This window comes from Desulfovulcanus sp. (assembly GCF_982781345.1).
In genome coordinates this window covers 1-53,026 of the sequence record NZ_CEYAEZ010000011.1, presented here as the reverse complement: position 1 = coordinate 53,026, position 53,026 = coordinate 1, and the positions used below count along the sequence as shown (strand labels likewise).

Sequence of the window (53,026 nt, the reverse complement as noted above, 5' to 3'; positions counted from 1 at the left end):
GTTGTTTTCCAGAGCTGTAGATGATGTCCGTAAAGCCGAACACCGGGAAACTGCTTTGCCCAAAGGGACACGGTGGGCAGTCCTGAAATCATGGGAGACAGAGCTTACCGCTAGCCAGCGAGAGGCCTTGCTGGAGTTGGAAACCAAAGGATTTCTCACAGCGACAGCATATAGAATCAAAGAACAACTGAGATGGATACGCCATGCTGAAAGCGAGCAAGCACTTAAGTGGCGAATCACTCGTTTTATACGTCATGCCTATGAACAGAACGGCTCAGAAGAACTACTGAAGCCCATTGGCAAGGCATTAGAAACTTTAAAAAAACATATTAACGCAATAGCAAGGCGCTGGATGTCTGGGCATACCAATGCCCGGCTAGAGGGTCTAAACGGTTTGTTCCAGGCAGCACGTGCAAGAGCTAGAGGCTATCGTAATGTGGAGAATTTCATCACCATGATCTATCTCATTGCAGCCCCAATTCAGGCTCTACTCCAAACAGAAATTCTACAGTAAACGTCGAAGAGCCTTATATATCTTATTTTTGCGCTGGGTATATTTTTTAAATATTTGTGTTGTTTTGTGTTGTTTTTATAAAAAACGTAAACCAGCTTTGAGTTTAGCTTGATTTGCAAACCTGAGTTTTTGCAGGCACATCATATATTTCTTATTATTAAGTTTAACTTATAAAGCTTATATGAAATTATCTATTATTACAGCCTGCTTTAATGCGGAAAAAACAATAAGGCACACAATTGAGTCAGTTCTTTCGCAGGGACATGATGATATTGAATATATTATACTTGATGGTGCTTCTACAGATGGAACAATAAGCATTGTAAAACAGTATAAAATCAGATTTCAAAAATAATTTCTGAGCCAGATAGTGGTATTTATGAGGCATTAAATAAAGGAGTTAAGCTTGCTTCTGGTGATGTAATTGGTTTTCTTCATGCTGATGATATTTATGCGAATAAAAATATTGTAGAAAAGGTCGTACAATGTATAGCTGGTGAGCAGGTGGATAGTTGTTATGGCGACCTGGTTTATATTGATAAGAAAAATCAAGGAAAGATAGTAAGATATTGGGAATCATGCGCTTATGAAAGCGATTTATTTAAAAAGGGATGGATGCCTCCACATCCTACTTTTTTGTGAAGAAAATTAGTTATGATAAATACGGATATTTTAATACAGACTTAAAAATAGCCGCTAATTACGATCTTATGCTCAGGTTTTTATATAAACATAAGATTTCTACTTGTTATCTACCCAAAATTTTAGTAAAAATGAGGATAGGTGGGGAGAGTAATAGAAGTTTAAGGAATATTTTGCAAAAATCCAAGGAAGATTATATGGCTCTTAAAGAGAATGGCGTTGGAGGGATATATACGTTGTTGTTAAAAAACATAATTAAAATACCGCAATTTTTTAGGAGAGTTTGAGGCGGTGCATGCGATAGCAGCCTTGCCATTTATGAAGCTTATATTTCAACTGCAGACGCACGCAGACTTTTGAGGGTTAAGGATTAAGGAGTAAGGGGTAGGAATTAAGTGCGACAGGGTAGGGAAAGCTTATTTCTTTTCACCGCAGACGTACCAAAGGTCGCAGACAAGCGTCGCCCGGCGACTTGTCGAGCGCGCTACTGTCCTGGCCTGAAAGCCAGGGAAGGATATTTGAATTTTGGCTCTTATCATACCTGAACAGTGCCTGTGCTTAATTTTGATGCTAGAAAATTTAGGGCAAAAAAGAGGGGGTACTCGATTGTTACAGGTATAATAGATTATTTTAGTAATTAACTATACTTCATTGGGGGAGAAAGTGAATAAAGTTGCATTGATAACGGGAATTACCGGACAAGATGGTGCATATCTTGCGGAGTTTTTGCTTAAAAAAGGTTATATAGTGCATGGAATAAAGAGAAGGGCGTCACTTTTTAATACTGACAGAGTTGATGCTCTTTATAAAGATCCCCATGAAGAGGATGTAAGTTTTTTCTTGCACTATGGGGACATGACTGATTCTACAAATTTAATAAGAATAATACAGGAAGTCCAGCCTGACGAGATATACAATCTGGCTGCTCAATCTCATGTAAAAGTTTCATTTGAAACTCCAGAATATACTGCAAATGCGGATGCTCTTGGAACCTTGAGGATATTAGAGGCAATTAGAATATTAAAAATGGAAGATAAGACGAAGTTTTATCAGGCTTCAACCTCCGAACTTTATGGAAAAGTTCAGGAGATACCACAAAATGAAAAGACGATGTTTTACCCAAGGAGCCCATATGCCGCTGCTAAACTTTATGCTTATTGGATAACGGTAAATTATAGGGAAGCATATAATATGTTTGCCAGCAACGGGATCCTTTTTAACCACGAATCTCCTATTAGAGGAGAGACTTTTGTAACAAGGAAGATTACGCGGGCTGCAGCAAGGATCAGGTTTGGCCTGCAGAAAAAGCTATATCTTGGGAATTTGGATGCTAAGAGAGATTGGGGACATGCGAAAGATTATGTTGAGGGGATGTGGCTTATCGTGCAGCAGGATGAGCCTGATGATTTTGTTTTGGCAACCGGGGAGGCCCACTCTGTAAGAGAGTTTGTAGAATTGGCTTTTAGGGAAGTTGGGATAGAGGTTGAGTGGGTAGGTAAAGGCGTCCAGGAGAAGGGAGTTGTCCGGGGGATAAGAAGTTGTGCAGATGAGAGGGCTGGAAAAGAAGATAAATTCTCGCGCCAAGACGCCAAGACGCCAAGAGGGGAAGAGGAAGATGAGAAGATGAGAAGTTGGGAAGATGAGAAGTTAAAAGAAGGGGATGTAGTGATAGAGATTGATCCGAGGTATTTTAGGCCGACAGAAGTTGATTTTCTTCTTGGTGATGCAACAAAGGCAAGAGAAAAACTTGGCTGGAAACCAAAGCATACTTTTGAGGAACTTGTTAAGGATATGGTTAGTGCTGATCTTGAGCTGGCTAAAAGAGAGTTGTATCTTAAAAATGGTGGTTATAAGTATCGTAACAACTGTGAGGATTAAAGCTAGAGATAGATAGAATGAATATAATTGTTAACCGCAGACTCACGCAGACAGACGCAGACGAGCCCTGGCAACGACTTGCTGCCAGGGCTGGCGTACTGGCCCTTCGGGCCATGAATGATTTTTCCTGAGTGCAAAATGTTTGATGCAAATATAAATATAATTAATATCCTTGGCCGAAGCCAACATTTTTTGTTCTGCAGACCTTGCCGAAGAAAATGTCTGTCTAAGTAGTGTGTGTCTGTGGGTAAATAAACATGGATATTAATCAATTGACTTACGCAATCAACGGGGCCATTTTTGAAGTAAATAGAGTGCTTGGGCCTGGATTTTTGGAGAAGGTTTATGAGAAGGCACTATTTATAGAGTTGAAGGACCGAGGTTTTTACGTAAAAGCACAAGCGCCAATTGATATAAATTACAAGAGCCAATGCGTTGGTGAGTATATAGCGGATTTGTTGGTTGAAGATTGCGTGATTATAGAACTTAAGACTGTTGAGCGATTGGAAAAGATTCACGAAGCTCAACTTTTGAATTATTTGAAGGCAACAGGCCTGAAAGTAGGGTTATTGGTGAATTTTAAGTCTCCCAAGGTAGAGATAAAGCGTTTTGTTTTAGAACTGACCGAAAACCAGTAATTATTAACCGCAGACTCACGCAGACACCCCCTGCCAGGAAGTCGCTGGCAGGGCTAAACTTCTGGCCTTTCAGGCTGGATGAGGTATTTGAAGTTCGATTTTTATCGTATCAGATATGGCATTAGCTCAGGTTGGAAGTGATGCGTGTAAGTAAAGAGTCCTCTCTGCCCTTCGGGCCGTCAGGCTTTTGTTCGGCAAAGTCTGCCGAACAAGAATGTCTGCGTTAGTCTGCGTGCGTCTGCGGTTAAATAAATAAGGTTGTCTATTATGCACAAAAATTCAAAAATTTACGTCGCAGGGCATAGAGGGTTGGTTGGCTCTGCAATCATCAGGAAACTGGAAGAAAAGGGCTATAGCAATATTATTACCAGAACTCATGCTGAACTTGATCTTACCAGGCAGGATGATGTGGAAAGGTTTTTTGAGGAAAACAGGCCTGAATATGTTTTTTTAGCTGCTGCAAAAGTTGGAGGTATTGTTGCAAACAATACTTATAAAGCAGAGTTTATCTATGACAACCTTATCATTGCAGCCAATGTAATTAATGCCTCTTATAAATTTGGTGTAAAAAAACTCCTTAATCTTGGCTCATCCTGTATATATCCCAAGTTTGCACCTCAACCAATGAAGGAAGAGTATTTACTGACTGGTAGTTTGGAACCTACAAATGAACCTTATGCTATTGCCAAGATAGCAGCAATTAAGCTCTGTAGATATTATAATGAGCAATATGGGACAAATTTTATATCTGTAATGCCTACAAATCTTTATGGTCCCAATGATAATTTTCATCTCTTGAATTCCCATGTTTTGCCTGCTCTTATAAGAAAATTTCACCTCGCTAAACTCCTGGAGGAAGAGAATTTTGATGCAATCAAGAGGGATTTCATTAAAAATGGTGATGGTAATATCCAGGCAGGCGAAAAAAGTATCTCCCTTGATCCGGCCTCATCTACAGATGAGGTACTGGAAGTCTTGAAATTTTACGGCATCTCAACTTCTCATCTTCCCAACTTCCCAACTTCTTCCGTCACCCTCTGGGGCACAGGTAAGCCAAGAAGGGAATTTTTGCATGTTGATGACCTGGCCGATGCCTGTATTTTTTTGATGAAAAATTATGATTACAAGGAGATAGGTGAGTTTGTAAATGTTGGTACAGGAAAAGATATAACCATTAGTGAGCTTGCAGAACTTGTGATGAGTGTCGTTGGGTTCAAAGGAAAACTTAAATTTGATAGCTCTAAACCTGATGGTACTCCAAGAAAGCTTTTGGATGTCTCTAAATTAAATGATTTGGGATGGAGAGCAAAAGTCCCACTGAAAGAGGGTGTTAAAATGACATATGATCGGTATGTTAGAATGGACAAAAAATGATTTCCGATAAATATTTTCTGGAAATCATCTATTTAGGCCTGATTTTTTTATTTCCCTGTTTTATCTCTTGTCTTTGCATCAATATCTGCACGTATTGGTCAGCCGGATGCTCGCAAAATTCATTTTGCTCCTATTCACATCAGGGAGGTAGCCCGACAATGGTGGCTAGTCTTTTATGCCAATATTTATGGGTCAGAAATTGACTTCAGGAGGAAAAAGGGGGGATTACGAGCTCCAGTTATAATTTTTTTGGTTTGATGGATGATAAATTTTCCCCTCGGCTTAAACTGAAGTTTTGAGGGTGAATCCTGGCTGCTTTATGGATTATGGATGTTTAGCCAGTTCAGTGATGGAGGAATGAATGACAAGATCAATTCTATTAGCAATTTTTGACGTTTTCGGAATATGTTTAGCAATTTTTTTAAGTGCAACCATTACACTTAAGCCAACTACAACCATTTTTTCCTATCACACAGGTCCCATTTTTTTTACCATCATTTTTACTATATTTTTCTTTTATATATTTAATCTCTATGATTTAAGTGGGTTAAAGGCCTTTGGCGAGACATTTTTACGTGTCTGTGCAGGTGTTATTTTGTCTAGTCTGACCACTGCAGCGTTTTTTTATATCCTTGGTCATTGGCAGTTCCCGCAATCTTTGTTTTTCGCTGAAAGTTTTTTGGCAATAATTTTGCTGACCTTGGTGCGTTGGGCGTTTTCTTTTTTTATTGTTGCCTTGCCTATGGGGAAAGTTCTTATAATTGGCGCTGGCAGGGCAGGACAGGCGATTGCTAAAATTTTGCAGGCCCAGGTAGTGGGCTTTGTTGATGATGATCCTACAAAATGGCGTAGCGACCCAGGTAATTTTTTTGTTACCGGCCCAATAGATAATCTGATGTCTATTCTTGATGAGACTGGTGTAAAAAAACTTATTCTGGCTATTACTCACAACCGCAGGGAAAAGCTTATTCAGGAACTATTAAAGGCACGGTTAAAAGGAATAGAGATTGATGAAATGGTTGCTGCTTATGAGAGGATAACCCAAAAGGTGCCGGTGCACCACATTCAAGATCGGTGGTTGATTCTGGAACGGGGCTTTAACTTGTATTCAAAGGATTTGATTAATAAAAGTAAGCGTTTTTGCGATGTCGCGGTCTCATTTTTGGGGCTTGTCCTCTTATCACCGCTGTTTTTTATTGTAGCCATTTTGATTAAATTGGATTCTTCGGGCCCAGTAATCTTTAAACAAAAAAGGGTTGGCTTAAATGAACGTGAGTTTTACTTATATAAATTTCGTTCCATGTATAATGATGCGGAAAAAAATGGTGCAGTTTGGGCACAGGAAAATGATCCTCGGGTGACGAGGGTTGGTAGGTGGCTAAGGAAACTGCGAATAGATGAACTCCCTCAACTTTGGAATGTCCAGAAAGGGGTTATGAGTTTAATTGGGTGTAGGCCGGAGCGGAAGGAGTTTGTGGATAAGCTTGAACAAATTATTCCTTATTATTATATCAGACATACTATAAAACCAGGGATAACTGGTTGGGCACAAATCAACTACCCGTATGGAGCAAATATAGAAGACGCTGTCCAAAAACTAGAATATGATTTGTATTACATAAAAAACATGTCTCTTCTCTTAGATACTAAGATTTTCCTAAAAACCATTGGGGTGGTGCTCTTTGGTCAGGGGGCGAGATAATTTAAGGCTCTTCGACGTTTACTGTGGAATTTCTGTTTGGAACAGAGTTTGAATTGGGGTTGCAATGAGATAATTCATGGTGATGAAATTCTCCACACTTGTTATTTGTTCAAACATATGAGGATAGATACATGTGCTTGTGCAGAATACAGATATTTTAGCCTCAGACATAGAGGTAGTCTGAAAAAGAAAATCAAGTTTATCCTGAGCTGAGAGTTTTTTTGACTTCATATGGTTGTTTTCCTGCAGATACTGTTTGTTTTCATGTAAAAAACAGTGTTATAAGGGAGTCTAGATTGTTTAGCATATAGAAGCAATGCTTCTGAAACCGGTCGACTCAGGCGGTATCTTTCCTGACACTGATGGGAAACTAAGACTCAAGACCCGAAACTGCCAGGAAAAAAACTCAGCCCTTGATACACTGCAGTAGCCAGGACAAAGGCAAAAAGGGTGTTAAAAACCATGCTAAACAAAGCCCAGCGCCAGGAACCGGTTTCTTTGGCAATGGCCACTATGGTTACCAGGCAAGGGGCATATAAGAGGATAAACAAGATCAGGCTGACGGCCCTTTTGACATCCCAGCTAGGATCCCGGGCAATTTTGTCAGCCAGAGATATTGGTTCCTCAACCTCGACCTGGCCCAGGGAATAGGCCGTTCCCAGGGTGGAAACGATAACCTCCTTGGCTGCAAAGCCGCCTATGAGAGATATATTTATCTTCCAGTCAAATCCGGCCCACCTGGTCACAGGTTCCAGCAATGTCCCTAATCGTCCTGCCAGTGAATATCTAAGCCTTTCTTGAGCCAGGTTTGCATCAAGCTGAGTAAGGAGTTGGTTAAGTTCTAAAATTAATGCCTGGTCCCCGTTTTGGGCCTTAATTTCCTGGATTTGCCGTTCTATTTCCGCTTTGTGCTGGGTAAATTTATGGATTTGTTCGTGAGGCAAACGGGGAAATGTCATGGCAGCCCATAGCAGGATTGAAATGGCCAGGATCACGGTGCCTGCTTTTTTGATATATTGCCAGGTCCTTTCCCAGGTATGAATTAGTAGCCCCCTTAAAGTGGGAAAGCGGTAGGGCGGAAGTTCCATTACAAAAGGAGTAGGGGCGCCTCTAATAATGGTCGAGCGTAATATTCGGGATACAATCAGGGCTGCTGCCCAGGCTGTCATGGAGATGAGAAAAAGTACCGTTGGTTTGTTCTTGGGGAAAAAAACTCCTACCAGCAGGATGAAGATGGGCAATTTTGCTCCGCAAGGCATAAAAGGGACAGTGAGCAAGGTGGCGAGCTTTTCTTTGGGGCTGCGCAAGGTCCTGGTAGCCATAACTCCCGGCACGGCACAACCTCCTGCAATGCCGCCGGAGATAATAAAGGGCATGACAGAACAGCCATGCAGGCCAAAAATGCGGAACACGCGATCAAGCATGTATGCTACCCTTGCCATGTACCCCGAGTCCTCCAGGAAGGCTATACACATGAACATTAAGGCAATTAGAGGGACAAAGCTAAGGACACCGCCAACGCCACCTATTATTCCCGAAACCACCATTGACTGCAAAAGACCGGGCGGGATGAGTCTGGTAGCCGTATCAGCCATCCAGGCAAAAAAGTTTTCCACCCAGTTCATCGGGATTTCACCGAGCCAGAAAGTAAATTTATAAATGGCGTAGAGAATCAGGGCCATGATCAGAGGGCCAAAAAATTTGTGCGTCAAGACCCTGTCTATTCGGTCTGATATGGCTATACGCTCTTTCTGGGTGTCGCGTTTTATAACATCCTTGAGCAGGGAGGAGATAAATCCGTAACGGTAATCAGCAACAATGGCCTCGGGATAGGTATTCAAAGTTTTTTGGCAATGTTCTGCTATCCTGGTTGCGGCTTGCTCCAGTTCCCTGGCCAATGTTTTATTGGTTTTTAGGCCCAGAGCCCGGATTTCATCATCACCTTCCAGGTATTTGAGGGCTGTCCAGCGGGGGGGATAAAGGTTGGTGAGAAAATGGTTTTGCTCAATCTTCTCCGTCATTTGCTGGAGTACAGGGTCCAGGTCAGGGCCATAGGAAATGTTTAAGGGGGTCCACGACCCCGCGGAAGAATCAGCCAGTTCAATTATGTTCTGGATAAGGAGGTCTTTGCCCAAGCCCTGCCTGGCCACTGTTTCCACAACAGGAACTTTTAACCGTTTGGACAAAAGCTCTGTATTAATGGTGAGTCCTTTTTGGCGTACCTCATCCATCATATTCAGGGCCAAGATAATTGGTATACCCAACTCCATGATCTGGACGGCCAGGTAGAGGTTGCGTTCCAAAGCGCCAGCGTTGAGCACATCCACAACCAGGTCTGGCTTTTCTTTGGCCAAAAAGTTTCTGGCCACTAACTCCTCTTGAGAGTAAGCTGTCAGGGAATAAGTACCTGGCAAGTCAACAAAGTGGAGTAGGCGGTCCTGGACTTCTATAAAGCCTTCTTTTTTTTCTACAGTAATTCCCGGATAATTGCCGACATGCTGCCTGGAGCCGGTCAGGCTGTTAAATAAGGTGGTTTTGCCTGAATTTGGGTTGCCAGCAAGGGCGATGATTATTTTTTTCTTACTCATCCAAGACCTCCACCATAATATGGTCGGCCTCATTATTGCGCAGGGTCAAAGTGAAGTCTTTGACGCGCAATGCCACCGGATCTTTTAGAGGAGCGCGGCCAATGACCTGCACTTCAGAGCCTGGAACGAGACCCATATCCCGGATGCGCCGGCCAACTTCGCCTCGAGCAGTAATGCTCTTGATTCGGGCCTTCTGGTTTATCTTTAACTGGCGTAAACACAGTGTTTCAGGCATATCTTCTTCCTTTAGTGTAAGGTATAAGGTTCTGGGGTTAAGGCTTATAACTAATGGCTCATGACCAAAAGCTTGTTAATGGGGTATTCAAAGTCAGGACCGGTTATCAAAATATGGAACAGATAATCCTCTCTAGTTGTTATTTAGACGGACTGTCTTCAATTCTCGTCATTCTGAACGAAGTGAAGCGTGGAGAAGTATCTATCTCGTAAGCGAGACAACTCTCCCACTGCCGATGAGATCCTTCGCCCCGCCGTGAGCGGGACTCAGGATGACGTTTTTTGACGGTACTTTTTCTTGTTATAATGTTTTTTGTTGATGAACATTATTATTGAAATCAAGGGAGCAAACTTTATCCTGAAGTTATTCCCTGATGATCATTGTCCAAGGGTAGGTGTGTCGATGAATTCCAAAATTTAGTTGATAATCCGATTTTGTCAAGCAAAATTTGGCGAGCCTAACTTTTTCTGTCTTGCCTGGAAGTGATATTTCTGGCACTTCCCTAAGACTATGAAGAATTACGACGCACTTGCTTTGTTTTCTGGAGGTTTGGACAGTATCCTGGCGGTCAAGGTTGTTCAAAAACAAGGTCTTGATGTCTTGGGCCTACACTTTGTTTCGCCGTTTTTCGGGCACCCGGATAAAGTGGCTCATTGGCAGGAGCTTTATTCCATTCCCATTAAAATCGTTGATGTTGCCGAAGAATATATGCGTATATTGCAGGAAGGTCCCAGGTTTGGCTGGGGCAAGGTGTTAAATCCTTGTGTAGATTGTAAAATTTTTATGCTTAAAAAGGCCAAGGAGCTTTTAAGTCACTACGGGGCCAAATTTATTATTTCTGGCGAGGTGTTAGGCCAGAGGCCCATGTCCCAGCGCAGGGATGCCCTGTACTTGATCCGTCGGGAAGCGGAGGTAAAGGACGTTTTATTAAGACCCCTCTGTGCCAAGCATCTTGACCCTACCCCTATGGAAGAGTCCGGACTTGTTGATCGAGATAAGCTTTTGGGAATATCTGGCCGGGGCCGAAAAGAACAACTAAGATTAGCCCGGGAATTTGGGCTCCGGGAGATTCCAACGCCGGCCGGAGGGTGTTTGCTAACTGATAAGGAGTCTGCCAAGCGCTATCTGCCACTTTTGCAAAAGGTAAAGGGGGCAGAAGCCAGTGACTTTTACCTGGCCAATGTAGGGCGGCAGTACTGGTCAGGCAATTATTGGTTAAGTATTGGCAGGGATAAAAATGATAATCAGCAACTTCTGCGCCTAGCCAAGGATAGTGATTATATTTTTAAGCTTAAAGATTTTCCCGGCCCCATTGCCTTGGGCCGCTCTGCTGGAAAGGGGGAAAGCGGGGAAGAGGAGAGACAGGGAGAAGATTGGCCGGAGGAAGTCATCTTAAGTGCTGCTTCTCTGGTTTGTGGATTTTCGCCCAAGGCCAGGAAAAGTAAACGAAAGGTAGTGGTAGAAATTCGTAAAGACAAAGAAAAGAGATCTGTTCTGGTTTTGCCGGAGGATGGTTCTTCAATGGATTGGCAGGAGCCAAGGTGGGAAAAGGGTTAAAGCTGCAAAGGCTGGGAGAATTGGTTTATTGGTTGATCGGCTGGCTCTTCAACCATCGACTATTTAACAACTCAATTATTAAATCAAGTTGCCACTAAACATTAAACTAACATATAATAGAACCGATTATGTCAACTATTACCATAAATATTATTTTTGTTCTTCTAAGTGCAGTGCTCCTCTGGTTGGGGGCGAACTGGATTGTAGGAAGTGCTTCGGCCATTGCCAGGAAATTTAGGCTCTCGGAACTGGTAATTGGTCTGACCGTAGTAGCTCTGGGCACCTCTTTACCAGAGTTTTTGGTCACAGCCACTGCTGCCTTTAAGGGGCTAAGCGATATTTCCTTGTCCAATATAGTTGGCTCCAATATTTTTAATCTGGGTCTTATTTTGGGGCTGATGGCCCTCATAAGGCCGGTCAAGACCCACAAGACACTAGTTTTTAGGGATGGACTGGTTCTCTGGGGCTTAACCATTTTTATTCTTATTTCGGTCTTGGACCTGAAAATGGGGCTAGGAGCAGGAATAGTTCTTCTCCTAAGCCTTGTCCTGTACAATGGCTTTATAATTTTGCGTAGTAGCAAGGTACCTGAAGAACTGGAATTACCTTCACAGAGAAAGGCTACCTGGCTGGATTATCCAAAACTTATTTTGGGTTTTGTCATGGTCAGTTATGGCGGACATCTTATGGTGGAAGCGGCATCAACCCTGGCGCGTCTAGCCGGGGTCAGCGAATGGGCCATAGGGGTTACCGTTGTGGCAGCCGGAACGTCTTTGCCAGAACTAGTCACCTGTCTAGCTGCAGCTTTAAAAGGAAAAAGTGATATGCTTTTGGGAAATCTCCTTGGCAGTGACATTTTTAATTTTGCTGGTGTACTGGGGCTAACTTGCGTGCTCAAACCTCTTTCTGTTTCACCTTCCGCGCTGTCCAGCTTGTATGCGCTGATTACTATGGTTTTTTTGGTTTTGTTGTTTATGCGGACCGGATGGAGGGTGTCCAGGCTAGAAGGGGCATGCCTTATCTTCATAAATCTGGCCAGATGGGTGAAGGATTTTGTGTAACCGATCTCAGGGTTAAAAATTAACGGGGGCTTACAATGCGTGATCATAAAGGTGTTTATTATTATCCCAATCCGGCAAACAAAAAAGAACGGATGTATGTACGTGAAAATGATGGGATGATTGAGTTTAGGCTATGGAACCAGGATCATCCAGAAGTTTGGGAGAGACATGGCTGGTTGGATATCGACATTATCCGTCGCGCAGCTAAGATGTATAAAGGCAAGGGTAAAGGCGAGGATCCTTTAAAATTATATGACCTGGATATTGCCAGGGCCTTGCTCAAGGAAAAGGGTTAAAAGGGGTAGAGGGGTAAGGATTAAGGGATAACCAGCTATTTTAATTCAATTTTTATGGCGAGATATGTATCGCCTCGCTTTATCTTCAAACAAAGAGGCCTATCTTTCTTTTTAGCGGCCACGGCAATTTTATGCAAATCAAATAGGGATGTAATTTTTTGTTCATTGGCCAGGACAATTATGTCTCCTTTTTTTATCCCGGCTTGATATGCTTTAGATGGATTTAACACTTTCTTAACAATAAACCGTCCCTGCTCTTCTTTGATCATCATGCCCAGAGGGGCCACCCTAGGGCTTGGACAGTAAAAATAAATGGGGTTTTGTGAGGACAGGTCCTTCAGTGTGCGTAAGGGCTCCAGGCGCACAATTTTTGCATGGGGATCAAGTATCTTGAGTCGGTATTCAATGCCCCAACCATTTTCCACATGACCTGACCCGGCCAGAATGAGTACAGGCCGATTTAATTTTTTCTGCCATTTAAAGGCCTGTTCTGCCATTTTGCTATCCCAAATAGACTGGATGAGAAGAAACCTGTCCAGATTCGGTTTTCTTTTTTGCATCAAATCCTGATGCAGGCTAAATTGAGCTATAAGAGAATCTTTTTGTTCCTTTGGAGCAGGGATAATCTTTTGGGGCAGATATTTTTTGTCGTTTGAGGATAAACTATCCAGACCTTCATGGGCAATTTTGCGGATAAGGTTGTTGGGCAGGTTCAGGGCGACAATTTTTAGGTTATGTTTCCTTGCCCAGGCAAAAATAGGGGCATAAAGATCAAAGTCATAGCCCCAGCTGTCTTCCCACTTAAGTGCCTGAGGCAGCTTTTGCAGGCTGATGCGGCCTTGCGTGAATTGATCCAGGATTTCCTGCTTGTCTTCACTGACCATTTCCAGCCCTAAAATGGGGCCTGCGCCTTTTTGTGTCAGAAGCTCTAAGATCTTTAATTGGACCTTGTGGTCACAGGAGCTGCGATGGCCTTCACCGACAAGGACAAATTGTGCCCCTTTAAGCTGGGCCAACAATTTGTCTTCAGATAAAACAGAACCATTCCCGGCTAAAAAAGAGCCCGGTCCAGGCTTTTGGTCAGTCTTAAGGACCGGGTCTTTTACAGCACAGCCTACCAGGGCCATGCAAAGTATGACTAGGGTAAGAGAATTTAAAAAGATCCCTAGTCCCATTTTCGCTTGTCTTCGATAGGCCTGATCTGTGGAGGGAGTGTACCAGGAGCCAGAACTTTAAGGGTAGGCCTGATTTTGATCTTTTCTCTGAAGACGTGCAGCAGTTCTGCTTCACGTTTGAAGCTGGAGGCCTCAATGTACAAGGTCATTTCATCAATACCACCAGGATTGGTAACTTCAATCTGCCATCTCTTGATTTCTTCAAAAGCAGCCATAACCTGTTCGACCTGATGCGGATAGACAAACATACCCTTAATCCTGGCTGTGGTATCTACACGGCCGACAATATTTCCTAGTCTGGGTGAGGTTCGACCACAAGGACACGGGGAATAGTCAATATAAGACAGGTCACCTGTTGCAAGCCTGATCAAGGGGTAGGTCTTGTTAAAAGTAGTAACTACAATTTCCCCTACTTCTCCTTCTTTAAGAGGAATTCCCGTGTCTGGATGGCATATCTCTACATAGGCTCTATTGGAGATGTGCAGTCCGTTTTTATGGAAGCATTCATAGCCTATACAACCTACGTCTGCGGTGCCATAACCCTGGCGCATAATCAAATCGAATTTCTTTTCCAAGGTGGTACGCATCTTTTCTGAAAATTTTTCACCGGTAACAAAAGCCACTTCCAGGTACAGGTCTTTACGCAGGTTTAGGCCTTTTTCTTCGCCCTTTTGGGCCAGGTGCATAAGGTAGCTTGGAGTACCCACGTAACCTGTTACACGCAATTTCTGCATGATCTCCAATTGTGTGTTTGTATTGCCAGGACCGGCAGGAATGGCTGCACAGCCTAAGTTGCGCAAAGGCTCTTCAAACATGAGTCCGGCAGGAGTAAGGTGATAATTGAAGGTAATCTGGACTATGTCTCCAGTGCGAAAACCAGCGGCATAGAAACCTTCTGTCCATCCCCAGTAGTTTTCACTGCGGTCTTCGGGATCGAAGATCGGACCAGGTGACATAAAAATGCGTCGCAACTCCCCTAAATCTTTGGTCAAAAGGCCACCCAGCCTGGGCCCCATGGACTGTAAGAAGATAAGTTCTTTTTTCTTTAAAATGGGTATGTGTTTGAGATCGCTCAGATTTTTGAACTTATCCACGGAAAATTGGGCACGGTCAAAACGTTTTTTGACATCTTCCGAATAACGATAAGCATAGTTGAGCAGCTCTTTGAGCTGTAGCTGATAATATTTTTGACGCTCACCTGAATCTAGGACTTCTTTGCGACTAAGGATTCCTTCTGTACGATCTTTGCGGGTCATGTTCCGCTATCCCCCTTGGACATAAATTTTCACTATACTTAAAATATAGGCTTATAGGCAATGTTGTTAGAAAAATCAAGAGAAGAAACTCGTTGAATTCAGATAAATGTTAAAAGCCTGAGATACTGTTATGTTTAATAATTTTGAATAAAAATTGACGCATATGCAGAGAAAATATAAAAAAAGATTAGAAAAAATTATGTTAACGCGTAACTCGTAATTTTAGCAATCACATCCCCTTGATTTTATTAAGTATATTTAAAATCGAGTGGATGACAGATCGCCTGGGGCTTCGCATCTTGATTGTTAAATTTTGAACTATTTTAATATGTTATATGTAGTAAACTTTATCTAACCTTGTGAGGTTTAGTTTTTTGCATGCGTTTCCAGGGTTTGGGTTAAGCTTTGGAAACACTGCTAATGGCATTACACTATCCTAAATTGAGCGATTTTGTGCAGTTTAAAGTTTGAGATTGCTTCGTCACTTCGCTAACGCTCGCTCCTCGCAATGACATAGCGCACATCCTGTCATTGCGAGGGCAGCGAAGCTGCCCGTGGCAATCTCTCTCATTGAGTGAAAATTTCTGGTTCAAAATATACTTTTATTCCAATATGTTTAGTGTAAAAATAAATTAAAAATCGCTCAACTTAGGATTATAGGATTAGATTATATAAAAACTAAGAAAAATATCTTTTAGGGCCAGGTTTATTAATCAGCACATGCTTGTTAGGAGGATGGCAATGAACCAGGTTTTAATAGTTGAAGACAGCAGGATGTTCGCTGAAATATTGCGTATAAATGTTGAGAACAAACTTCCGTTTAAAGCCAGGATTGCATCCTCCTATGGTGAGGCGGTAAAAATTATTGAAGGCCATGCCCATGATTTTTTCGTTGCCCTCTTAGACATGAACCTGCCAGACGCCCCCAACGGTGAGATTATAGACTATGTTATCTCCCGGAATATTCCTTCCATAGTCTTCACGAGTAAGTTTGACGATAGCATCAGGGAGGAAATCTTTTCTAAGAAGGTCGTTGACTATGTCTTAAAGGATAATGTTCAGAGTGTTACTTACATTATTAACCTTGTTGAGCGTCTGTATAAAAATCAGCATATTAAGGTCTTGATTGTAGATGATTCCGCTACAACGCGTTCAATAATCATAAAACTTTTGCGAAGTTACAGGTTCCAGGTTCTGGATGCGCCCAATGGCCAGGTAGCTCTGGAGCTTTTATCAGAGCATTCGGATATTAAACTGGTTATTACCGATTATGCCATGCCTGTGATGGATGGGTTTGTGCTAACAGAAAAGATTAGACAAAAATACACCAAAAATGAATTGGCCTTAATCGGAATATCAGGCAGTAAAGGAACAGCTCTTTCAGCACGTTTTTTAAAGCTCGGTGCCAATGATTTCCTGGCCAAACCTTTTTCTAACGAGGAGTTTTATTGCCGTGTAATACAAAATATAGAAACTATAGAGTATATTCAAAAACTAAAAGAATTAAACGAGCTTAAAAATAAGTTTTTGGGTATTGCAGCCCATGATCTGCGCAATCCGATCAATGCTATTTATGGGTTTAGTGAGTTGATTCTTGATGGCCTGGCCGGGCCCGTAAATGAAGAGCAAAAAGAGTATCTGGGTATCATCAATAAAGCCAGCGAGGATATGCTCAATCTCGTCAATGATCTTCTGGATGTGTCTGTTATCGAAAGCGGCAAACTGGAAATTAAAAGGAGACGTGCTTCACTTTATCAGTTGATTTTGGATCAGCTCAAGCTCCATAGAATCCATGCAGAACAAAAGAACATTACTATAGTGCCACACTTAGAGCAGGTGCCAGATGCGTTGTTTGATCCTGAGCGGATGGCCCAGGTTATAAATAATCTTTTGAGTAATGCCATTAAATTTTCACCTTCAGGAGAAGTAGTTACTGTCTCTTTAACACAGGAGGACTCGGCCATCGTCTTCAAAGTGAAAGATAACGGCCCTGGAATAAGCCCAGAGGATCAAGAGAAGTTATTTGGAGAGTTTCAGAGGCTTAGCGCCAAACCAACAGCGGGAGAAAAGTCCACAGGTTTAGGCCTGGCTATTGTTAAAAAAATTGTAGAAGCGCATGGAGGCCAGATAGGAGTTAGCAGCTCCCCCGGACAGGGAGCTGAGTTTTATGTACGACTGCCTATTAATTGAAGGGCGCATTCGCTATTTGCACTGATTCTTGAGAAGCCTTAATTTTGATATTCCATCTGCTGATTGTTTTCTCTTTTTTTTGTTCATATTTAGAAAATTTTATCATAATTTAGGAACCAAACCTGTTCAGAAGCTCTGTGCAGTGGTAATAATCCAGAATCTGACGGCAATCAGGGAAAAATTCTACTACGGAATCCCATATCCACTGACCATCCTACCTAGTCAACCACTCACCTACTCAACTACTCAACCAAAGTGCAGCCATCGGATGCACCCTAAATTGATCAGAGACAAAGCCGAGCATTTTCTATGGAAACGGTGAAGGACTTGTAACTGCCAGTCCAATATTTATCTGCAGGATAAGTTAAGAAAAGGGCCCCGATTTTAGTTTTCATACATCATCTATGTCCAGCATACCCTGCGTGACAATAAATTTTATCACTTCATCAACTCCTTCCTGAGTCTTTAAGTTTGTAAATACGAAAGGAGAATCCCCACGCATTAGAGAGGCATCCCGTTTCATTACTTCAAGGGATGCTCCCACAAAAGGGGCCAAATCTACTTTATTAATAACCAGGAGGTCACTTTTGGTGATACCTGGACCGCCCTTCCGGGGGATTTTATCTCCGGCTGCTACGTCAATTACATAAATAGTCAAGTCAGCAAGTTCCGGACTAAAAGTGGCGCTTAGATTGTCACCTCCGCTCTCTACCAAGATGAGGTCAAGGTCTGGAAAGCGCTGGGTCAGCTTGTCTATTGCTGTAAGGTTCATGGATGCATCTTCACGAATGGCGGTATGGGGACACCCGCCGGTTTCAACACCGACAATCCGTTCGGCCGGTAATGCCTGGCTACGAATTAGAAATTCCGCATCCTCGCGAGTATAGATGTCATTCGTCACTACGGCAATTTTGTATTTATCGCGTAATTTTTTGCAAATAATGTCAATAAGAGCAGTCTTCCCTGAACCTACAGGTCCTCCTATGCCTACACGTAATGGCTGTTTTGACATCATAGAGTTCAATCTCTCCTTGGTATTTTTTAGTTAACTCAACTTCCGTGGTTTCTTTTTAGGATTGAATAAAATAATCCTTCCTGCCTGTCATTGCGAGGAGCATAAGCTCCGAAGCAATCTCACCCAGTTGATGAGAAGTATAATCGCCAGGGAATCTTATTGTTTCAAGGTAGTTGCTGTAAAATCAGGATCAAAATAGTAAAGTTTATGAATAAATTTTATCTTAGTTTTTACGAACGAAATAGCCGCGTATGCTGAGTTTCATGTAAAGCGCTGGCGACGGCAAAGGCCGGAGCTAAAAAACCGATATGTTCATCTTGAAGAGATAATCCATTATCCACAACCTCGGGAATGGTTTTTATGGCTTGAGAGAGTATCCTCTGGCCTGCTGTCTGGCCTAATGGTACTAATTTAATCGCAGCAGCTATTTGATTCTCTGCCCAGGACCAAAGATAACCTACACAGGTTTCATAGACAGGGATTTCCCAGTGGACTGCTGCCAATGCAAACATTGTTGCAAAGGTTACTACAGGCTCTGTTTTCCAGTCATTCGCTCGGGAAATGCCTAATTCTCCAAGGATCTTGGCCATGGCTACGCCCATATGGTTATCTTCCGCCTGTAGCTCTGCAGACTCCCTGCTTGCGTGGAGGAATTCGGTCCAGTATTTGACCTGCCTAATGTCGTTTTCTTTCCAACCGCGATAGAGCCTGGCAAGTATTGGAACGTCAAGGCCGCCCAAAGAATAACGCATCAGGCCTAGTATCCAATCGCAGGTTTCGGCCTCATTTTTCAACCAGCCTGCATGGGTAGCCCATTCCATCCCCTGGGAATAGGCATATGCGCCTACCGGCAGTGAGGGGCTGCAAATCTGCAGCAAACGCAGCATAGCCGACATACTGATTTTGGGCTCTCTTGGCCCTTTTTGGTCAGTGGTGATGATGTCCATGCGCATGATAAGCCCCGGTTTCAGGCTCAAAAGGGGCGATGGTTGTTGATACTTCAAGGCCTAATCCCTTAACCATTTCGTCCAACACGTGGTCGTGTAAATAGGCTACCTGCAGGTTGGAAATTTGCAAAGGTACATGGCGGTTGCCCAGATGATAGCAAGCGCGGGCCCAAAGAAGCGAATCCTGGGTAGTGGCGACTGAGATCTTTTCCGGTGCGGCTTTAACAATAATGACCATACCGTTGTTAGCCTGGAGAAGGTCTCCATCCATTAGAATTGTACCTCGTGGGAGAAATAGACCCACCTCCTCGCCGCTGTCCAAACGGGCCAGCTGCCTGCTTTTTTGCCTCAGGTCGAAAGGCAGCGTGAGTTGGGCCTGAGGCTGGATCTGCTGATCTTTATATTGAAGAAGTTCAATAACTTTGAGCATGGTTTTGGCTTCCGTGTTTAAAATAGGAAATAACGTTGAGCCAGAGGCAAGACCTCCGCTGGCTCGCAGGTCAATAACTTGCCATCTGCCCGAACTTCATAAGTCTGTGGGTCAACATCAATCTGCGGCAAATAGTTGTTGTGAATCATGTCTGTTTTATTAATTGTCCGGGTATTTTTTACAGCCACTACTCTTTTTTTAAGGCCGATTTTTCTCTTGATATCAGATTCTATGGCAGCCTGAGAGACAAAAGTTATACTTGTTGCCGTTAGTGCTTCCCCAAAGGCCCCAAACATATAGCGATAATGAACCGGCTGGGGAGTGGGGATAGAGGCATTGGGGTCGCCCATAGGAGCGGCAATAATCATTCCACCTTTAATGACCATGGCCGGCTTTACTCCAAAGAAGGCAGGATGCCACAGTACAATATCTGCCAATTTTCCCTTTTCGATAGAGCCCACTTCATGGCTGATGCCATGGGCAATGGCAGGATTAATTGTATATTTTGCCACATATCTCTTGGCCCGGAAATTGTCATTTTGCTCGCTATCTTCTGGTAGGGGACCACGCTGGACTTTCATCTTATGGGCGGTCTGCCATGTTCTGGTAATCACTTCTCCGACCCGTCCCATGGCCTGTGAATCCGAGGCGATTATACTGAAGGCCCCAAGGTCGTGCAGAATATCTTCCGCAGCTATGGTTTCACGTCGAATACGTGATTCAGCAAAGGCAATATCTTCAGGGATACTGGCATCAAGGTGATGACAGACCATGAGCATATCCAGATGTTCGTCTACTGTATTCATGGTATAGGGCCTGGTAGGGTTGGTAGAAGAAGGCAAAACATTGGGTTCCCCGCAGACCTTGATAATATCAGGGGCATGGCCGCCACCGGCGCCTTCGGTGTGATAGGCATGAATGGTTCTGCCTTTGAAGGCTTTTATTGTGTTTTCTACAAAACCGGATTCATTCAAGGTGTCCGTATGTATAGCTACCTGAACATCATATTCATCGGCTACAGTTAAACAGTTGTCTATGGCCGCAGGCGTAGTCCCCCAATCTTCATGCAGTTTAAAGCCCATGGCCCCGGCCTCTATCTGTTCTTTTAGTGCTTGAGGCAAGCTGGCATTTCCCTTGGCCAGGAAACCGAGATTTATAGGAAGACCGTCCGCGGCTTGTAACATACGGTGGATATTCCATGGGCCAGGTGTACAGGTAGTGGCGTTGGTCCCGGCTGCAGGGCCAGTACCACCACCAATCATTGTGGTTATCCCGGACATGATGGCATCCTCTACCTGTTGAGGGCAAATGAAGTGAATATGCACATCCAGCCCACCAGCAGTAGCGATTTGTCCTTCTCCGGCAATAACTTCTGTGCCTGGGCCTATAATGATATCCACTCCTGGCTGAGTATCCGGGTTTCCTGCTTTACCAATGCCCGCGATACGACCGTTTTTAATGCCTATGTCTGCCTTGACAATGCCCCAATAATCTAAAATCAAAGCATTGGTTATTACTGTATCCACGACTTCGTCTGAAGTGCGCTGGCTCTGCCCCATTCCGTCGCGGATCACTTTGCCGCCACCGAACTTTACTTCTTCGCCATAAATTGTGTGGTCTTCCTCGACCTCAATAATGAGCTCGGTATCACCAAGTCGAACCCTGTCCCCTTTGGTGGGACCATACATATCTGTATAGGCATGTCGATTTATTTTTGCCATAGTATTACTCCGAAATTTTTCCCATTACTTTTCCGTTAAATCCAAACACATTACGTGCGCCAGAATAGGCGACCAGTTCTACCTCGCGTTTTTGCCCCGGTTCAAATCTGACTGCTGTTCCAGCCGGAATATTTAAACGATAGCCCAAGGCAGCTTCCCGATCAAAAGACAAAGCCGAATTGACTTCATAAAAGTGATAGTGAGAACCTACCTGTATGGGCCGGTCGCCAGTGTTGGCTACTATAAGAGTAATTGTTGGGCGGTTACTATTTAACTCTATATCGCCCTTGGCGTGAAAAATTTCTCCCGGTATCATTAGATAGCTCCTTATTGGATTGGGTTGTGCACAGTTACCAGTTTAGTTCCATCCGGAAAGGTTGCTTCCACCTGTACCTCGGTAATCATCTCAGCTACCCCCTCCATGACATCGTCACGGGTAAGCAAGGTGCGGCCGTATTCCATTAATTCGGCCACTGTGCGTCCTTCGCGGGCCCCTTCCATAATGGCTGCAGAAATATAGGCTACAGCCTCAGGATGGTTGAGCTTGAGTCCGCGGGCTTTACGCCGCTCTGCCAGCAAAGCGGCCGTAAAGACCAACAACTTATCTTTTTCTCGCGGAGAAAGTTTCATTGTCCTACTCCTTTGATAGTTGAATTTTTAAATTAATTTTTTGGTTGTTTGACATATTGTTATTCAAATTGATATTTGAAGGTTTGTTTTCTGAAATGCATTACAAATGGTTTGGGCAACACATCTTTGCGAAGCTTAAGGATGAGCAGTGCATTGGGAGATAACACTAGCACATTTACGATATGATTCAAAAGTCGTAAAAGGTAAATTGATAAGGTACTTTAATATATTCCGTTATGCACTGCCCTTAAGTAAGCATTAGATGTGTCCAAATCTTTGTTAGCATTGAAGAAAATAATGCCTTCAATAAAAGTTCGAAAGTTTATTTTTTAAGTGTGCCATATACGCGGATGGCAGGCCGGGCGAGAGAATACCTTATTCCTTAATATCTCCCAGGTCTTGGCAAAAAAGAAACGGGCCCGGTATGCCTCATGGCCTAGATAACGACAGACCACAACTCCATTAATCACGGTCACACTAAAAAGCTCTTCTTTGACTTGCTCCATGAGAGCGAGGCGGATATTTTCAACAACAGCGTGCTTGTCGCAAGTACAAACCAAAGTCCCAACAACTGTATAGTTGGCAAGCCCCCAACGAGAAGTAACGGCCTGGCTTTGACCCTCAAAACAGCCTCGTTCCACGAGGATAGGCTTGCCTTGCTGCCATACTTCAAAATGCTGCCTGAGAACACCATCAGTAAATTTTTGACTAGAAGCAGGTAAGCCAAGACAGGTTATTTCCCAGCCCAAAAAATGTGCTCCTTCATCCAGTTCAACTCGAGTTGATATCTTAGATTTGGCGCCATTATAGATAATAGTTTCCTGGGGCAGCCACTCCAGGATTGCGTTAGAAGAAATTTTTATCACCTGATCTTGCCTGGCAAATGCGCCTGATGAGCGATAAAATTTACCTGCAGCAGGAGTGGTAATAAGTGCGTGTGTGCCGGAGCTTGCTTTTATGTCTATATTTAATATGTCACCTCCGACCACCCCTCCTGGGGGGTGGATGATATATACATGGCAAGTATTATCTCCTTCTGGATAAAAGGGGCGTTGGACCAGTAAAGGGCCTTTGTGCTGCTTGTTGCGTAAAATGGTTTTTTCCCCTGATAAGTCAAAGAGCAAAGAAAGTTGGGCTTCCCAGCCTTGCTTTGTTTTGAGAGTAGTCATTATATTTCAGCTAGACAGTGAGGTAAGTACTTATGAGTTCATCGTTCAATTCTGCCATAGAACCATTGGCCACTATACGGCCTTTGTCCATGAGATAAAAATCGCTGGCTACCTTGCGGGTAAAGAGAAGCTTCTGCTCGACGAGCAAGACAGTAAGATTCTGTTCCTGGTTCAGACGAACAATAATATCCCCGATTTCCTGAATAATATTAGGCTGAATGCCCTCCGTGGGTTCATCCAGGATGAGTAGTTTTGGGTTAATGGCCAGGGCACGGCCAATGGCTAACTGTTGCTGTTGGCCACCAGAGAGATCTCCTCCCCTTCTGCGCAGCATCTCTTTTAAAACAGGAAACAGCTCAAATATTAATTCAGGAATTTCATGTTTTGAGCCATAACAGGCTGTAAGGCCTACGCGCAGGTTTTCTTCTACTGTTAGCTGAGGGAAAATTTCTCGGCCCTGAGGTACATAACCGATCCCGTATCGGGCGCGCATGGCTGCCGGTTGATTAGAGAGCTCGTGTCCCAGAAAGTTGATACTTCCACTCTGTATGGGCAGAAGTCCCATGATGGATTTAAGCAAGGTTGTTTTGCCCACTCCATTTCTACCCATAATACAGACACAGGACCCTTCTTTTACACTTAAATTTATATCCCAAAGGGTATGACTTCCTCCGTAATATTGATTCAGACCCCTTACCTCTAACATATTTATTCTCCCAGATATACTTCAATCACTTTAGGATTGTTTTGTACTTCATCCATACTACCTTCCGCTAATACGCTGCCTTCATGTAAAACCGTTACACGTTCGGCAATAGAGCGGACAAATTCCATGTCATGTTCCACTACTACGACTGTATGTTTTCCAGCCAAAGAGTTTAATAATGTTATGGAATTCTCTATCTCTTGAGGGGTCATACCAGCAACTGGTTCATCTAAGAGCAGCAGTTTTGGTTCCTGCACCAGAAGCATTCCTATCTCTAGCCACTGCTTTTGGCCGTGTGACAAAAGTGCGGCCTGCTCGTTAATTTTGTCAGATAAGCCGATAATATCCAAAACTTCTTCAATGCGGTCTCGTTGCTCGCTGGTTAGCTTTGCGAATAAACTGTGCCAAACATCCTTTTTGGAATTTAGGGCAAGCTCTAAATTTTCAAATAAAGTGTGATTTTCAAAAACAGTCGGTTTTTGGAATTTACGCCCTATACCTACTTGAGAGATTTCATGCTCAGAGAGCTTAGTCAGTTCTATGTCGTTGCCAAAAAAGACACTCCCTTTATCCGGTTTCGTTTTGCCTGTAATAATGTCCAATAAAGTTGTTTTACCAGCTCCGTTAGGCCCGATTATACAATGCAGTATCCCTTCATTTATATAAAGCGTCAGGTTATTCAGGGCCTTAAATCCATCGAAACTGACAGTAATATCTTCTACATGCAGAAGATTACGGCGGCTGGCATGTATTTTTTTTGGACTCTGAGTAGTTGACTCTGGAGCCAGAGAGGACATTTTTATTTTCCTCCGTTTTTGATTTTTTTGTTAAACAGGTTTGTTATTCCCACTACACCTTTGGGAAGGAAAAGAGTTGTGGCAATAAATATGGCCCCTAGAAAATAAAGCCACAGATCAGGATAAGCCACGGTAAACCAGCTTTTGGCCCCATTTACCAAGCCAGCCCCCAACAAAGCGCCTACCAGAGTTCCTCGTCCTCCAACTGCAACCCAGATGGCCATTTCAATAGAATTGGCCGGCTGCATTTCGCTCGGGTTTATTATGCCTACCTGTGGGACATAAAGTGCCCCGGCAATGCCACAGAGGATGGCTGATAATGTCCAGACAAAGAGTTTATAGTGAAGCGGATTATAACCCGAGAACATGACTCTGCTTTCGGCGTCGCGTATAGCAGTCAGTACCCGGCCCAGTTTTGAATTAACAATGTATCGACACAGGATATAACTTAATAAAAGGACTATGGCAGTGGTGATGTATAGCCCCAGTTTAGTACTTGGTTCATGTAGCGAGAAACCAAGGATGTGTTTAAAGTCAGTAAGCCCGTTGTTCCCTCCAAAACCGGTCTCGTTTCTAAAAAACAGGAGCATAAGAGCATACGTCATGGCCTGGGTGATGATGGAAAAGTAAACACCTTTAATACGCGAACGAAAGGCAAAGAAACCGAATATAAAGGCGAATAACCCTGGGATAAGGACAATCATCAATAGGGTAAACCAAAAGTGGTCAAAACCATACCAGTACCAGGGCAATTCTTTCCAGTCCAAGAACACCATGAAGTCTGGCAGTTCACTGCGATAAACTCCTTCACCAGCCATGACACGCATTAAATGCATACCCATGGCATATCCGCCCAAGGCGAAAAAGACGCCGTGACCTAAGCTCAGAATCCCGGTATATCCCCAGATTAAGTCCATAGCTAAGGCAACCAACGCATAGCAGAGGAATTTGCCAAGCAATGGAATCAGATATTCCGGGATATGCAGAACAGAGTCTTCTGGCACGACTACATTGAGTATGGGTATCACGATGACCACGATAAAGGTCAGTAACAGGGTGAGAACCCATGCACGCTTGGATTGTATTTCTAATATATCTTTTAACATTTTTAACCGTCCGCTAAACGTCCTTTAAGGGCAAATATTCCTTGTGGTCGTTTCTGGATAAAGAGTATTATAAAAACTAAGACCAAAATTTTGCCTAATACAGCTCCAGTAAACGGCTCTAAAAATTTGTTGATTATTCCAAGTCCAAATGCCCCAAAAATTGTGCCGGCAATTTTGCCCACGCCTCCCAAGACAACAACCATAAATGAATCCACTATGTAAGATTGACCTAACTCAGGCCCGACATTACCTATTTGGGATAAGGCCAAACCGCCCAGTCCGGCTATTCCAGAGCCCAGACCAAAGGTCCACATGTCTATCCGGGAAGTAAGTATGCCCATGGCAGAGGCGGTTGAGCGGCTTTGAGTGACTGCTCTGACCATCAAACCCAATGGGGTGCGGTTTAGAAGCAGCCAGACCAAGAATACAACGAACACTGCGAAGAGGATGATAGAAATTCTATTGTTTGTAAGCAGCAGTCCCTGGGTGATTTGAAATCCTCCTGAAAGCCAAGAGGGGTTAGATACTTCAACATTCTGCGCACCGAAGATGAGCCGAACCGTCTGGATGAGTATGAGACTTATTCCCCAGGTGGCGAGCAGGGTCTCCAAAGGCCGACCATAAAGGTGTCGGATTATAGTTCTTTCCAGAATCATTCCCACTACGGCCGGAACAATAAAGGCAACAGGTATGGAAGCTATGATATACCATTCGAATAGTCCCGGCAGAAAGTTTTTAAAAAGTTCCTGAATGACGTAGGTTGAGTATGCGCCCAGCATAAGCATTTCGCCGTGGGCCATATTAATAACGCCCATCAGGCCGAAAGTTATGGCTAGGCCCAGAGCCGCAAGTAAAAGGACGCTACCAAGGCTTAAACCATAGAAGAGATTGCGGACAGTGCTGATTAAAAGCATATGCCGTTCAATGCTTTTGATGGCCTTGGAGGCGGCCTTTCGCACCTCTGAATCAGGCTCTAAAAAGTTTCCTGCACTGTCTTTGGCGAGCACCCCTTTGAGTAAGGGAATAAATTTCAGGTTGCCTGACTCTGCAATGGTTTTGATGGCCTGGAGACGGTGCTCTTTTTGCGGACTATCGATTTGAGTTAAAGCTAATGCCAAAGCAAGAGCTTCACGTACTTCGTCATTGGTTTCTTTTTCAAGGGCGGCCTGAATCTCTTTGGTTGCGTCCTCACGAGGATTTTTAGCCAGTTGTTTGGCAGCTAAAAGTCGTACCTCAGGATCGCTGGATCTAAGTTTTAATCTGGCCAGAACCGTTTTTATTACTCGCCGTACTCTGTTGTTGATGATAGGAGTATAAAGCTCGTCTATAGCGCCAGTATAAGTTTCTCCGGTTAAGACCTCTTTGGCAGATGTGCCATCATCACTTATTATGTATATGCGTCCATTGGCATCGGCACGTAATTTTCTATGTTGTAATGCCTCAAGAGCAGGGATAGCCGCAGGGTCCCCTATTTGCCCCAGCTTCTTGACTGACTTAAGAATTTTTTTACGACTCTTTGCTCCAAGACCTGCCAATGCCTGAGAAAGTTCCATATTGGTATTGGTAGTGGGTGTGGCATTGACGCTGACGGCAAAGAGCTGGAGTAACAGTCCTACAAGGATGATAATTATGGTAGTATTTTTATAGTACTTCATGGCTTTTAGTTTAACCTGTCCCCTTCGGTGTGAAGGGGACAGGTCTTGTTTACTCCCTGATTTTATTTGTATTTTGGCTTTTCACAGTTGCCGCACACCCAGGGGTAAGTCCAATCAGCTACCTTCTTGGCGCTGTCCGGGATATAACGGCTCCAGGGTTCAGCACGAATTGGTCCAGGTGTCTGCCAAACTATATCAAACTGTCCATCTTCCCTGATTTCGCCAATAAAGACAGGCTTGTGCAAGTGATGGTTTTTGGGATCCATCCTGATTTCGTATCCAGAGGGAGCTTTGAATTTCTGGTAACCCATGGCCTGACGGACTGCATCTACGTCAGTAGTTCCAGCCTGGCGTACGGCCTGAGCCCACATGTTGATGCCAATGTAAGTGGCTTCCATTGGGTCATTAGTTACCCGCTTGTCTCCACCGGGGAGATTGTGTTTCTTTACATAAGCCTTCCATTTCTTGATGAACTCTTTGTTCTCTTTGGAGTCAATGGACATGAAGTAGTTCCATGCAGCCAGATGACCGACTAGAGGTTTGGTATCAATACCGCGTAATTCCTCTTCGCCCACTGAAAAGGCTATTACAGGGATATCTTCGGCCTTGATTCCCTGGTTGGCCAATTCTTTGTAGAAAGGCACGTTGGAGTCACCATTGATAGTGGAGATTACAGCTGTTGGTTTGGCAGCAGCAAACTTTTTAATTTTAGCAACGATAGTCTGATAGTCGCTGTGTCCAAAAGGAGTGTACATCTCCAGAATATCTTCATCACTTATGCCTTTAGAATGCAGGAAAGCGCGCAAGATTTTGTTGGTGGTGCGAGGATACACATAGTCAGTGCCTAAAAGAACAAATCTTTTTGCCCCACCGCCATCTTCACTCATAAGATATTCAACAGCCGGAATAGCCTGCTGATTTGGAGCGGCGCCTGTGTAAAAGACATTGTAGGAACATTCCTCACCTTCGTACTGAACAGGATAGAAAAGGAGACCATTCAGCTCTTCAAACACTGGCAAAACAGATTTTCTAGATACGGATGTCCAACAGCCAAAGACAACAGCTACTTTGTGTTTTTCTAGCAGCTCTCTTGCTTTTTCTGCAAAAAGAGGCCAATTTGAAGCGGGGTCGACCACGATGGGTTCAATCTTTTTGCCGAGCAACCCACCGTTCTGGTTGATTTCCTCAATGGCCATTAGTGCCACATCTTTTAAAGATGTTTCACTAATGGCCATAGTTCCAGACAATGAATGCAGTATTCCTACCTTAATAGTGTCCTCTTTTGCGTGGGCCGGTTTGGGCATTCCCCACACAATCGAGACAGCTAAAATTGTACACAAACAAAAAAGCCATAGCTTTTGTCTCATTATTTTTTTCTCCTTAAAAAAGTTAAAGTTTGTTTAACCTTACAACCTTAGCCCCTAGCCATAAATACAAAAGTAAAAGCGCGTAACATTGGGCATGTGCGCACATTTTGCCCAGGCCTGGTTTTTAAGTGGAGACTCCAAGTTCAGCGCTTAAAAACTAACCGTGCTCAATCAATATGCGTGCCAGACAATCAGGTCGATAATTATATGAGTTAATTATATGTAATCATTGAATTTATATAAAAATAACAAACAAGAGTGTATTTAACAAAATTGTAAAGTAGCTAGTAAGCTTTTGACAAATTTGTTAATAATAGGATTTAATTTTTTTATTAAATATTTTAGTATGTTGTGTCATACATGCTTTTTGGGTCACATTAAGCTGGGATTGGTGTTAAAATTACAAAACTGTTAAAAATAAGGTTTTACATAGCTGGAGGGTACTTTTTGTACAAAAAAGTAGTATTGATGAGATTTTGATGGGTTTAAAAATGTAATAAATATAAATAGTTATATGTAGATATCGTTATTTGCAAAAATGTCAAAAAATAGTCAGTTTTACCTGGGCCATTTTCAGTAAAAAATTACAACAAGTTTGTTTTGTCTTCCTTGCATCAATTATATATTAAATAATGGTTCTGAACTCTTCCTTGCCTTCTATACTCAAACCAAGGTTAAAATGGGGTTTGGCCACAACAGACTCATAAGCTTTCATAGATACCAAGTGCAGATATTTGTTCAGGGAAGAACAACTGGGGCGAAGATTTTTATGGAACGGTGTATGGTGAGAAAGATAAATAAATTTTGGAGTCTCATGTGAAACTTATGAAACCTATTAATTTATTTTATGTGACAGCAGGACACGGACACAAGATTGCTGCCCTCGCCATCATGGAAGCCTTGGACAAGCGGGAAGTTGCCACCGTAATTTTTGATCTTCTTTCTTTTTCTAACAAGCTGTGCAAATACTTTTGCAGCAATATCTATGACTTTATTAGCAAACATTCCCATACAGCATGTAAGATCACGTATAAACTTACAGATCGTAATAGAGAATTCAGTAGGGTTGTTCAATTCATTGATGCTATCAGTTTGAAAAATTTTGAAAAGATTATTCCTTACCTGATTGATAACAAACCAGATATCAGCATTTGTACTCATTTTTTTCCAGCTACCATGTTGATTCGATTGAAAGAACAAGGTTTATACGCAGGAAAAATTTACGTCATAGTTACGGATTATGGTTTACATAGGATGTGGTATACTAAAAAAGTAGATAAGTATTTTGTAGCCAACATGGAAGTTAAGGATGGATTGCTTGAACTAGGTGCGTCTGAAGAACAAGTTATCATATCTGGCATTCCAGTATTTGAAAAGTTTCAAAAATATAAAGAAAAAGAACAGATATTTAAAAAAATTGGCATTAGCAATTTTAAATTTACTTTGCTTGTGCTAGCAAGCGCTATTCCTGATAAACAAGTGGTTCAATTGCTGGAAGGGATTTATCAAACAGATATGGAATTGAATGTTTTATTGGTAGCCGGTCGGAATAAAAGTCTATTAAAAAAATTTGAGTCATTTAGTTCTAATTCTTGGGTTACCCTGAAAAAATATGGTTATATAGATAATATAGAGGAGATGATGGCCGTTGCAGACCTTATGCTGACAAAACCAGGCGGACTTACTGTAAGTGAGGCCCTGGCAGTAGGGGTGCCTTTGCTCATGTTTAATCCCATTCCCTATCAGGAAACGAATAATGCTGCCTATATTTCTTCAAAAGGGGCCGGGGTGTTGGCTACATCTATAAAGAACGCGATTCAACTAATTAAGAAATATTATGCCTCGCCAACTCACCTGGAAAAGATGAGAGAAAATGCACGTAAAATTTCCAAACCTAAAGCAGCCGAGGTAATTGTCAATACCGTACTGGAAGACAATAGGGCTGACACATCTAGATTCTAGGGGCATCCTACAATAAAAAACTATATAGCTGCACGTTGGGTGTAGAGAGCACCGGATGCTTGGCCCCCAGGTAATATTAAAGAGCAACCAGGAGCGAATTAGTGCAACAAATAATTAATTCTTTTTTTGCTTTAATAGGCCATTACAGCCTCTTGGCCTATATTGTAATTTTTGTCGTGGCTTTTTTGGAGTCGTTCGCCTTTATAGGGCTGCTAATTCCTGGGACTGTATTTGCCGCTTCTGCAGGTATTCTTGCAGCTCATGGTGTACTTGAAATTTATTTCGTAATCATTGCCGGCTCTTTGGGGGCGATTTTGGCCGATTTGGCGAGCTTTTACTTGGCCAGGTTTTATGGAGAAAAACTCATCTTGAAAAAAATTTGTTTGAAATACCAGCCATATGTCAATCAGGGCTATCGCTTTTTTGAAAACCATGGAGGAATGAGCGTTTTCTGGGGCCGATTTATCGGGTTAATCCGTCCGATTATTCCTTTTATAGCCGGTCTGCTCAAAATGCAGCCTGGTAAATTTTGGGTCTATGCAGTTTTTAGTGGCATTTTATGGGGAGTATTTTATTTTGGGGCCGGCTATGTTTTCGGGACAAGCTGGAAGTTGGTTGAGGCCTGGATTGGCAGGGTGGGGCTCATTTTGCTGGCAGTGGCGGTCCTGGGTTATTTAGGAAAACAGTTTTTGAAACGGATAAAACGTGATTAAACCAATTTTATCATTAGAAAGTGTCAAGTGTAGAGGGGCGCATTCGCTGTTAGTTCTGACTTTTCCTGCTGTTCGAGGTTGGGAAGCTGGGAGGATAGGAAATTAGGCGAACTTGAACTCCTATCCTTCCATTTCCAGTCAAGTCTGGCGGTTATTTTGTCAAATATAGGTAAAGATGGAACTGCCCACGGGACGGCCGGTAAACTTCTCTACCACCGGACACTTTACTTTAAAGGCATAGAAAATCCCCGGCCATTCATCTTTAAGGGCCTCAAAATTTCCTTGTCCTTTACTCAGGATCAATTTTGTTTCTTTCATTCGAGCCAAAAATTCCCGGGTGCATCTTTCCAGGACAGTACCCGGGGTGTCTACTCCAGAAGAGATAACCTCACATAGTTCTGTCATGCCCACAAAACGGGCATCGTCCATGGTGGCATCATTGATAATCGGCTTTTCTCTAACCACATAGGTTACCTGCATCCCTAATTTTTTTAACTGTCTCACCAGCAAGGTATCCAGTCCAATCTCTCCTGAGTTGTCGCCCAGAATCATTATATTTTTGCGCTGGTCAATCATTTTTAGAAAGTGAGAGTAAGCTGACGCGTCCCAGGAAGTTTCATCTTCTTTATGGATAGCCTCTTCCCAGTCAAAATTATGGGCGATGCCTGCGTCAATATAGTTGCCAATAATGGAGATATTAAGGCTCGCGCGCAAAGGGTCTGGTGCACTGTCCACCATTTTTTGCAGTTCAGGTAGCAGTTTCATTACGCGTTCGTTGGCCTCGCGTTTTATCCGGGCAAAGGGGTCAGTTGTTTTGGCGGTTGACGAGAGCTGTGCATAAATCTGACCGGCAAGGGCCGGAGGAGAGAGGGTGAGGTCCAGGTTCGGAACGTTCTGGCAAAATTGTTGAACGACCTCTAGGTGCAAAGCAGAATCATCAGGTTTAGCCTGCCTGACCGCATTTATAATTTGTCTTAAGAAACAGGGTAGACAATCCAGATATGTTTGCATGGGCTTCTCCCGGCTTAGAACAGCTTTCTGAACTGTGCGTTTACTAGTGTTGCTCAACTTTCAGGACTGTTTCCTGGTGCTGCTAACAAAGACTTGGACACATCATGTTAGTTAATCAATAAATTTTAGGTACAAATAAAATTGCTAAAGCAAAAAATCCAGATAATTGGTTTTGTTTATCACTGTAAAGTGGCTTTCCGGATAATTTTTAAGCCACAAGCCAGGTGTCTTTACCTTTTGTTGTGAGTATTTGCACTCATAGGCAAAAATACCGTCTTCCCTTTGTTCAATCAAATCAATTTCCTGGCCATTGTAAGTGCGCCAGAAGTAAAAAGAAACAGGCATGGTTCTCTCAAAGGTAAGTTTTTTTATCCGCTCCATCACAATAAAATTTTCCCAGAGGCTTCCTGTGTCGCCGCGTAAATCCAGTGGATTGTATTGACTCATAATCCCGTTTCTAATGCCATTATCCACAAAAAAATATTTTGCTTTGGTCGTGATTTCTTTTCTTAAATTTTTGCTAAAGCCAGGTATTTTTTTGATCACAAATGATTTTTCCAGCAGGTCAAGATATCTGCCCACTGTTTTGACATCTACCTTTAGTTGCACTGCCAGCTCGTTGAGGGAAACCAGGTTGCCTATCTGAAAAGCAAGAAGCTTTAAAAGGTCGGCTAAAGTTTTGGAAGATTTTATTTTATCAAGGGCCAGGATGTCTTTAAGCAAATATGAGTAAACCAATTCTTCCAGGATCTCTATCTTTTGCTGCCTGGTCTTTGCTGTTACTACTTCTGGATATGTGCCAAAAATAAGAAAATCGTGCAGCTTTTCTTTTAATTCGTATCTGGTGTAGATGGAATTAAGCTCTTTTTGCGATAAAGGATAGAGGATTAAAGTTCTCTTTCTGCCGGTTAAAGGTTCTCCAACCTGGCCGGCAAGCTCAAAAGATGATGAGCCTGTAGCAATTACGTAAAGGGAAGGGAGTTGATCTACCAGAATCTTTAAGCCCATACCAATGTTGGGAATATACTGGGCTTCATCAAGGGCTATTAAGTTGTAACCCTCTGCGTATTCTAAAATAGCGTTGAAATCCTGGGAACTGAAAAGTTGCTGGATTTTGATATTATCCCCAAAATCCAGTTTGTACCTCAGGGAAGTTTTTTGCAGGAAAAGTTCAAGTAGGGTTGTTTTGCCGACTCGCCGCGGGCCGTAGATGATCAGGGCCTTACCTTGCTGAATCAGCTCTTCTGGTTTGTAAATGCGTTCAAAAATCATAATTATTGCGCTTAGCCTTAATCCATAAATTTGTCAAAAAATTTGGAGTGCAAATCCATAAATTTGTCAAAAAATTTGGAGTGCAAATCCAAGTTTTCCTTATCTCTGGCCTGAAAGGAGATCGGGGGGCGACATTTTTGTCGAGTGGTTCGACATTTATGGTGAGCCTGTTTAAACTTATTTATTTTAAAAAGTAAATAATTTTAGATGGTTATGGGTGTATGATTTCTGGCACGCTGCTTGCCTAATACTAACCAGACAACAAAAAAACAGGAGGTAAAGTTATGAAAAAAACAGCTTTAACTATCAGTGTATGTCTGGTGGTTGCCCTGATCTTCGGACCGATGGCCGTATCTTCTTATGCCCGAGGAGGCGGCAAAGGTGGAGGACGCGGTGGCGGAGGTTATGGTGGAAATTGTATCTCCGGAACCTATCAGGGACAGTCGTCGACCTACAGCCAATCTTATTCAGGGCAGCAGACAAGGCAGAGGCTTCGCAAGCGTTACTATAACCAGCAAAATCAACAACAGGCGAGGCAGAAATTCCGCAATCGGTACAACCAGCAGCAAATAGAAAATTCTGGAACTGTAGCTACGGAACAGACAGTAGAACAGCCAGAAGTAGCCCAATAAAAACTGGCCCGGTCCTGCTAGTGCGGGACCCAACCTACTCAACCACTCAACTACTTAACAACTTAACTACTCAACCATACAGATGGAGGGAAATAAAATGACTAGAAAACAATTGCTAATTATGGTCATGTTATTGGCCTTGGTTCTTCCTGCGAATCTTATGGCTAAAGGCCAGGGAAGAGGGCAGGGACAGGTCTCTCAAAACGCTCCCGTACCGCTTTGTCCCGGCTGGCATGCAACTCAACAGGTCATTACCATTAGTGGAGAAGTGACAAGTTTTACACCGCCTGTAGCTGTTTTGAAGACGCAAGAAGGCGATGTTTCACTTCGACTTGGACCGATTTGGTTCTGGCAACAGAAAGGATATGTTTTAAAGCCAGGAGAAAAAGTCGATGTGCAGGGATATAAGTTCAACAATTTGCTTATTCCGGTGAAAATTAAGACAGCGCAACAAGAGATAGTTCTGCGCGACCAATATGGCTTCCCAGTGTGGCGTGGAGGCCGCGGGGCAAGAGGCGGATGTTGCTGGGGCAATCCTCAGGGAAATGCTAGCAGACAGTTTGGCCCGGGTCACATGGGCTATGGTCGTGGGAAAGGCATGGGACCATCCGGGTGGCAGCAGCAACAATAAAAACATGGGACGGTTTAAAGCCGTCCCTTTTTTTTAACAGACAATGGGCTCCGCTTGATACAGTGGCTTGAGAAACTGGGAAGATGTGGGAGACAGGGAATAAGGGCTTAATAAATTTAGAAAACACTTTACCTACGAGCTACTTAGGAGGATGTTATGAATATGCGTCGAATTACCTCATTAACGGCATTTATTTCTTTTTTTCTGATACTTTTAACCAGTATTGTTCTGTATATTGTCCCACATGGTAGGGTGGCCTACTGGAGTGATTGGAGGTTTTGGGGGTTAAGTAAAGAAGACTGGGCTAACCTGCATATAAACTTGGGTTTTTTGTTTTTGCTTTCTCTTTGTCTTCATATTTATTACAATTGGAAACCCATTATTACATATCTTAAAAATAAGGCTTCCAGGATAACCATTTTTAATGCTAACTTTACCATAGCTTTTTTGCTGACTGTTGTCGTTAGCCTGGGTACATATTTTATGGTTCCGCCCTTCTCTACAATTATAAATATCAGTGAATCCATAAAAGAGGCTGCGGCCAGAAAGTATGGGCAGCCACCTTATGGGCATGCTGAATTGTCATCTGTAAAGATGTTGTGTCAGAGAACAGGTCTTGATTTGCAGCAAAGTCTTAAAAACTTGAAAGAAAAAAATATTGTAGTGCAAAATCCAGATCAGACTATCCTGGAAATTGCCCGCAAAAATGACCTGACCCCTAAGGATGTATATCTGGCTATGAAAGGGGATGCGGATGGGCAAGAGTTTCACACCATGCCTGATATTCCACCGTCTGGCCTGGGGCGCAAGAGCTTGGGTGAAGTGTGTAAAGAATACAAGCTAGATCTGGAACGGGTTTTAAGGCTACTCAAAGAAAATGGCTATGTTGGAGTAAATAAGGACATAACATTAAGAGATCTGGCCAATAAAAATAGAGTTAATCCGATGGATATTTACATGGTTATACGGCAGGCCAAAAAAATTGATCATTAGATCAGAGATAGCTATATAAAGATTGGATATTGATTTTTTAGTGATTCACATCCTGTGTGAAATTGCAGTTTTCTCGGCCGCTAAAAAAGACTCTTTAAGAACCGATTATAATAAATTTTACCAGATTAACACATTGAAGCTCTAACAACATAGGTATGAAAATTATAAAGCAAAATAAGACATTCTTATCAATCATTATAGCTCTCTTTGTCCTTTTCGGAGTGGTCTTATATTTAGGCGAAAAGCAAATATATGAGGCAGAAGCAAAATGGCGGCACGGCAATGCAATCTCCCAATTGTTCTCTGCAAAGGAGGTTATTAAAGTATTTTTTAGTGATCTGAAGAAAGACTTATTTTTTCTAAAGAACTTTCCGAGCACTAAAAAATTTATAGATAATGATTTTGAATCCATTAGTTATAGAAATGATGTCCAGCATATATTTTTTGAGTTCGCTAAAGTGTATAAACAGTATCATCAGATCAGAATTATCAATTCCTCAGGTCGCGAAATAATCAAGATAAATAATAACCAAGATGGTACCACTGTTATCGTCCCTGATTCTCTGCTGCAAAATAAGAAACATAGCGATTACTTTCAAGAGGCCATGACTTTGGATAAGGGGAAGATATATGCTTCCCCAATAGATTTGAAGAGTAAGCAGGGTAACGCAGGGACGTCTTATACTCCGGTAATAAGGCTAGCCACCCCTTTGTTTGACTCTAAAAACAGGAGAAAGGGAGTTTTAATTTTAAATATAAATCTTTCAAAGGTCCTTGAACTTTTCCCTAGAAATATATTTCTTCGGACTGAAGAGGGGGACTTGTTATCGTTAAAGTCAGACGGAACGATTAACTTCAATAAGTCAAACTATGATTTTAGTGGCTCTTCTGGTCGACTCGATGTTTCAGAGGTAGAAACTATTCACTATTCTACAGTGAAGTATCTTCCAGGCAAGAGATTGGTCGTAGCAATATATCACAAGCATCCTTTATTGAAAGCAGCATTAGAAAAAATAAGATTAGTATCCGCAATATTTCTTATTTTATTTCTTTGTTTGATATCTATTGTTGTCTATATAAATATATTGAGATTTAAAGAGTTGATAGGAGCGCAAAAAGCTGTTTTGTTTTCTCTTGCTGGGCTTGCTGAATGGAGAGATGCTGAAACAGGGCATCATTTAGAAAGAACTAGAAACTATGCAGTGATATTGGCAAAAGAGTTGCGTAAGAATAAAAAATATCGAAAAGTTATTACAGATGAATTTATCGAAGATCTCTATGATGCCGCTTCTTTGCATGATATAGGAAAAGTAGGAATACGTGATTCCATCTTATTAAAAGAAGGAAAATTAACGAACGAAGAATTTGAAGAGATGAAGAGGCATGTTATTATTGGAAAGCAGGTGCTTCAGGATGCTGTTGACAAATTCAATCTTAAGCAATCGTTTATTACTATGGGCAAAAACATTTGTGCGTATCATCATGAAAAATATAATGGCAAGGGTTATCCGGAGGGTTTAAAAGGCGAGGAAATTCCTTTGGAGGCAAGAATTTTTGCCCTCTGTGATGCCTATGACGCGATCAGGTCAAAAAGGCCCTATAAGCAAGGACTGTCTCATGCAGAGGCCGTCAAAAGAATCAAGGCTGCCAGCGGAGAACACTTTGATCCAGATATTGTAGTTGCCTTTCTGAAATGTGAGAAAGAATTCATGAAAGAAACATTTTCTTGAGACTGATCTCGATATCAAATATAGTGAATATTTAAAAATCGCTTATAACTCAAGGAGCTAGAGGCTAGATCGCAAAACTCATAATCTGCGAGCAGAAGCTAAAACTATCATAAGAAATTTATGCCAAAGTTGGAGATACCTTTTGATTTTATAACATGAGGTCCATTTAATAGTCTGTAGCCAAACCACGTTTTGACCGCCAAATGGAAACCAGGACTAAAAAAATCATGGAAAGTTGCTCTGCAGTCAAGGTTTGGCCACAGACTATTAAGAGTACACAACCAACATAAATCAGGTTATTTAAAAAGGATTTTAGTATGGATTTTTTTGCAATCAGTCATAAGGGATCCTATCGCAAAAGGAATGAGGATCGCTTTTTGGCCAAAAAGATATCAAACGGTTCCCTTTTGCTGGCCGTTGCCGATGGTATGGGAGGGGAAGCCGGAGGCGAACTGGCCGCACAGATCGTTATTGATACTTTAGCCCAATACAACCCAAATGCAGACCAGCCCGAGGGAGAGCTTAGCAGGCTTATAGAGCGAGCCGGAGATATCATTTTGCAAGAGGTAGAGAAGAAACCGGAATTCAAGGGGATGGGCACTACTGCAGTAGCAGCCCTGATTCTTGGCATGACCGTCCACTGGATTAATGTTGGTGATAGCAGGCTTTATCTTTTTCGGGATGGGATACTGACTCAAATAAGCAAAGACCACAGTTTTTTGCAGTCCTTTTTGGACCAAGGGGAGATGACCTTGGAGGAGGTTAGAACCCATCCCTTGCGTAATGTTCTGGATCAATGTGTTGGCTGTCCCGATTGTAATCCGGACAAGAATAGTTTTTACTTAAAACATGGAGATATTCTGCTTTTGAGCAGTGACGGGTTACATAAATATGTTTCCAGTGAGCAGATAACAGAAGTGCTTAAGTCCCAGTCCACTTTGGAGGACAAAGCGCGGGCATTGCTTGATCTAGCTCTGGCTACTGGTGGCAGAGATAATATAACCATTGTCCTTGCCACAGTTTAAAAGAATTCGGCTGGAGTTTTTTTTAAAATAAAATATATTCAGGATAAGCATATGGGTAGTGAGTGCAGACAACCCCTTCTTGAAGAAGGGACTACTCTCAATGAAAAATGGGAGATACTGGGGCATATTGCTACAGGAGGGAAGGGCGAGGTTTATCTTGCACGACAAAAAAATCTTGACCGAGATGTAGCGGTAAAGATTACATCACCGGAATTTTTGACTTCGCTGGAAGACGAGCAGGAAGCAGCAACGGAGATTGAAAGGTTTAGACGGGAAGTTCAGATCATGGCCCGGATACGCCATCCTAACGTCCTCCAGGTTTTTGATTTTGATCGTGTCCGAATCGACGGACAGGAGCTTGATTATATAGTAATGGAATATGTTCCGGGTACGACCCTCAGACATTACATGCCTGAAGAAGGATTTGGGGAGGATGAGGATGAAATTCGTGCATGGATACGCAAGTACTTCATACCGATTTTGAATGGAGTCGAAACCATTCACAAAATGGGTATTGTCCACCGGGATCTCAAACCTGAAAATATCCTGCTGGACGGCGATATCCCCAAAATAGCTGATTTTGGTCTGGCAGGGGGGCGTTTTTTAAAGCCGGTGACCCGCAGTCACCATATATTGGGGACCCTTTTTTATATGTCTAACGAGCAGTTCATGGAACTGTCGCTTACTGATTTTCGAGCCGATGTTTATGCTTTGGGTAAAATCCTCTATGAAGCTGTAGCTGGCAAGATGAATAAGGAGACCAGCTTTATATTTAAGACAGCCCGTCTGCCTAATCCATCAACCCCTTTTCTGAAGCGGTTAGACAGAATCATTCAGCAAGCAACGGCAAAAGAGAGGGACAAAAGGACCCCTTCGGTTCAGGCATTAAGACAGGCCCTTGAGAAACTCATTGGCTATGTTGCAGACGCTTCCACCCAGCATGAGTACAAACGATGGGATACCAACCTCCCTGTTGGATGGATAGCCCTGGTCTTTGTCCTGATTATTTTGCTGGGGGGAGGTATTTGGTATCATTTTTCGACTTCATCAAAGTTACAGCCTTTTGAACCGCTTGAACCTGGGCAGCAACCGCAAGATGTAAGCCAAGACGAAGTCCAGCCATCTCTCGCCTTTTCAAATGGCCGTTTCCCAAAAATTATTTCAGGGAAGGATGGTGCTATCTTGCGCCTTGTTGAAGGAGGCAAAATTACCGTAGAGCATGGGCTAGAAGCTGGTAAAGTTGTTGAGATTCCTCCTTTTTATATGGATGAAACAGAGGTTACTAACCATCAATATATTGAGTTCTTAAATAAGAACCTCAATGACATTGTCGTACAAGGCCAGGTAGTCAAAGGAGAAGGAAATATATGGCTTCTTTTGGGCGAAGTCGTGCAGGGGTATGAACCTATAATTTATCGCGACGGGCGTTTCTTTCTGAATGATCCCTCCCTGGCTTCTCATCCTGTAGTTCGGGTCACTGCTTACGGAGCCAAAAAATTTGCTGAATATTACGGTAGAAGCATACCAACCATGCCTCAGTGGCGACTGGCCGCCAGGGCGAGTACGGCCCTCTCGACTCCAGAGAGGCAGCCCTCTTCTCAAGGAGATCAAGTACTGCACATGCATACTGACCAGGCCAATCAAGTTGCTTCTCCCGCTTCCCAGCAAAGGATAAATCTTTTGCCTGTGGGATCGTTCCCTGCAAATAGATACGGTATCAAAGGATTGAACGGGAATGTTAAGGAATGGGTCTCAATTGACTATGGCAAGGAGAAAGGATTGAAGTTTTTTTTGATGACTGGCCAGGACAAGGAGCGAGACGATATACCTGTTAAATCTCAAACCGTTGTTCGTCAGCCTTGGGAAGCCTTTGATGATGCTGGATTCAGGACTGTGGCCAACATCAAAAAATAAATTTTATTTAAGGAGGTGAGTAAGATGGTGTCAAATTTGTTTTTATTGAATGATTTCTTTTTAAGCGTGGCATATCCTGATCAAAGTGGTCGTGGTTACATGGATGGATGGGGGCATATGGTGGGCTATCCCTTTGGGGGAGCGGTTATGATGATCTTTATCCTTATAGCAGTTGCATTAATCGTTTATTTTCTTGTAAAGAAGAATAGCCAGAAAGAAGCAAATGCAATGGATATTTTAAAGAAGAGATATGCTAAAGGTGAAATTTCAAAAGAGGAGTTTCAAAAAATGAAGGATGATTTGGAGGAGTAGCAATCCTAGGGAATTAACTGCAAATTGTATGTTTTTTTGTAACATACAATTTGCAAAAATAGGCGGGCCATTGACAGTTACTTTCGGAACAAAGTTTCTTCCAACCAATCTACGGGGTAGGAGTTTTAGCCTAGGCGGTAACAGTTTTGCCAGATTTTCACTCAAGTTGCGTGATTTTAAGGGCGCAAAAGTGTCGTTTTGGCGGGAAAATTTTCATTCGCTATGTAGAGATTCTTCGCTTTGCTCAGAATGCCGTAATCAGGACATCTAACGGATGCACTCATGATTTCCAACAGACTTGTAAATATTTTGTCAGATGTCGCTGCAAAAGTTATTTTTTAAAGTTTTCAACAAAATTTTACATTGCAACATGTTGAAATAACTCAAAACTCAAGACCCAAAATTAACATTTTTGCAGGCATCCGGTCGTGAAAAATAGAATCAATCCAATGGACACTTTCATAATTTTACGGCAGACAAAAAAAGATGGCTATTAGTAGATCAAAAATAACTTTCCATTCTAAACATATTCTGCCTCTGCTCATCTCCGGAGCAGGGATATTGGTTTTGTGGATAGCCACGGCCATTCATCTTTTTTTCATTCACACTCAGCTTAAAGAACATTTGCGTCAGGAGGCTGAGCAGGCCCTGTCTTTTGTCCGTCTTCGGCTTGTAGGCCATATAGAAACAGTTGGCCTCATCCCAGACCCTCCCGCTTATCTTAAAAATCTTTCTTGGCTGGTGGATGAATTTCAAAGTCAGCCTCTCCTCTATGGGGTTTTAGTATGGCAGGAAGAACGATTTTTTTTAAATACCTTTCCTCAGGCGAAACTCCCTGAGAAAGATCTTCTTTTGGCTTGCGGTCAAGGGATTGAAAAGGATTCCATTTACTACTTGTGTCAGCCTTTTAAAGAATGGCCCCAGCCGGGAGTAAATATTTTAGTGGGTATTGATGTTGGTTTTGGGAGAGTTATGTGGAAGGAAGGATTATGGCATAGTGTGATCACAGCCACAGGCGGCAGCTTGATTATGCTTGTTCTTGGAATTTTTCTTCAGAGGTTAAGTCGCAGGCAGGAAGAGCTCAGTAAGCAGCTTGTAGATGCTGAAAAGCTGGCCGCCGTGGGAAGGCTAACCTCTATGCTTGCACATGAGGTACGCAATCCTCTGAATTCTTTGAGTATGGGCTTGCAATATCTAAAAGAGCTCGGTCGGCCAAAGCCAGAGCTTCTTGTCAAGATGCAAAAAGAAGTTAGAAAGTTAGATGAGCTTATTTATGAACTTCTGCAAGTGGCCAAGGGGATAGAGGTTAGGCCAGAGAGAATTGAGGCCAGAAATGTTTTGCTTGCACTTGAGGAGGAATATTTACCTCTGGCCCAAAGTAAAAAAGTCCATTTTGAGCTGGTTTTTGATAATGAGTTTTCTTTCCAGGCTGATTTTCGCTGGATTATGCGGGCCATGGGCAATCTGGTGCGTAATGCCCTGGAAGCTGTGCCGGAAAATGGCAGGGTGCGGGTGAGAGCCTGGAGAGAAGGGGCAAAAGTTCATCTTCAGGTTAAAGATAATGGTCCTGGCATAGAAAAACAAGTATTGAAGCAGATTGCTCGTCCTTTTTACACGCAGAAGAAACAAGGGTTTGGCCTGGGTCTTTTTCTAGTAGAAATGGTGGCCAAGGCCCATAATGGTGAGCTAATTGTTGAAAGTAAGCCCGGTGAAGGGGCTGAGTTTACGCTTGTATTGGTTGAATAGTTAAATAGTTGAATGGTTGAGTGGTTAAATAATAGATTCTAAAATAATCAAGCTAATAAACCAATAAACTAAACATGTCTCAAAAAAGGATTTTAATCATAGAAGACGATTCCTCGCAGAGAGAGATCTTGTCTGATTACCTTGTCCATCATGGTTTTTCAGTAGTTACAGCTATGACAGGAACAGAAGGAATCAAGCAGGCGCAAGATAAGGGTCCGGATTTGATTTTGCTCGATTATAAGCTTCCCGATGCAGATGGGCTGGAAGTTCTCACCGAGTTAAAAAAGAGCCTGCCCCTAACCCCTGTTATTATAATTACTGCTTTTGGTTCGGTAGACAAAGCCGTGAACGCCATGCGCGCGGGCGCTTTCTATTATTTAACCAAGCCCGTGCACCTGGAAGAATTATTGCTGCTTATCGAGCGGGCCCTAAAGAAGGCCAGACTTGAACAGGAAGTTGTTAGGCTGCGCCGCCAGGTAAGTGGTTGGCCGGATTTTTTGCCTAAAGAAATTATCGCCCAGAGTTCCACCATGAAGGAGCTCTTGGGTTTGGCCAGAAAGGTAGCAGAGACAGAAGCCACTGTGCTTCTTTTAGGGGAGTCAGGCACAGGAAAGGAGGTTTTAGCCGAACTCATTCATCGCCTATCATCCAGACGAGATAAACCATTGGTACGCATAAATTGCGCGGCTATTCCCGGCGGGCTTCTTGAGAGTGAACTTTTTGGCCATGAAAAGGGTGCCTTTACAGGCGCGACCAAAGCTAAACAAGGTTTGTTTGAAGCCGCTGACCATGGAACCATTTTTCTGGATGAGATAGGAGATCTCCCTTTAGAACTTCAGGCCAAGCTGCTGCGAGTTTTGCAAAATGGGACTTTTACACGCGTGGGCAGTGTTAAGGAAATTAAAGTTGATGTGCGGGTTATTGCAGCCACCAATCGGAATCTTGAAGAAATGGTCAAAGAAGAAAAGTTTAGAGAAGATCTCTTCTGGCGGTTAAATGTATTCAGTCTAAACATCCCTGCCTTGCGCCAGAGAAGAGAAGATATAGGTCCCTTGGCCGAATTTTTTTGCTCCAGGTTTGCCCAAAAATATGACAAGAAAATTAAGGGTTTTACGCGTAAGGCCTTGGAGGCTTTGCTGACCTATGATTTTCCAGGCAATGTGCGCGAGCTGGAAAATATTGTTGAACGGGCTGTGATTCTTGCTGAAACTGACTTTATTACCCTGGATGACCTGCCTCCTTATTTGCATAAAAGCAAAGGGCCTAATCCTGCTCAGGACTTTTTTGCTCTGCCCTTAATGGAGGCCGTTGAAAAGCTGGAAAAGATGCGCATTGCTCAAGCCATGCAAGAGGCACAAGGAATAAAAACCAAGGCGGCCAAACTTTTGGGTATTTCAGAGCGGGTTTTGCGGTATAAGCTTGCCAAATATGGGTTAGAATAAGTGCCTAGAAAATCTTTTCTACTATCTAATATTGGTCGTCTAACCACATTTCTTTCTGAAATCTAACCACCCTGTTTCTGCCACGATTTTTGGCCTCGTATAGGGCCACATCGGCGAACTTGATGGCTTTATAGAGCGTATCGGCATCTTTGGGGTACTCAGCAACCCCGATGCTGACAGTCTTATTTATCTTCTGGCCTCTGGGGAGCTCGAATTTATACTGTTCAACACTGGATCGGATTTTTTCCGCCACCTTTTCTGACATATCCGGCTCCACTTGCGGTAAAAGCACTAAGAACTCTTCTCCTCCATAACGGATAAGCAAGTCGGAGCTACGGATATTTTCTTTCATTATTTTTACCAGTTGTTTGAGAACTGCATCGCCGGCCTGATGCCCATACTTATCATTGACCTGTTTAAAATAGTCCAGGTCTACCATCAAAAAGCCAACATTTTTTTCTTCCCTTTTTGATAAAGGTTCAAATTGCGCGATATATTCCTCAAGAAATCTTCGATTGTGTGAACGAGTTAAAGGATCGCGCAAGGCTTGCTCTTTGGACATTTCCAAAAGCCTGAGTGATGCAAGGACAGGGGCTGTTTCATCCAGGTATTTCCTAATGATCACGAGTTGTTCACTGCGTGTATTCCATTCTGACTTGGGGATCAGAAAAGAAATCACTGCCCCGACTTGTCCGCCCATAACCAAGGGCAAACAGCAACGATAGTATTTGGTCTGATCACAGTTAAAGAATGGACAAAGAGCAGGATTGTTTTTTGAACAGATCTCTTCGGTCATTCTTTTAGCTCTACACAGTTCCGGGGAGAGAAGGATGTCACGTTTGCAAAGCGGTTCAGAAGGAACATTGTCCAAAACTGGAATCATGCGGTTGTCACTGGAGTTAACTTCAAAGATCACAAATCGGCTCATGTGAAAGGTGTTTTCAGAGACGTATTTTAACTGCTCATAAACTTCGTCTTTACTGTACACACCTTTGATGTCTCTGCTAAACGAGGTGAGCTTTGCCATTTGCTCTAGTCGTAAAGATACCTCGTCAAGAGATAGGAGCTGCCTTGAGCCTTCTCTGGTGCGCAAGACCTCGTCAAGAAGTTGGCCAATGCGGTTAAGGAATGTCTTCCATAACCGCATCATGGTGTTAACCACATTGCGCATCTCTGTAAGTTCATCTCCTTTACGCAATGCATAGACAGGACAATTCAAACAAGAACCATATTTGTTTAAGAATATACAGCTATTTCTCCATTGAGGAGATATGGCTTCCGAGCCTGTCTCTAGATAACATACCAGTGATGGATTTTTGTGAACTGGGCATTCTTCATGGTTACAATGCAATACTTCAAGGCAGTGTATATGGTCAGTTTCAAATCTGTCCGCAAAGTCATTAGTATGCGATGCAACAATCATTCTTCTTAATCTTGCAAAGAAAACCTTAATTCTTTTAATGTTCAAGTAAAGGGCAGCTATGATAGCTAAGAAAGGTAGGAATAATATATTAAAGAAATAAAAAATTATATTTTCACTTTCCTTTTGATTTAGTTTTGCATCATAATTTATAGAGATTCCTCCTATGACGTTGCCATTGTTGTCCTTTACGGGGATAATGAAATAATATATTTGTCCTTTTTTACTTAGAGTAAGGAAATGAATATCTTCATCTAAATCAAAAAGCATTTTGCGATAACTTTCTTTTTGAAAATAGATCCATTTTTTTCCTTCTGTAAAATTTATGTCTGGATCGAGAGACGACTTTAAACTTTTGTCCACAAAAGTAGCAATCCCAACACCTTTTGGCAGTTGTATCTTGGTAACAATTTCTTGAACATTCAAACTCACTTCAAGAATGCCGAGCAGGGAGTCGGCCCTAGTTATCGGACAGACTTCCTGAATATTAAGCCCATGGTGTCCTGGAACTATCCCCCAGAGCATGCGTAACTCTTCCCCAGCCTTGGACGCTAATGGTTTTTCGCCGGATAAGTCCGTACCTTTTACGTTTAAATCTTGTGTATTTAAAAAAGTGACTGCCGGAGGGAGCATAAAATGATAAGATAAAGATGTATAACCAGAAACAACGCGCATACGGTCAAGATAAGGAAGGATAATTTTTTTTAATAGTTCCCGGTCTTGAGTTTCAAGTGCCTTTTGGACTTCAGGGTTCAGTGAGAGCGAAAAAGCCTGGGTTTGGGCGAATCTTACTCCCCTGTTTAATTCATCTTGTACCCAGGAGGTAACAAGCTTTAATTGTTTTTCTATATTGTTGCCCAATTGTCTCTTAATGGTCTTTGTAAAGTAAAACATGCTGGCAATTAGGCAAAAAATTAACAAAATTGTAGGTAGATATAAAAATCTTCCGTTAAGGCTCCATTCTTCAGGGTTAAAAATTTTGGACAGGGAAAGTTTTATCTTCTGAACTTTTTTGTCCTTTTTGTTTTTTAAATTAGTTATTTTTATCATAGTCCACCTATGTTATTAGATAATATAATAGATTTTAGCATAGAAAAAATTACAGGCTAATTCAACCCCCTTTGATTGTTTTTTTTGTGAAAGATAACTTTTTTTGTTCAAAAACGTTAATTTTTTTTGAAGCAGACGGACCATATTAACTTTTTTTAGCGTTTGGCGACAACCTGTTTGACAACTATCGAAATTTATTTGTATTTTTTATGTCAAATAAGAGTTAACAACTGTTTGGTAAGTCGAGTCAATTGGGGCCTTTCCTTGAGCTTTGCTCAGAGAGGCTTATTCAAGAAAGGATTTAAGATGCAGGCTTCAGATAATTCCATAGCGTTTGTCCACTTCCCGTTTAAAAATTTTATTAACCGCAACCCCTTTACCGTTTTTTATTAAACCTGTAGACTTGTATTGAAGTTCGGCACAAAATCGAGTCTCGAACCGTGTTTTGGTCGAGCTTTACAGCTTAAACTTTAACCTTTTTTTTATGCGCTATTATCCAATTTTTTTAGACCTCAAGGACAAGACCTGCCTGGTAATTGGCGCAGGTAAGGTTGGTCAGCGAAAAATCAGGACCTTGCTTAATTGCGGGGCAAAAAAGATTCTTGTCCTTGAGCCCTACAACTGTTTGCCTGAGGATTTATCTTCCCATCCTCGCCTTGAATTTAAAAGAAATAAATTTCAGCCCAGCGATTTAAACGAGGTCAGCCTGGTTTTTGTCTGTACCAACGATAAAGAGCTAAACCAGACTATTGCCACTGAATGTAAAAAAAGAAATATTTTTTGCAATGTAGCCAACGTCCCTGAACAGGGCGACTTTATTCTTCCTTCTATCTTTACTCAAGGTGATCTATGTCTGGCCATATCCACTGGCGGGCATAGCCCGGCACTGGCCAGGAAGATCCGTCAGGACCTAGAGCATGTCTTCGGTCCCGAATACTTTTTATTGACCAGGCTTATGTCTAAGATTAGACCTTTGGTTCTGTCTCTTGGTCTTGAACAACAAGAAAACGCGAGTATTTTTCGCCAACTAACTTCCTCTGAGCTTTTAGATGCCTTAAAATTAAAGGAACTGGAGAAAGTAGAAAAAGTTTTGAAGAAAATTTTGCCTCCAAACCTCCATATGCATATAGGAGGACTGATTGATGATATCTCTAAGAATTTTTGACTTAGGTATTGCACTGCTTTACTTTGTAGCTGCGATACAGGTCTTAGCCGGCTTTCTCTTCAGACAAAAAAAACTGCAAAGTCTAGGCAACTATCTGACCGTAGCAGGTTTTGGCCTGCATAGCATAGACCTTGGTTTACAATACTTTTTTTCTTTCAATGAAACCCTTGTTCAGGGCCAGTTCTATTTTAGTTTATTAGCCTGGGCCTTTTTGCTGGTTTTTTTCTTATTATGGTTTAGATTAAAATTAAAATTTTTATCTCTGATCGCTGCTCCTCTGGCTTTAATACTATTTTCATCTTCTTTGGCTATTTCTCCGAAAGTCATCCCAATTCCTCCGCGGCTAAGTGGCCTCTGGTTTGCCCTGCACATAGGCACGTTATTTATTAGCATGGGTTTTTTGGCTATGGCCTTTGGCGCCGGGATTGCTTATTTATATCTGGAAAAAAAGATTAAAACCAAATCCAGGCTTTCTTCTTTTTCCAGGGATTTGCCTTCCTTGACTGCCTTTGACCGCGCCAATCACTTGGCTGTGACCTGGGGATTTCCCCTCTTTACCGTGGGAACTTTGTCAGGATTTATCTGGGCTGCCTTTACTTGGAAAAAAATATTTACCTGGGATCCCAAGGAAATTTTGGCCATTATCATCTGGCTATTATATGCTTATCTTTTTCATCAACGCCTTGCTCTGGGCTGGAAAGGAAGAAAACCGGCCAAACTGGCCATTATTATTTTTGTCCTGACTGTAATCTCCATGCTCGGAGTTAATTTTTTAATCCCAACTCATCACAGTTTTAAACCATAAAATAGCGAAGCGATGCAGAAAATATATTTGTTTGGTTTAAATCACCGCACGGCCAGTGTTGAGGTGCGGGAGAAATTTGCTCTGACCAACTTCAATCCCTTAAAAGAAGGTTTAATAAGCCAGGACGGACCCATAACCGAGGCACTGGTTTTGTCCACTTGCAACCGGGTTGAAATCCTTTGTGTTGGAAGTGCTGCGCTGGAAGATGTGGAAAATAAAGTCTTAAATACCTGGGCTGGATTTTGTGCTGCGGATATTAATCTGTTGAAAAAAAATATGTATTTTTATCAAGACTTGGGAGCAGTAGAGCATCTGTTTACCGTGGCCTCCAGCCTGGACTCTATGGTTCTAGGAGAGCCCCAAATCTTGGGACAGCTTAAAGATGCCTACCGAAAAGCTGTAAAAGACCAAACAGTCAAAGTCATCATCAACCGGCTTTTGCACAAATCCTTTTCTGTGGCCAAAAGAGTGCGCACAGAAACAGCAGTAGCTGCCAATGCCGTATCCATAAGCTATGCGGCGGTGGAACTGGCTAAAAGGATATTTGGTGACTTGTCCAAACAACGGGCCATGCTCGTAGGCGCCGGGGAAATGGCTGAATTGGCAGCCATACATCTGTTAAACAGTGGTGTGCAGGAAATTTTGGTGGTCAATAGGACCCTGGAACGAGCTCAAGAATTGGCCTGCAAGTTCCAGGGCCAGGCAGCGTGTCTAGATGATCTCCAGGACAACCTGCTCACAGTGGATATCGTTATAAGTTCAACCGGCGCCCCATCAACTATCATTCAGGCCAGGGATTTAAAAAAGATCCTTAAAAAGAGAAAACACAGGCCTATTTTTTTTATTGATATTGCTGTGCCCCGAGACATCGATCCTGACGTCAACCTTTTGGACAATGTCTACCTATACGATATTGATGACTTAAAAGAGGTTGTGGAAGAAAACCTGGCCAATAGGAAGGCAGAGGCTGAAAAGGCCAGGATGATCATTAAGCAGGAAGTAGACAAGTTCGCCCAGTGGCTTAAGTCCCTGGATTTGAATCCAACCATAGTGGATTTGTTGACCAAGGGAGAAACCATCGCCCAAAGAGAGCTCAAAAGAACTTTGCGTTGCTTGAAGCAGGATGTTGATGAAAAGACCTACTCTGCTATGGAAACTCTGGCCCAGTCTTTGGTGAAAAAACTCTATCATGAACCGATTATGTTCTTAAAAAGACGGACTCGCGAGGAGGAAAATGCGCAAAAGTTCATAGATTTAACAAGACGAATGTTTAATCTGGATAACGAGCATATACCCGAAAATGCACACAAGGACAGGAAACGATAAAGAGGGAAAGGGTGAAGCGGAGAGAATACAATATAATAGTAGTTAGGAGAGGGTAAGCGGTGAAGTAAGGAGGAGAAAATCATGCGTTCATACTATATTGAAGAAATAAACCGGGATCATATTAAAAAATTTGAGCAGTATCTTAGAGAGCAAGGCTACCAAGGCCCGATAGATGATATTTTCTGGCTGCCATTACCCGTTGATACGCTAAGCGAGAGACAATCTGTTCATCTAAAGGAGTGCGGTCCATATTATATGGCACTGGAAACAGGAAAAAATTGGCTTAAACTGGAACTTTTAGTGCGGGCCAGGGGCAAAATTCGCTGTGAGTGTATTACCTATGCCACGCCGGCACAAAGAGAGAAAATGATAGAACTTCTTGATGATATGTTAAAAAATCAAGATATTCCCGTCTAAGTTTAGGCGAGACGGTAGGATTTGTAAGGAAAGTACCAGGCGAGCCAGACCTCACCGGGCAAGATTAAATCTCAAAACTCAGTCTTGCCATTGAGGTATTAAATTGATATTTTTTCCAAAAAGCGGATAAATATGTCATTGGTCGTTATCGCATTAATTTTTAACAAGGAACTTACACCTCTTCAAACTCTAAGCTTATAATTAAACAAGGGAGGTTATTCTAATGCAAGCACAAGAAAAGGTTACTCCATTAAGGCATGAGGAAAAGACTGAGGATAATAAGCAGCAATTTGCCAAGGATATCATTGCCAATTCCCGCAAGGATATGGGAAAAGTGGCCATGATTATCTCTATTCTTTGTGTCCTGCTCCTGGTGGTCTTCTTTTTTGGCCTGAACCAGAATATTTCCGGACTTTCGGCCAAGGTAGAGGAACTTTCCAGTTTGAAAGGTGATGTTCAGAGCCTGGACAGTAAAGTGCTGAGCATGGAGCAAAAGATTGCTACTTTGGAAAATTTGCCACAAATGACTAAGAATATGCTTCTCTCCAATATTTTACAGGAAATGTCTCAGAAGGCAGCTTATTTAAGCTCGCAAGTATCCACCGAGGAACAGAGCGAAAAGCTAATGCAGGCTAAAGAATTACTGCAGCAGGTTCAGGCCGAGCTTGGCTCTGCTCAATAATTTTTTAGGTGCGAAGATGGGAAGTTAGGGAGTTAAGAAGTTAAGGTGGAAAGGCAACCTCTATTTCTTCCTATCTTCCCATCCACTTATCTTCTCAACTTCAATTATTCAGACTCTGTAGTGGCGCAGGGATTAGACCACCCAGGCGAATAAATTTTTCAGAGAAGCCTTCGCGTACAGGCATAATTGTGGCCTCCCCTAATAACCCTCCAAAGTAGGCCTTATCTCCTGCCTTCTTTCCGGGCACCGGGATAATCCTGGTAGCTGTTGTTTTTCTGTTGATTACACCGATAGCCATTTCATCTGCGATTATAGCGGCCAGGGTCTCGGCAGAAGTATCTCCTGGTACAGCCACCATATCCAGTCCTACGGAGCAGACAGAAGTCATGGCCTCCAGCTTTTCCAGATTCAGAAAACTATCCCTGGCTGCATTGGCAATGTTTAAATCTTCACTGACGGGAATGAAGGCCCCGCTTAAACCACCCACATATGAGCTGGCAAAGGAGCCGCCCTTTTTCACCGCATCATTGAGCATAGCCAGAATAGCCGTGCTTCCCGGTACTCCAATACTGTGCAGACCCAGAGACTGAAAAATTTCGCCTACACTGTCACCTACATTGGGGGTAGGGGCCAGGGAAAGGTCAACAATACCAAATTGGACGCCTACTTTTTTGGCTACTTCCCGACCAATGAGTTCCCCGACTTTAGTGACTTTAAAAGCCGTTTTCTTGATTGTTTCTGAAAGCATTCCCAAGTCTGCTTTCGGATTGGCCTCCAGTGTCCGGTCAATGGCTTTTTTGACTACCCCGGGACCGCTGACGCCGACATTGATTACGGCTCCTGGCTCGCCCGCTCCCAAATAGGCCCCGGCCATAAAGGGAATATCCTGGGGGATATTGGCGAAAACACACAATTTGGCACAGGCCAGGCCATCTCTATCGCGTGTTAAATGCGCGGCTTCCTTGATGGTCTTGCCCATCAAATAAACTCCGTCCATATTTATGCCGGCCTTGGTGGAAGCCACGTTAACTGAAGCACAGACTCGTTCAGTCTGGGCCAGGGCTTCCGGGATAGCTTCTATCAAGGACAAATCGCCAGTAGCCATGCCCTTTTCCACCAGGGCTGAAAATCCTCCGATAAAATCTATTTGGACCTCCCTGGCAGCCTTATCCAGAGTCCTGGCTATTTCAACCATCTGTTCGGAATCAAAAGGTGCGCCAACAACGGCCATGGGACTAATGGCGATACGTTTGTTTACCACTGGTATGCCGTATTTATCTCCTACTTCATCACAAACACGGACCAAATCTTTTGCTGTGGAGACTATTCTACTATAGATCTTGTCCAAGAATTTAGATAAATCATCAGAGGTACAGTCAAAGAGAGAAATGCCTAAGGTCACGGTGCGCACATCCAGATGTTCATTCTTGATCATCTCAAAAGTAGAAAGAACCTCACGTTCTGAAAGCATGGCCTACCTCGCTAAATCCGGTGAATATTTTCAAAAATATCCCGATGTTGAATAGTAAATTTTAAGCCTACGCTATGGGCTGCTTGCTCCAATTCATCTCGTAACTGTTTAAAATTTATACTTAAAGGAACCGCGAACTCAAAAACCATGACCATCTTGTCAGGAAAAGTTTGACTATGATTTATGGCCTTAAGTCCCGTGATATTACATCCAAAATCGCGCATAATTCCCGTAAGTTTGGCTATCTGTCCTACTTTATCTTGCCCTATGGCGGTAACCACAAAAGGGTCAGTCGGCTCTTCTATCCATTTATTTTGCTTGCCGGCTGGCTTTAATATAACTGTCAGTCCCCATGGGTTTAAGGCCTGTTCAAGTGAATGTAAAATATCTTCGGGATCGACCTGGTCAGGCTTGCTAAAGATATAAATGGCAGCGAATTCCCACTGCAATATTGTCTGTGACAGGTCTTCAATATTACAGCCAAAATCGGCAAGTATTTCCGCAACCTTGGCAACGATCCCTGGCCTGTCCTGGCCAAGTACTGACAGGGCAAATTTTTGCATTATTATCTCCACGTCTTCCTGTCTTTTTGACTTCTAAAAGAGCCTGTGGCCGAACCTGTTATCAACTCAATTTCCATTGTTCATTCCTGTCTTGG

At 42.6% G+C, this 53,026-nt stretch carries 48 protein-coding genes; 27 read left to right on the top strand and 21 right to left on the bottom strand.

The features are described from left to right. The 7 genes from AC3WVG_RS03275 to AC3WVG_RS03245 form a co-directional block, all read left to right on the top strand. On the top strand, window positions 1–514 hold a 514-nt coding region (locus AC3WVG_RS03275; protein ID WP_488796749.1), incomplete at its 5' end, for a transposase. A gap of 181 nt (window positions 515–695) precedes the next feature. Then, window positions 696–869 carry a glycosyltransferase gene (locus tag AC3WVG_RS03270; RefSeq protein WP_488796748.1) on the top strand — a complete coding sequence of 58 codons (174 nt, stop codon included), beginning with the start codon at window positions 696–698 and terminating at the stop codon, window positions 867–869. Continuing rightward, on the top strand, window positions 857–1,156 hold the full coding sequence (locus AC3WVG_RS03265; protein ID WP_488796750.1) for a glycosyltransferase: 300 nt from the start codon (window positions 857–859) through the stop codon (window positions 1,154–1,156). Before AC3WVG_RS03270 ends, AC3WVG_RS03265 begins: the two co-directional genes overlap by 13 nt. A 663-nt stretch (window positions 1,157–1,819) precedes the next feature. Then, window positions 1,820–3,034, top strand: coding sequence for a GDP-mannose 4,6-dehydratase (gmd, locus tag AC3WVG_RS03260; RefSeq protein WP_488796747.1), 1,215 nt, complete (start codon window positions 1,820–1,822; stop codon window positions 3,032–3,034). A gap of 257 nt (window positions 3,035–3,291) precedes the next feature. After that, complete coding sequence (locus AC3WVG_RS03255; protein WP_488796746.1) at window positions 3,292–3,672, top strand: GxxExxY protein; 381 nt, start codon at window positions 3,292–3,294, stop codon at window positions 3,670–3,672. Between the two features lie 267 nt (window positions 3,673–3,939). Further along, window positions 3,940–5,046, top strand: a complete 1,107-nt coding sequence (locus AC3WVG_RS03250) for a GDP-L-fucose synthase family protein (protein ID WP_488796745.1) — start codon at window positions 3,940–3,942, stop codon at window positions 5,044–5,046. 361 nt (window positions 5,047–5,407) lie between these two features. After that, the gene (locus AC3WVG_RS03245) at window positions 5,408–6,748 is read left to right on the top strand and encodes a sugar transferase (protein WP_488796744.1); all 1,341 of its coding nucleotides are present in this window, start codon (window positions 5,408–5,410) and stop codon (window positions 6,746–6,748) included. Window positions 6,749–7,125: 377 nt separating this feature from the next. On the opposite strand, the gene feoB is transcribed toward AC3WVG_RS03245, so the two are convergent. Next, the gene (feoB, locus tag AC3WVG_RS03240) at window positions 7,126–9,336 is read right to left on the bottom strand and encodes a ferrous iron transport protein B (RefSeq protein WP_488796743.1); all 2,211 of its coding nucleotides are present in this window, start codon (window positions 9,334–9,336) and stop codon (window positions 7,126–7,128) included. Continuing rightward, window positions 9,329–9,571 carry a FeoA family protein gene (locus AC3WVG_RS03235; protein WP_252380535.1) on the bottom strand — a complete coding sequence of 81 codons (243 nt, stop codon included), beginning with the start codon at window positions 9,569–9,571 and terminating at the stop codon, window positions 9,329–9,331. Before AC3WVG_RS03235 ends, feoB begins: the two co-directional genes overlap by 8 nt. A 510-nt stretch (window positions 9,572–10,081) precedes the next feature. On the opposite strand from AC3WVG_RS03235, the gene AC3WVG_RS03230 reads away from it, so the two are divergent. The 3 genes from AC3WVG_RS03230 (at window position 10,082) to AC3WVG_RS03220 (ending at window position 12,485) form a co-directional block, all read left to right on the top strand. Next, window positions 10,082–11,128: a tRNA(5-methylaminomethyl-2-thiouridylate) methyltransferase gene (locus AC3WVG_RS03230; protein ID WP_488796742.1), complete on the top strand. Its 1,047-nt coding sequence runs from the start codon at window positions 10,082–10,084 to the stop codon at window positions 11,126–11,128. A 128-nt stretch (window positions 11,129–11,256) separates the two neighbouring features. Next, complete coding sequence (locus AC3WVG_RS03225) at window positions 11,257–12,189, top strand: calcium/sodium antiporter (RefSeq protein WP_488796741.1); 933 nt, start codon at window positions 11,257–11,259, stop codon at window positions 12,187–12,189. A gap of 35 nt (window positions 12,190–12,224) precedes the next feature. Next, complete coding sequence (locus tag AC3WVG_RS03220) at window positions 12,225–12,485, top strand: hypothetical protein (protein WP_488796740.1); 261 nt, start codon at window positions 12,225–12,227, stop codon at window positions 12,483–12,485. A 35-nt stretch (window positions 12,486–12,520) separates the two neighbouring features. On the opposite strand, the gene AC3WVG_RS03215 is transcribed toward AC3WVG_RS03220, so the two are convergent. Together AC3WVG_RS03215 and AC3WVG_RS03210 are read right to left on the bottom strand one after the other, a co-directional pair. Then, on the bottom strand, window positions 12,521–13,660 hold the full coding sequence (locus AC3WVG_RS03215; RefSeq protein WP_488796739.1) for a ChaN family lipoprotein: 1,140 nt from the start codon (window positions 13,658–13,660) through the stop codon (window positions 12,521–12,523). Then, a complete protein-coding gene (locus AC3WVG_RS03210; protein ID WP_488796738.1) occupies window positions 13,651–14,916 on the bottom strand; it encodes a phenylacetate--CoA ligase family protein in 1,266 nt (421 codons plus the stop codon). Before AC3WVG_RS03210 ends, AC3WVG_RS03215 begins: the two co-directional genes overlap by 10 nt. A 741-nt stretch (window positions 14,917–15,657) precedes the next feature. Here AC3WVG_RS03210 and AC3WVG_RS03205 point away from each other — a divergent pair. Then, window positions 15,658–17,106, top strand: a complete 1,449-nt coding sequence (locus AC3WVG_RS03205) for an ATP-binding protein (RefSeq protein ID WP_488796737.1) — start codon at window positions 15,658–15,660, stop codon at window positions 17,104–17,106. A gap of 391 nt (window positions 17,107–17,497) precedes the next feature. Here the strand turns inward: AC3WVG_RS03205 and ureG are convergent, their stop codons facing one another. The 12 genes from ureG to urtA form a co-directional block, all read right to left on the bottom strand. Next, complete coding sequence (gene ureG / locus AC3WVG_RS03200) at window positions 17,498–18,121, bottom strand: urease accessory protein UreG (RefSeq protein ID WP_488796736.1); 624 nt, start codon at window positions 18,119–18,121, stop codon at window positions 17,498–17,500. A 230-nt stretch (window positions 18,122–18,351) separates the two neighbouring features. Then, entirely contained in the window at window positions 18,352–19,074 is a 723-nt protein-coding gene (locus tag AC3WVG_RS03195) for an urease accessory protein UreF (protein ID WP_488796735.1), read from the bottom strand. Further along, the gene (gene ureE, locus AC3WVG_RS03190; protein ID WP_488796734.1) at window positions 19,049–19,498 is read right to left on the bottom strand and encodes an urease accessory protein UreE; all 450 of its coding nucleotides are present in this window, start codon (window positions 19,496–19,498) and stop codon (window positions 19,049–19,051) included. Before ureE ends, AC3WVG_RS03195 begins: the two co-directional genes overlap by 26 nt. 17 nt (window positions 19,499–19,515) lie before the next feature. Beyond that, window positions 19,516–21,219, bottom strand: coding sequence for an urease subunit alpha (ureC, locus tag AC3WVG_RS03185; RefSeq protein ID WP_488796733.1), 1,704 nt, complete (start codon window positions 21,217–21,219; stop codon window positions 19,516–19,518). A gap of 4 nt (window positions 21,220–21,223) precedes the next feature. Then, window positions 21,224–21,535: an urease subunit beta gene (locus tag AC3WVG_RS03180; RefSeq protein WP_488796732.1), complete on the bottom strand. Its 312-nt coding sequence runs from the start codon at window positions 21,533–21,535 to the stop codon at window positions 21,224–21,226. 11 nt (window positions 21,536–21,546) lie between these two features. Further along, on the bottom strand, window positions 21,547–21,849 hold the full coding sequence (ureA, locus tag AC3WVG_RS03175; protein WP_488796731.1) for an urease subunit gamma: 303 nt from the start codon (window positions 21,847–21,849) through the stop codon (window positions 21,547–21,549). A 329-nt stretch (window positions 21,850–22,178) separates the two neighbouring features. Next, window positions 22,179–23,018 carry an urease accessory protein UreD gene (locus AC3WVG_RS03170; RefSeq protein ID WP_488796730.1) on the bottom strand — a complete coding sequence of 280 codons (840 nt, stop codon included), beginning with the start codon at window positions 23,016–23,018 and terminating at the stop codon, window positions 22,179–22,181. A 10-nt stretch (window positions 23,019–23,028) separates the two neighbouring features. Further along, the gene (urtE, locus tag AC3WVG_RS03165) at window positions 23,029–23,724 is read right to left on the bottom strand and encodes an urea ABC transporter ATP-binding subunit UrtE (protein ID WP_488796729.1); all 696 of its coding nucleotides are present in this window, start codon (window positions 23,722–23,724) and stop codon (window positions 23,029–23,031) included. A gap of 2 nt (window positions 23,725–23,726) precedes the next feature. Continuing rightward, window positions 23,727–24,521 carry an urea ABC transporter ATP-binding protein UrtD gene (urtD, locus tag AC3WVG_RS03160; RefSeq protein ID WP_488796728.1) on the bottom strand — a complete coding sequence of 265 codons (795 nt, stop codon included), beginning with the start codon at window positions 24,519–24,521 and terminating at the stop codon, window positions 23,727–23,729. A gap of 2 nt (window positions 24,522–24,523) precedes the next feature. Then, window positions 24,524–25,627 (bottom strand): urea ABC transporter permease subunit UrtC, encoded by a 1,104-nt coding sequence (gene urtC / locus AC3WVG_RS03155; RefSeq protein WP_488796727.1) that lies wholly within the window; start codon window positions 25,625–25,627, stop codon window positions 24,524–24,526. Window positions 25,628–25,629: 2 nt separating this feature from the next. Further along, the gene (urtB, locus tag AC3WVG_RS03150; RefSeq protein WP_488796726.1) at window positions 25,630–27,282 is read right to left on the bottom strand and encodes an urea ABC transporter permease subunit UrtB; all 1,653 of its coding nucleotides are present in this window, start codon (window positions 27,280–27,282) and stop codon (window positions 25,630–25,632) included. 62 nt (window positions 27,283–27,344) lie between these two features. Next, a complete protein-coding gene (urtA, locus tag AC3WVG_RS03145) occupies window positions 27,345–28,649 on the bottom strand; it encodes an urea ABC transporter substrate-binding protein (RefSeq protein ID WP_488796725.1) in 1,305 nt (434 codons plus the stop codon). Between the two features lie 825 nt (window positions 28,650–29,474). Between urtA and AC3WVG_RS03140 the strand changes: the two genes are divergently transcribed. Together AC3WVG_RS03140 and AC3WVG_RS03135 are read left to right on the top strand one after the other, a co-directional pair. After that, window positions 29,475–30,611, top strand: coding sequence for an MGDG synthase family glycosyltransferase (locus tag AC3WVG_RS03140; RefSeq protein WP_488796724.1), 1,137 nt, complete (start codon window positions 29,475–29,477; stop codon window positions 30,609–30,611). 101 nt (window positions 30,612–30,712) lie between these two features. Further along, window positions 30,713–31,324, top strand: coding sequence for a DedA family protein (locus AC3WVG_RS03135; protein WP_488796723.1), 612 nt, complete (start codon window positions 30,713–30,715; stop codon window positions 31,322–31,324). A gap of 159 nt (window positions 31,325–31,483) precedes the next feature. Here the strand turns inward: AC3WVG_RS03135 and AC3WVG_RS03130 are convergent, their stop codons facing one another. Then, complete coding sequence (locus AC3WVG_RS03130) at window positions 31,484–32,335, bottom strand: damage-control phosphatase ARMT1 family protein (RefSeq protein ID WP_488796722.1); 852 nt, start codon at window positions 32,333–32,335, stop codon at window positions 31,484–31,486. A 144-nt stretch (window positions 32,336–32,479) separates the two neighbouring features. Next, window positions 32,480–33,607 carry an ATP-binding protein gene (locus AC3WVG_RS03125; RefSeq protein ID WP_488796721.1) on the bottom strand — a complete coding sequence of 376 codons (1,128 nt, stop codon included), beginning with the start codon at window positions 33,605–33,607 and terminating at the stop codon, window positions 32,480–32,482. Window positions 33,608–33,891: 284 nt separating this feature from the next. On the opposite strand from AC3WVG_RS03125, the gene AC3WVG_RS03120 reads away from it, so the two are divergent. From AC3WVG_RS03120 to AC3WVG_RS03080, 9 genes are all read left to right on the top strand, one after another. Further along, window positions 33,892–34,239 carry a hypothetical protein gene (locus tag AC3WVG_RS03120; RefSeq protein WP_488796720.1) on the top strand — a complete coding sequence of 116 codons (348 nt, stop codon included), beginning with the start codon at window positions 33,892–33,894 and terminating at the stop codon, window positions 34,237–34,239. Window positions 34,240–34,336: 97 nt separating this feature from the next. Further along, on the top strand, window positions 34,337–34,870 hold the full coding sequence (locus tag AC3WVG_RS03115; protein WP_488796719.1) for a MamS/MamX family magnetosome protein: 534 nt from the start codon (window positions 34,337–34,339) through the stop codon (window positions 34,868–34,870). Window positions 34,871–35,026: 156 nt separating this feature from the next. Continuing rightward, entirely contained in the window at window positions 35,027–35,863 is an 837-nt protein-coding gene (locus AC3WVG_RS03110) for a DUF4405 domain-containing protein (protein WP_488796718.1), read from the top strand. Window positions 35,864–36,018: 155 nt separating this feature from the next. Continuing rightward, window positions 36,019–37,593 (top strand): HD domain-containing phosphohydrolase, encoded by a 1,575-nt coding sequence (locus AC3WVG_RS03105; RefSeq protein ID WP_488796717.1) that lies wholly within the window; start codon window positions 36,019–36,021, stop codon window positions 37,591–37,593. A gap of 317 nt (window positions 37,594–37,910) precedes the next feature. After that, a complete protein-coding gene (locus AC3WVG_RS03100) occupies window positions 37,911–38,618 on the top strand; it encodes a PP2C family protein-serine/threonine phosphatase (RefSeq protein WP_488796716.1) in 708 nt (235 codons plus the stop codon). Between the two features lie 51 nt (window positions 38,619–38,669). Next, window positions 38,670–40,532, top strand: coding sequence for a bifunctional serine/threonine-protein kinase/formylglycine-generating enzyme family protein (locus tag AC3WVG_RS03095; protein WP_488796715.1), 1,863 nt, complete (start codon window positions 38,670–38,672; stop codon window positions 40,530–40,532). A gap of 24 nt (window positions 40,533–40,556) precedes the next feature. Further along, window positions 40,557–40,844: an SHOCT domain-containing protein gene (locus AC3WVG_RS03090; protein WP_488796714.1), complete on the top strand. Its 288-nt coding sequence runs from the start codon at window positions 40,557–40,559 to the stop codon at window positions 40,842–40,844. A gap of 486 nt (window positions 40,845–41,330) precedes the next feature. Beyond that, a complete protein-coding gene (locus tag AC3WVG_RS03085) occupies window positions 41,331–42,590 on the top strand; it encodes a sensor histidine kinase (RefSeq protein ID WP_488796713.1) in 1,260 nt (419 codons plus the stop codon). Between the two features lie 74 nt (window positions 42,591–42,664). After that, entirely contained in the window at window positions 42,665–44,032 is a 1,368-nt protein-coding gene (locus AC3WVG_RS03080) for a sigma-54-dependent transcriptional regulator (RefSeq protein ID WP_488796712.1), read from the top strand. Between the two features lie 25 nt (window positions 44,033–44,057). On the opposite strand, the gene AC3WVG_RS03075 is transcribed toward AC3WVG_RS03080, so the two are convergent. After that, complete coding sequence (locus AC3WVG_RS03075) at window positions 44,058–46,502, bottom strand: sensor domain-containing diguanylate cyclase (protein WP_488796711.1); 2,445 nt, start codon at window positions 46,500–46,502, stop codon at window positions 44,058–44,060. Between the two features lie 484 nt (window positions 46,503–46,986). Here AC3WVG_RS03075 and AC3WVG_RS03070 point away from each other — a divergent pair, with 484 nt between their 5' ends. The 5 genes from AC3WVG_RS03070 to AC3WVG_RS03050 all read left to right on the top strand — a co-directional run bounded on the left by AC3WVG_RS03070 (window position 46,987) and on the right by AC3WVG_RS03050 (window position 50,897). Then, on the top strand, window positions 46,987–47,667 hold the full coding sequence (locus AC3WVG_RS03070) for a precorrin-2 dehydrogenase/sirohydrochlorin ferrochelatase family protein (RefSeq protein ID WP_488796710.1): 681 nt from the start codon (window positions 46,987–46,989) through the stop codon (window positions 47,665–47,667). Continuing rightward, window positions 47,645–48,472: a cytochrome c biogenesis protein CcsA gene (ccsA, locus tag AC3WVG_RS03065; protein WP_488796709.1), complete on the top strand. Its 828-nt coding sequence runs from the start codon at window positions 47,645–47,647 to the stop codon at window positions 48,470–48,472. The genes AC3WVG_RS03070 and ccsA overlap by 23 nt, the downstream gene beginning before the upstream one ends. Window positions 48,473–48,484: 12 nt before the next feature. Next, window positions 48,485–49,798, top strand: coding sequence for a glutamyl-tRNA reductase (gene hemA / locus AC3WVG_RS03060; protein WP_488796708.1), 1,314 nt, complete (start codon window positions 48,485–48,487; stop codon window positions 49,796–49,798). Window positions 49,799–49,879: 81 nt separating this feature from the next. After that, window positions 49,880–50,215 carry a hypothetical protein gene (locus AC3WVG_RS03055; protein ID WP_488796707.1) on the top strand — a complete coding sequence of 112 codons (336 nt, stop codon included), beginning with the start codon at window positions 49,880–49,882 and terminating at the stop codon, window positions 50,213–50,215. 223 nt (window positions 50,216–50,438) lie between these two features. Next, the gene (locus AC3WVG_RS03050) at window positions 50,439–50,897 is read left to right on the top strand and encodes a hypothetical protein (protein WP_488796706.1); all 459 of its coding nucleotides are present in this window, start codon (window positions 50,439–50,441) and stop codon (window positions 50,895–50,897) included. A 100-nt stretch (window positions 50,898–50,997) separates the two neighbouring features. On the opposite strand, the gene AC3WVG_RS03045 is transcribed toward AC3WVG_RS03050, so the two are convergent. Continuing rightward, complete coding sequence (locus AC3WVG_RS03045; protein ID WP_488796705.1) at window positions 50,998–52,368, bottom strand: PFL family protein; 1,371 nt, start codon at window positions 52,366–52,368, stop codon at window positions 50,998–51,000. Window positions 52,369–52,379: 11 nt separating this feature from the next. Further along, window positions 52,380–52,931, bottom strand: a complete 552-nt coding sequence (locus tag AC3WVG_RS03040; RefSeq protein WP_488796704.1) for a glycine cleavage system transcriptional repressor — start codon at window positions 52,929–52,931, stop codon at window positions 52,380–52,382. Window positions 52,932–53,026: the final 95 nt, after the last annotated feature.

Bases quoted from the DNA above. Each gene is read 5' to 3' on its own strand.
- AC3WVG_RS03270 (WP_488796748.1), top strand. From the start codon at position 696: ATGAAATTATCTATTATTACAGCCTGCTTTAATGCGGAAAAAACAATA.
- AC3WVG_RS03255 (WP_488796746.1), top strand. From the start codon at position 3,292: ATGGATATTAATCAATTGACTTACGCAATCAACGGGGCCATTTTTGAA.
- AC3WVG_RS03250 (WP_488796745.1), top strand. From the start codon at position 3,940: ATGCACAAAAATTCAAAAATTTACGTCGCAGGGCATAGAGGGTTGGTT.
- AC3WVG_RS03245 (WP_488796744.1), top strand. From the start codon at position 5,408: ATGACAAGATCAATTCTATTAGCAATTTTTGACGTTTTCGGAATATGT.
- feoB (WP_488796743.1), bottom strand. From the start codon at position 9,336: ATGAGTAAGAAAAAAATAATCATCGCCCTTGCTGGCAACCCAAATTCA.
- AC3WVG_RS03235 (WP_252380535.1), bottom strand. From the start codon at position 9,571: ATGCCTGAAACACTGTGTTTACGCCAGTTAAAGATAAACCAGAAGGCC.
- AC3WVG_RS03230 (WP_488796742.1), top strand. From the start codon at position 10,082: ATGAAGAATTACGACGCACTTGCTTTGTTTTCTGGAGGTTTGGACAGT.
- AC3WVG_RS03225 (WP_488796741.1), top strand. From the start codon at position 11,257: ATGTCAACTATTACCATAAATATTATTTTTGTTCTTCTAAGTGCAGTG.
- AC3WVG_RS03220 (WP_488796740.1), top strand. From the start codon at position 12,225: ATGCGTGATCATAAAGGTGTTTATTATTATCCCAATCCGGCAAACAAA.
- AC3WVG_RS03215 (WP_488796739.1), bottom strand. From the start codon at position 13,660: ATGGGACTAGGGATCTTTTTAAATTCTCTTACCCTAGTCATACTTTGC.
- AC3WVG_RS03210 (WP_488796738.1), bottom strand. From the start codon at position 14,916: ATGACCCGCAAAGATCGTACAGAAGGAATCCTTAGTCGCAAAGAAGTC.
- AC3WVG_RS03205 (WP_488796737.1), top strand. From the start codon at position 15,658: ATGAACCAGGTTTTAATAGTTGAAGACAGCAGGATGTTCGCTGAAATA.
- ureG (WP_488796736.1), bottom strand. From the start codon at position 18,121: ATGATGTCAAAACAGCCATTACGTGTAGGCATAGGAGGACCTGTAGGT.
- AC3WVG_RS03195 (WP_488796735.1), bottom strand. From the start codon at position 19,074: ATGCGCATGGACATCATCACCACTGACCAAAAAGGGCCAAGAGAGCCC.
- ureE (WP_488796734.1), bottom strand. From the start codon at position 19,498: ATGCTCAAAGTTATTGAACTTCTTCAATATAAAGATCAGCAGATCCAG.
- ureC (WP_488796733.1), bottom strand. From the start codon at position 21,219: ATGGCAAAAATAAATCGACATGCCTATACAGATATGTATGGTCCCACC.
- AC3WVG_RS03180 (WP_488796732.1), bottom strand. From the start codon at position 21,535: ATGATACCGGGAGAAATTTTTCACGCCAAGGGCGATATAGAGTTAAAT.
- ureA (WP_488796731.1), bottom strand. From the start codon at position 21,849: ATGAAACTTTCTCCGCGAGAAAAAGATAAGTTGTTGGTCTTTACGGCC.
- AC3WVG_RS03170 (WP_488796730.1), bottom strand. From the start codon at position 23,018: ATGACTACTCTCAAAACAAAGCAAGGCTGGGAAGCCCAACTTTCTTTG.
- urtE (WP_488796729.1), bottom strand. From the start codon at position 23,724: ATGTTAGAGGTAAGGGGTCTGAATCAATATTACGGAGGAAGTCATACC.
- urtD (WP_488796728.1), bottom strand. From the start codon at position 24,521: ATGTCCTCTCTGGCTCCAGAGTCAACTACTCAGAGTCCAAAAAAAATA.
- urtC (WP_488796727.1), bottom strand. From the start codon at position 25,627: ATGTTAAAAGATATATTAGAAATACAATCCAAGCGTGCATGGGTTCTC.
- urtB (WP_488796726.1), bottom strand. From the start codon at position 27,282: ATGAAGTACTATAAAAATACTACCATAATTATCATCCTTGTAGGACTG.
- urtA (WP_488796725.1), bottom strand. From the start codon at position 28,649: ATGAGACAAAAGCTATGGCTTTTTTGTTTGTGTACAATTTTAGCTGTC.
- AC3WVG_RS03140 (WP_488796724.1), top strand. From the start codon at position 29,475: ATGAAACCTATTAATTTATTTTATGTGACAGCAGGACACGGACACAAG.
- AC3WVG_RS03130 (WP_488796722.1), bottom strand. From the start codon at position 32,335: ATGCAAACATATCTGGATTGTCTACCCTGTTTCTTAAGACAAATTATA.
- AC3WVG_RS03125 (WP_488796721.1), bottom strand. From the start codon at position 33,607: ATGATTTTTGAACGCATTTACAAACCAGAAGAGCTGATTCAGCAAGGT.
- AC3WVG_RS03120 (WP_488796720.1), top strand. From the start codon at position 33,892: ATGAAAAAAACAGCTTTAACTATCAGTGTATGTCTGGTGGTTGCCCTG.
- AC3WVG_RS03115 (WP_488796719.1), top strand. From the start codon at position 34,337: ATGACTAGAAAACAATTGCTAATTATGGTCATGTTATTGGCCTTGGTT.
- AC3WVG_RS03110 (WP_488796718.1), top strand. From the start codon at position 35,027: ATGAATATGCGTCGAATTACCTCATTAACGGCATTTATTTCTTTTTTT.
- AC3WVG_RS03105 (WP_488796717.1), top strand. From the start codon at position 36,019: ATGAAAATTATAAAGCAAAATAAGACATTCTTATCAATCATTATAGCT.
- AC3WVG_RS03100 (WP_488796716.1), top strand. From the start codon at position 37,911: ATGGATTTTTTTGCAATCAGTCATAAGGGATCCTATCGCAAAAGGAAT.
- AC3WVG_RS03095 (WP_488796715.1), top strand. From the start codon at position 38,670: ATGGGTAGTGAGTGCAGACAACCCCTTCTTGAAGAAGGGACTACTCTC.
- AC3WVG_RS03090 (WP_488796714.1), top strand. From the start codon at position 40,557: ATGGTGTCAAATTTGTTTTTATTGAATGATTTCTTTTTAAGCGTGGCA.
- AC3WVG_RS03085 (WP_488796713.1), top strand. From the start codon at position 41,331: ATGGCTATTAGTAGATCAAAAATAACTTTCCATTCTAAACATATTCTG.
- AC3WVG_RS03080 (WP_488796712.1), top strand. From the start codon at position 42,665: ATGTCTCAAAAAAGGATTTTAATCATAGAAGACGATTCCTCGCAGAGA.
- AC3WVG_RS03075 (WP_488796711.1), bottom strand. From the start codon at position 46,502: ATGATAAAAATAACTAATTTAAAAAACAAAAAGGACAAAAAAGTTCAG.
- AC3WVG_RS03070 (WP_488796710.1), top strand. From the start codon at position 46,987: ATGCGCTATTATCCAATTTTTTTAGACCTCAAGGACAAGACCTGCCTG.
- ccsA (WP_488796709.1), top strand. From the start codon at position 47,645: ATGATATCTCTAAGAATTTTTGACTTAGGTATTGCACTGCTTTACTTT.
- hemA (WP_488796708.1), top strand. From the start codon at position 48,485: ATGCAGAAAATATATTTGTTTGGTTTAAATCACCGCACGGCCAGTGTT.
- AC3WVG_RS03055 (WP_488796707.1), top strand. From the start codon at position 49,880: ATGCGTTCATACTATATTGAAGAAATAAACCGGGATCATATTAAAAAA.
- AC3WVG_RS03050 (WP_488796706.1), top strand. From the start codon at position 50,439: ATGCAAGCACAAGAAAAGGTTACTCCATTAAGGCATGAGGAAAAGACT.
- AC3WVG_RS03045 (WP_488796705.1), bottom strand. From the start codon at position 52,368: ATGCTTTCAGAACGTGAGGTTCTTTCTACTTTTGAGATGATCAAGAAT.
- AC3WVG_RS03040 (WP_488796704.1), bottom strand. From the start codon at position 52,931: ATGCAAAAATTTGCCCTGTCAGTACTTGGCCAGGACAGGCCAGGGATC.